The organism is Candidatus Methanoperedens nitratireducens, from assembly GCF_900196725.1.
GTDB lineage: Archaea > Halobacteriota > Methanosarcinia > Methanosarcinales > Methanoperedenaceae > Methanoperedens > Methanoperedens nitroreducens_A.
In genome coordinates this window covers 1-50,564 of the sequence record NZ_FZMP01000124.1, presented here as the reverse complement: position 1 = coordinate 50,564, position 50,564 = coordinate 1, and the positions used below count along the sequence as shown (strand labels likewise).

Sequence of the window (50,564 nt, the reverse complement as noted above, 5' to 3'; positions counted from 1 at the left end):
ACTGATAACAGGATTGTACGTTACTCGTTTGTACCCCAACGTTTATTTGGTTTCTAACGTTTTTAATATTTAAAGGATTGATTGGTTTTTAAATATTTCGTTTTTATCGTTTCAGCATCACTATTAATAATGTTACTTAGCTATCGCTGCGTGGTCTCCTATTATCAGTATGATATTGTTTACTTCCTGAGTTGTAGGCTCCCTGTTGTTCTCCATCTCAAAAATATCAATTATTGCGCTGTAGGTACAGTGAAGCCTGTCGGTTGTTTTTCTTCTGGCGTATCTTGTCATTATTCTCTCCAAAGCTATTGTTTTTTATAAATGTACAATCTCTATTTCTCTTGCTCTGTTCCGATCACGCAGATGTTGCTGTCTTTTTTTGCATGAGGGTCGGTCAAGCCAAGCATTCGTTCATCTTCAAGGTTGATGCTTTCATCAGTCTTGCTCTTGAACCCGTACTTGCCGTAATCGGTAAGAGTTGGTCTTCTCTTTATGAAATGTCCTCTCTTGAATTCAAACGGGAATGGAAGCGCCCGCTCACAGGCATCTCTTAAGCAGTCAACAGCTTTTTCATCCTCGACTTCTACGAGTATCTCCCCTACAATTATATGCAGCTCGAATGCGCAGCCTCCCACGTGGATTATCTTCCTGTCGGGATGGTTCACATCTGCGCCCGTTCCGGGTCCGCATGTGACCTTCCTGGGAAGGTTTTTCCCGTTGATGAGCATTCTAATTACTCCTTCGACGTTGTCAATTTCGTTCAGTACTTTTTCAGCGGTCGCCGGTTGTAATAACCGCGCCGGGAATATTCTTACCTGGATGGGTTTATCTGTGTGTGAAGCACCTTTGTCCATTCAATTCTCCTTCTTTTATACAATTAAACGATGTGAGGGATATTAAATGTTTTGGTTCGTACAAATACGAATGAAATATTTAATCGTTACAGATACTGCCGGTAGTAGCAAAAGGTCATAAAAGGTAGCTGGGAATCTTTATATCTACCTTTGTTGCTATTAAAGTCAGAATTCTTCGGAGGATGGTACTATTCGCGGATACGATGATGATAGGAATACAAGGATTTTTATTTTGGTTGCATTGATCGGAGGAATTATTGCAGGGCTTGCTTTTAATACTGTGCTGGGCGCGGTCTGGTCAAACTCAAAGGAATTGCATGTGATAGCCATTCCCGGCGATATCGGTGCAGGTAAGATTAGCAAGGTCACATTTATAACATTCAGCAACGGCGCAGCAATCGGCAACGTAAATGTTACCCTTTCTGGTGCAGCCTCAGAGCACGGTATGACAGATACTGATGGGATGCTTGTACTGGCAGTAAATGCCACTAAGAACGGCAGTATTAACGTAAATGCCGAAAAGCCGGGGCATGAGAACGGGACATTTGTTATTTCAGCCACCCCCGGCCTTGATATCGGCGCTTCTCCGGCGTCGATAACTTCAGGTGTAGCCACGTATGTTACCTTCTCGGTGACAGGTATGGGTAAACCGGTCGAAGGCGCGGCAGTAAATCTTTCAGGTTCAGGAATAGGTCTTGATGGCGTTACCGGTTCAAACGGTCAGATAATCATGCAGGTGAACCCGCCAGGCACCGGACAGATAACCTTAACTGCAAAAAAGTCCGGATATGTTGACGGTTCAAATGCCATGACATCTGCCAGCCAGCAAACGCTTGGTGTTTCATCAAGCCAGAATACGGTGACTGTCAATGTGCCAGCCTATATTACGTTCACAGTAACTGCCGGAGGCTCTGCAGTGAATGATGCGATCGTGAGCTTAAGCGGCGCAGCATCGGGCAGCGGCGTCACGAACCAGGATGGCAGGACTGTTATCCAAGTAACACCCTCCACCACAGGCACGATAACGGCATCAGCGAGCAAAACAGGCTTTGCAGGAGGCTCGGTAACGGTTACTTCCGCAAGCACGCAGTCGCTGTACATAACCACGAGCCCTTCGACTATAACCGCAGGAGTCCCGACATACGTGCTGTTCACCGCGACGAGCGGGAATAGCGCCATAGAGGGGGCTGCGATCACTCTCACCGGTGCGGCAAGCGGGAACGGGGTTACGAACCAGAACGGGCAGGCAATACTGCTTGTCAATTCAACAGGCACAGGCACAATAACAGCATCAACAACTAAAACTGGTTACTCAAGCGCAAGCACTACGTTCAGTGCCGCAGGTCAGCCTACATTGAGCATTAGCGCAAGTCCTTCTAACGTCACTAACGGCGTTCCCACGTATGTGGTCTTCACTGTAAAAAGCGGAAACTCTGCAATCAGCGGCGCGACGGTCAGCATCTCAGGCGGCGGCATCAGCACGGACGGAATGACGAATTCGGCAGGACAGGTTACATTGCAGCTTAACGCGGCAGGCACCAGCACTATAAATGTAGCGGCGCGGAAGACTGGATATACTGATGGGACGATGGCGATAACTCATTAAAATCATAAAATCGCCCTTTCTCACTTTAAAATATTATCCCTGCTAAGATTGTTGGATTGGGAATTTTAGCAGGTTATTTTTAGCTCACAATATCAGCCCAATTTAGTTAATTTAATATCCTCACAGGAATTCTTAGGGACGCACAAGAGGAATACCATATGACCCAATACAAAATCCCAGTTATCCCGGGTGATGGAATCGGTCCTGAAATAATAAGAGAAGGACGCAAGGTACTCGATACAGCAGGCGAGCGGTTCGGCTTCGACATAGAATGGGTAGAATACCCGCACGGCGCCGACCACTACCTCAAGACCGGAGAGCTCATATCAGAAGATACCCTGAAGGAGCTTTCACAGTACAAAGCCATTTATTTTGGCGCAATAGGCGATGAGAGGATCAAACCAGGAATCCTTGAAAAGGGCATCCTCCTTAACATCCGTTTTTATTTTGATGAGTATGTCAACCTGCGCCCCGTGAAATTGCTGGAAGGTGTCTGGACTCCTCTTAAGGACAAGACAGCCAGAGACATCGATTTCGTTGTCGTGCGGGAGAATACCGAGGACTTTTATATCGGTATCGGCGGGCGCGCTAAAAAGGGAAAGAGCAAAAAAACCCTCGAAGTCATGCGAAACATGTATAGCGTGAAATTCGGGCTTGATATCGATTCGGATAGCGAGGAGATAGGCTACCAGCTCGGTCTTATCAGCAAGGAAGGCACGCGAAGGGTCATCCGTTATGCTTTTGAGCTTGCGAATGACAGGAATAAGCACCTCTCCTCAGTGGATAAAGCAAATGTCCTCTCAGATATCTACGGCTTCTGGCGCGAGGAATTCACTTCAATTGCTGCCGAATACCCTGACGTAAAAACAGACTTCAATTTTGTGGACGCCATAACGATGTGGTTCGTTAAGAACCCTGAGTGGTTCGATATTGTTGTAGCTCCGAATATGTTCGGCGATATCATTACAGACCTCGGCGCGATGATCCAGGGCGGTCTGGGGCTTGCCCCGGGCGGGAACATAAACCCGGAGGGCACAAGCATGTTCGAGCCCATACACGGAAGCGCGCCAAAATACAAAGGACAGAACAAGGTGAACCCGATAGCGACCATATGGGCAGGGGCACTGCTGCTTGACCAGCTCGGTGAAAAAGACGCATCATCAGCGATAGTAAAAGCGATCGAGCATAATATCGTGAACGGAGAAGTAAAAACATACGACATGGGAGGCGAAAGCAAGACCTCGGATGTCGGAAGCGATATTGCACGATTGGTTAAAGAAATCTAAGTTCAGACGATGGACATCGAGTTAAATAAAACCCGACTGGATAATGTCTTCATTTTTGAGGCTCAGGACGGCTCAAAAAGATTAGCCACAAAAGCTCTTGTTCACGGCGCACAGGGTGAAAAGACCATAACAATCGGGAACAACGAATACCGCATCTGGGACCCGTATCACAGCAAACTTGCAGCCATAATATTAAAAGGCTTCTCCATCTCAATAAAAAAAGATTCCACCGTACTTTATCTGGGCGCTGCGAATGGAACCACAGTAAGCTTCGTTTCTGATATAGTCTCCGAGGGTACCGTTTTCGCAGTTGAGTTCTCACCCCGCGCAATGCATGACCTCGTACGCGTAAGCAGTCCGAGGATGAACCTTATCCCTATCCTTGCGGATGCAAAACAGCCTGACTCATACAAAAATATGGTTTCAAAAGTCGATTTTATCTATCAGGACGTGGCGCAGCGTGAACAGGCATTGATAGCCGTAAAGAACTCAAAGATGTTCCTTAAAAAAGACGGTTTCCTGGTACTTATGATAAAATCAAGAAGTATCGATTCCGTAAAGAAGACGGGCGAAGTGATCGACAGGGAAGTAAAAAAATTAGGGGAGTTCTTCAACATTGAACAGGTAATAAGCCTGGAACCTTTCCATTCGGACCATACGGCAGTTGTAGCACAAAAAGTTTTTTAGACTTAAGGATATGTTAGGTATCATGGGTCAGCCCTTGGTATCTGTTGTAATTCCCTGTATGAACGAGGAAAAAACGCTTGGGAGCTGTATCGGGAAAGCACGGCAAGCGTTGGAGCGTGAATGCCTGGAGGGAGAAATAATAGTTGCGGATAACTCTACCGATAGCTCCGGGGCTATCGCTAAAAGTATGGGCGCGACATTGATAATCCCGCAAAAAAAAGGATACGGGAACGCCTACCTGGAGGGTTTTCGACATGCCCGGGGAAAATATTTTGTTTTAGCGGATGCAGATGATACTTATGATTTAAATGAGACCCCCAGGTTCTTAGCTCCTCTACTTGCCCGTGAAGCAGATTTCGTTATCGGTAGCAGGTTAAGAGGCGAAATCAAAAAGGACTCGATGCCCTGGCTGCACAGGTACATCGGGAACCCTGTTCTAACAAAAATACTTAACTGGCTTTTTAAAACGAATATAAGCGATGCCCACTGCGGCATGAGGGCGATAACAAGGGAAGGATATGAAAAGCTGGGTTTGAGGAGCGAAGGAATGGAATTCGCAAGCGAAATGATAATCGAAGCTGCAAGGAAAAATCTCCGGATAAAAGAAGTGCCGATCGCCTATTATCCCAGGCAGACGCCTTCCAAACTTCACTCATGGGGCGATGGGTGGCGGCATCTGCGGTTCATGATGCTCTATAACCCGACGCCTTTTTTCTATATTCCGGGTTTTCTATTATTTACGCTCGGCGCTTTTATGACGCTGACCCTTGCGATGAGAGGCAACGTAGAAACGACAGGGCTGCACTCGTTCATCCTTGGAAGCATGCTGGCTATAATAGGAACGCAAATGGTCACCACCGGCAGCTACATGAAAATCTACGGGATACTGAATAATAAAATAGAGAAAAAAGGTTTGACAGCCAAATTGCTGGACTACCATTCACTTGAATTCGGTCTGCTGACAGGCATATTATTATTCATCGGGGGCATGACTCTTGGTTCTGATGTTGTTTTAAAATGGATATCTTCCGGATATGGCTCACTTTCCGAAGTAGGGGAAGCGGTCATATCATGGTGCTAATAGCAGTGGGCATCCAGATAACCTTATTTGCGCTCATAATTAGCATTTTCATACTGGATAAAAAGGATAACAAATGAAAATCGCATTCGTGTACGATGCTGTCTATCCCTGGGTAAAAGGAGGGGCAGAGAAGCGTATATATGAATTGGGAAGAAGACTGGCATGGCAGGGGAATGAAGTACATGTTTTCGGGGTCAAGTGGTGGGAAGGCAGTGAAATAATCGAGCATGAAGGCATGGTATTGCATGGTGTGTGTGCGCCAGTGGAGCTGTATGTTAACGGCAGGAGGTCAATCTCCGAGGCGGTCATTTTCTCGTTAAAACTCCTTCCGTATCTGTCCGGGGAGAGATTTGACATAATCGATGCCAGCGCATTCCCTTATTTTCCATGTTTCACTGTTAAGCTCATATCGATCATCAAAAAAATCCCGCTGGTGGTCACATGGCACGAAGTATGGGGTAATTACTGGTACGAGTATATCGGATGGCGCGGTTTTTCGGGAAACTGATAGAACACCTGGTCTCAAAACTATCGTGCGACTCGATCGCGGTATCGGCTGCGACAAAAAACAACCTGGAATCGATAGGAGTTGAAAGTGAAAATATCCATATTATACCAAATGGGATTGATATTGAAAGGATTGAGCAAACAGTCCCGTCTTCCGATGGATGCGATATCCTTTTTGCAGGCAGGCTTATAAAAGAGAAAAATGTGGACATGCTGCTTGAAGCAGTTAATCACTTACGGCAGACAGTCCCTGATATTAAGTGCCATATAATAGGCGATGGACCGGAGAAAGAACGGCTTATCGGACTTGCCTGCGAGCGCGGGCTTCTGGATAATGTGAAGTTCTCCGGGTTCATGGGATATGATGAAATAATCGCATGTATGAAATCCTCGAAAGTACTTGTGCTCCCGTCCACCCGCGAAGGGTTCGGAATGGTGGTGATTGAGGCTTTTGCGTGCGGAGTGCCCGTCATAACTGTTAAAAACCAGAGAAATGCCGCATCCATGCTTGTTAGTGAAGGGACTGGTTTTGTTGTGGGTACTGATGCCGGAGAACTCAGCGATGCTATCCGCACGATAATTACAGATGGTGTCCTGCGCAAAAAGATGTCGTCAGCGGCTCTGGACGCATCGCGGGCGTATGACTGGGATATGATGGTCAGCGAATTAACACATTTTTATATGGAATTGATACAGGATTATCATCCCATTGGATAGTCTGGCAGGGAACAAAATAAAAATTTGGGATAAAAAGCTTTTATATAAGCATATCTCATATTGTGCCATCGATTAGACATGGAAGAAGATGAAATATCGCTGAGGGATTATATAAAGGTTGTACGAAAGGAGAAAATATTAATAGCTTCCATATTCCTGGTTGCGATTATCGCCGCAGCGATATTTTCTTTCTCAATTCCGAACGAATACTCATCAGAAGCGAAGTTATCCTATATTTCAAACGATAAGATTCCTCTAACTGATGCGGTTGAATTGCTCCAGTCACAAACAATCATCCAAAAAGTTGTTTCTCAGGAAGGCGGCGCCTCTCAGGGAGATGCACTATCCATGCTTGGTAACCTGAAAGTTGAAAATATCAAAAGTACAAACAAGATTCTAATACAGCTCAAAGGAAATAACCCGGACACGATGAAGAGATATTTTGAGCAGTATGTTAATGTGGCTATCAATGAGGTTAATAGAATATCGTCCGGGAAGTCGCAAAGCGATTACTCACGGCTGGAAAATCTATCCACTGTATACACGAAACAGAGAAATGAAGTCAGTACAGAAATGAAGAGGAAACTGATTGAAGATGCGGATTTGGAACTAAGGAGACTGGAAAATTTAACCGGTATTACAGAAAGACTCGGAGATACGGATAGACAACTTGATTTAGCATTCAAGATAAGCGACCTGAAAGAAATAAAAAATGGCAGAACATCATCAAGTGCCGCGCAGCAAATGATAAGCGATGACCCGGAGCTGTCTCTTTTAAACTCGAAGCTCAGTTCAATAGATGCAAGGCTTGTTGACCTGGAGACAAAGAAGTTAGAACTTGAGAATCTTGATACAACCACGGTAAAACTAATATCTCCGCCCACAGATCCCGTGATAACAGGTCCGAGAAGAACATTGAATATAGCAATTGCAGCCGTTTTAGGGCTATTCATAGGCATCTTTGCTGCCTTCTTTAAAAACTACATGGAGGGATCTGCTTCAGGGTAGCAAGGCTCTTCTGGGTAGCAGGATTGATAATTTATGCGGCTTTGATCTTTTATCTTTCAAGTCAGGAAACAATACCTGCGCCGCAGCTATTTGCGAATCAGGATAAAGTGGTACACCTTGCAGAGTACGCTCCTTTCGGGTGGTTCAGCCTGAAAGCATTCACGCCTGCAACCCCTGCCGGCTTTCTGGCAGGCGTGGGTTTTTCCCTGGCGTATGCAGCCTCGGATGAGGTGCATCAGAGTTTTGTTCCGGGAAGAGATGCAAGTATCATGGACTGGCTGGCTGATGCGGTGGGAATTTTGATACCGGGTTATATTTATGGCAGAAGGTATAAGTACATATAAAAGTGTTATAGGTGCCAGTCGAAGTAGAAATTCCGATGGATGGGTTTCAAAAACAAGGAGGAGCTAGATGACTTGTAGTCATAAGATATGTGGAAATATCCAGAAAGTATGGCTTCCTTTTGAAAACAGGGGGCTCATGAAAGGATTAAAATCCCATCCCTACTGTATCCTGTGCGGAACAGTCAAGAACATATCCTCTGACAGGGCAAGGCCCCTTGGTTACTACATGAATATTCTCTCGGCTCTTCCTGTTACAAAAGTCCAGATCCGTTTGATCGCAAAGGATATGGAGGAACTTGAGGGTTTTGATGATGCTTTCTCCATGTCATCGTTCATGCAGGAACAGTTTTTTGTTAATGTAGTAAAAAAATATTCAGGATTATCCGAGCAAATGATTAAAGGAGCACTATAGTACCATCTCTGAATTGATGCGCTAACGTAAGTGATAAGAGGGGTGGTGCGGATAGCTGTTGCTGTAGCTGTGAACCATAAAGAACTAAGTCAAAACAATAAAGATTTTTATAGCACGCGCTGGGGCAAGCCCCAGACCCCAAGGAGGCGCCGCCCTGCGGGCGGAGGATTACAAGATTGTGTACCTTATTTGAGATTCAGCAAACGATTCGAAGGTTGAGTGTATAAGAGAGGACCTTAAGAGTATGGGATGGGTGCATTTTGAATGTATTGAGAGGGTGAAAAATCGCCGGGATTGGAAGCCAGATAAAGATATAAAGGAGAAGGTAGGAAGATGGTAGGATGATATATGGAGAATAGCGAGATGGTAATAGAAATCGAACTTAGTCGGGTTGATTACTAAGTTAACCGGCTTTAAGGGGGAAATTATTTGGAATACGACGAAGCCTAATGAGCAGCCGAGAAAGCTCTTGGATATATGCAGGGCTGAGAAAGAATTCGGGTTCAAGGCGGAAATCCCTTTTGAGGAGGGTTTAAGAAAAACTATAGAACGGTATGGAAAATATAAGTCGTAAAATCCCATAAGAAAATGGAATACGTCATGAAAAGAATAGTTAAGAAGTTATTTAATAATATTGGCTTTGATATTACCCACCTATCTGATAATCCTAAATATACTCTTTTAGGATTACGTCATTTGCCTATTTGTTCAGTTATCGATGTAGGAGCAAATGAAGGTCAATTTGCAAGAATGATATCAGAAGTTTTTCCTAAAGCAAATATCTACTGCTTTGAGCCTTTGCTTGATCCTTTTAAGAAATTAAGTAAATGGGCAGAATTTCAAAGTGGAAGAGTAAATGTATCAAATATAGCCATAGGGGATAGTGAGGGCGATATGCAGATGTTTTATCATTCAGAGCATAGTCCTTCCTCTTCTCTCCTTAAATCAACAGAAATTTGCAAAGAACTTTATCCGTTTATACAAAAACAAACGCCAATTTCAGTTAAATTAGCGACTTTAGATAAACTAATGGGAAATTTATCCGAACCTCCCATTCCAGATATTCTTATTAAGCTCGATGTACAGGGATATGAAGATCGTGTTATAAGGGGGGGCGCTGAAACATTTCGTAGGGCAAGGGCATGTATATTAGAAGTTAACATAGGTTCTTTATATGAAAATCAAGCTAGCTTTAAAGATATTTTGCTATCTCTTGACTATCTAGGGTATCATTACACTGGAAATATTGAACAAACATATGATAATGACGGCCATGTTGTATTTATTGATGCTTTATTTCTAAAATAACAGGGTAAATTTATTATGAACACAAATTTCGCAGCTGAGCAACTACTTGAAAATTTGTCTTTTGCATCAAACTTATCAAAAAAAGTCGTATAATACGCGTCGCAAACAATCCTTGGAAAATGCTATATCCAAAGATAATGAAGATTATCAAAAAAATATCGAAGTTAAAGTTCCGACTTTTTGGGGTGGAGAAATGAGTGTTGTACTCCCTGAAGATGTGTCTGTAAGTATTTGGCGATATGGTTATTTTGAAGAGGATGTTGTTCGGTATATGTTAAGGTTTCTTACCGAAGGAATGACTTTTATTGATATAGGGGCTCATTTTGGCTTTTTTACATTACTTGGGAGTTATCTAGTTGGCAAGTCTGGAAAAGTTTTAGCATTTGAACCTACCCCAACAACGTATCAGCAGCTAAAAAAAAATATTGTTTGTTATTCAAATAATTTCAATATTGAAATTTATAATTGTGCAGCCTTTAGCAAAGAAACTGAAATAAAGTTTTTTGATTGTGGATTAGTAAACTCTGCTTATAATTCGATATTTGGATTAAGAAAAACGGACAGATCTTCGATAATAAAAAACGAAATTACTGTGAAAGCTAGAAAAATAGACGATGTTTTAAAAGGAAAAAAGTTCAAAAACTTAAATTTTATAAAAATAGATGCTGAATCATCCGAAATTCATGTTTTGAAAGGCATGATAGAAACATTAAAAAATTACAAACCTAATATCATCATAGAAGTGGGTGATTTTGAAGTTCATGGAGTTCCTAAATCAAAAGAAATAATTACCTGGTTGGAACAAATGAATTATTCACCTTATGAGATTCACAATGGCGAAATTGTCTCGCATATTGTACGTGAACGATACGAATATTGTAATCTTCTATTTTTAGCTAATAAGTAAAAGGTCAATATTATATGCAGAAGCGGCAAGTGCTTATCAACGCAATCATGTCTGTAGCACAGATTATAGTAATTGGTGGAGTCCTTTTTATACAGTATCGGTTTCTACTAAATACCTTAGGTATTGAACAGCTGGGAGTTTGGTCTGTTGTGCTAGCATCTGTCTCTTTTGGCTCGATTGCTAACTTTGGTCTTTCTGCCAGTGTTGTAAAGTTTGTCGCAAAATATGTAGCACGAAGCGAAGACAAAATTGTTTCCAGCGTAATACAGACATCTGTCATTTCCATTGGCATACTCGTTGGCTTTATTCTATTGGCTGCCTACCCCTTTATCAACAGGTTTCTTGGCTTGATAATTCCAGTTGTTAATCTGAAAGATGCTATCTCTATTCTCCCGTATGCATTATTATCTTTATGGATTATGGTTATTGCCAATGTATTTCAGTCTAGCCTCGATGGTTATCAGCGGGTTGACCTGAAAAGCAGTATTCTTATAGCAAGTTGGTTATTTTACCTCATGTTATGTTTTTTGATGGTTCCACTTTATGGATTAATAGGATTAGCTTATGCGCAGGTAATTCAAGCCTTTATTATTCTTATTGGAAGTTGGCTTTTACTTAAGTGGTATGTGCGAACATTACCAATATTTCCATATAAGTGGAACAGAAAATTGTTTGATGAAATGATTGGTTATGGGCTTAGTTTTCAAGTAATTTCCATCAGTCAAATGCTATACGACCCTATTACAAAAGCACTGCTGACTAAATTTGGTGGCCTTGCTATGACAGGTTTTTATGAAATGGCAAATCGAATGATTTTGCAGTTTAGAGCATTACTTGTCACTACCAATCAGGTACTCGTTCCCACTATAGCGGATTTAAAGGAAAAAACCCCGAAATCATCCAGAAAGTCTACAGCGACTCTTATCGTTTACTTTTATATATTGCATTACCACTTTTTTCTTTAACTATTACATTTACACCAATTATTTCTCAAGTGTGGATTGGATATTATGAGGCAACTTTTGTTCTTTTTTCCATCCTGCTCAGTGTTGGTTGGTTTTTAAACACATTATCGGCACCAGCCTACTTTGCAAATCTGGGCATTGGCGAACTTCGTTGGAATACAGTAGCACACATAGTAATAGCTGCATTAAATTTAGGGTTAGGGTTACTACTTGGCAGTATCTATGGGGGCAAAGCAGTAGTAGCAGCTTGGGTATTTTCTTTGATTATAGGTAGCTCTATTATTCCTATATCGTATCATCATAGGCACAATATTTCCAGAGCCGAGTTATTACCAAAAGAAAGTGCATTCGTTGCGTTTGCGAGCATAATTGGAATATCTACTTCTTTATTGTTGTATTATCAATTATTTGATAAATTAACTCCTTTGATAGGGGCTATAACTCTTTTTATAATATTTCTATTAATTCTAGTCATTCCCATTTGGCTACATCCAATGCGAAAAAGGTTGATAGGATGGGTTACTTTTGAATTGTTTAAGAAGCAGCAAGAAGGATTGTAATTGAATATTAGGGATGAATGGACTTGAAGGAAACAAAAACTAAGCTAGAAGGTGGATTGCGTACCAAAGGGCTCTCCCATAAAAAGAGCTGGCCTGACCGTCCACTAATCAGTATCATCACAGTTGTTAGAAATGGTCAAAAATATTTAGAAGAGACTATAAAAAGTGTAATAAATCAAACTTATGACAATGTAGAATATATTATCATAGATGGTGGATCAACCGATGGAACTTTAGATATTATTAAAAAATACGAGGAGTATATTGATTATTGGGTAAGTGAGCAAGATAGAGGCATCTCGGATGCGATGAATAAAGGTGTCCGCCATAGCACAGGTAAACTTATTTTACATTTACATTCGGATGATATTTTTTGCAAAAATGAATCTTTATGTTTACTATATAATGAATTAAAATCATCTGATAAAAAATGGGTTACAGGTTTTTACAAGTATATTAACTCAAGAACCGTAGAAATAAAAATAGATAAATTCAGAAAATACACTTATTTTGATATGGTACTAAGAAATATAATAAGGCATCAAACTACTCTGCTTCCAAGAAATATTTTTGAAGAAGTTCAATTTGATGAAAAATACAAATATGCAATGGACTATATGTTCTTTCTGAATGCTTGGCGTATCCTGGGAGACCCGCATTTTGTAAACGAGCATATAACGTGTTTCAGATTAGATGGTAACAATTTATCATCCAACTTCTATGCTTCTATCAGTGATGAGATGAGAGCTAGAATAGATTTTAGGCTGATAAATGGGGAGTTTTACAAGATACCCTTTGATTATATTATATATACGCTGAGGTTACTTAAAATATACTTTTACCACTCGAGGAAATACAGTGATAAATAGACCAGCGCTTTTTATAGCATTAAATATTATCCTATACTTTATAGCGCTCTCTCTTTGGGGCTTTGAGGCTTCACTCTATGTCTTGATTGCCATCACTATATTCATAATAGCCTATAATTTCAAATATGTAGGATTAAAAAATTCTTTGTCTTTATCCATAGTGTATCTTTTAGTTTTTGATTCAGCTTTTTTCTCGTTCACTTCCTTTAAGTTTAGGATCTGGTATCCTCTTCTACTAATTGTAATGTTTTTACAAATAGCTGAATATCTAATGAGGAATGATTCAAAAATAAAGTTAAAAAAAAATTCTGTTTTTATTTATAGCGTAGTATTGCTATTACTGGCATATTCTTTTATTTATTTTATCTTTGAAACAACGGAATTTAAATTGCATATTATTAAGTACTGGCTGTTTAGTGTTGGTCTTATAATAGTTTTGTTTAATTCTTTTAAAACCTTTGAGCGTAATTATGTTAGACTATTAGATTATTTAATTTCAATTTTTGTATTTGTGTGTATATGGGGGCTGATACAGTTTTTTTTTTAATATTAACGGCATACCTAATTACATGTACGATGATTATAATACAAGACCATCTGCCTTTTTTTCTGAAACTACATGGTATTCGGAGTATTTGGTGTTTGGTTTAATTCTAATCATGCTAAGAGTTATAATATCAAAGAATTATAAACTTTTTCTGGTATTACCTCTATTTATCCTAGGTATTATACTATCTGCAACGAGAAATTCATATCTTGGATTGCTTGTTTATTTAGTACTCAGTCTGCTGTTCATATTCGCAAATCAAAAAATAAATATAAAGATGTATATAAATAAATATACTGTTTTAATAGTAGTTTTCATCGTTTTAAGTTTTATCAGTTTAAAAGAGTATGTTATGCCTTATATTGAACTTACAATTGACAAATTCTATTTAAAAGATGCCTCGGGACTTGGAAGAATAGATGCTTTTTATATGTCAATAGAAGATGTAATGGTAAATCCTATTTTTGGTCAAGGTTTTTATTGGGATACGAGCATGAGTACAGATACAGGAACTGCAGTCGGTGCAAAATCGTTTAATCTGTTTTTCATGATTCTACATATATTTGGATTCTTCGGATTTTTAGCTTTTCTGCTTTTGATATTATATTATTATTTAAACTCAATTGCTAGGTATATAAAGACAAGATCTGTTTTTATTAAGTATTCTATCATAATATTTACAATCTTCTTAACTATGTCAATGTTTGCTCCATTACATCAATATCCGTTTGGAATGTATATTATTGCTTTATCATTATACTTATATAGATTGGTTGACGTATGGAGAAGGGTATAGTATTTTTGACTCCTAGCCTTAAGATAGGTGGTGGTAACAGAGTTTTTGTAGAGTTGGCTAACGAGTTAGTAAGAGATGGATATGATGCTGAGATTATTTATCCAAACAACTCAAAAGAGGCTTCTACTTTTAACTTAAATAAGGACGTCAAAACATTAAAAATTAGTAACTTTAAAGATAATAAGTTGAAAAAACTTTTCAACTTATTGCAAACACTATGGTTTGTAAAAAATAACAGAAAAGATAAAATAGTTATCGTTTCTGATCCTATAATGGCAATTTTCAGCTTTTTATTGAAAGGCTTAGATGTCCATAGGTTTATGCAAGCTGATGATTACATAATTTTTGATGACCTCTTTCTATTAAAAAATAAGTTTGTTTTGCATATATATAAAAAATTCACAAAGATTTCGTATGGTTATAGATTTGTTAATTATGTTTTCAATTCAAAATTTGTTTGCGATTCCTTTATTAAAATTTCAAAAAGAAAAGATGTTAATTTTAATTTAGTTCATCCAGGTATTAATCTTAGCATTTTTTTCAATAAAAATATAAGAAAAGATGATGAACTTAATATTTGTCTTGTAGCAAGAAAACACCCTTGGAAAGGTTTTGCTGATTTTATTAAAGTATGGGCCGAGCTTAAAAAAGATAAATCTAACAAAATAAATAATATATATATTATATCAAATGATGATTTATCAGGATTTGATATATCCGACTATACACTTATAAAATCAAGTAACGATAATGAAATCGCTGAGATTTATAATAAATCTCATATCTTTATTTCAACGTCTTGGTGGGAAGGGTTTGGTTTACCGCCACTAGAAGCTATGGCATGCGGTTGTGCAGTAATATTGACAAATGCTGGAGGAGTAAATGAATATGCGGCTCCAAATATAAATTGTTTAATGTACGAACCCCGAAAAACTAGTGAATTAAAAGAAAAATTAATGTTACTTATACATAATAAGGAATTAAGAACCCATTTATTTTTAAATGCCTTAGAAACAGCTAAATCTTTTTCTTGGGCTAAATCTAAAAATGAATTTTTGAAAGTGTTGAATACTAATCATTTCTAAATAGTTACTTAGGAGTTACTGTATAACATGGATATCCAAGAGAATCAACTCAAAAAAAGTTTCAAAATTACATTTATCATACCATCCGTGTTGATCGGAAAGAGAGCTGCCGAAAGAGTTTCTGGCTGTACTTATACTATTTATCCAGTTCCAAATATTTATGAATTGACAGTTGTTACGGTAATCGAAAAAAATGGTTTTGAAGTAGATTATGTAGATTCGGTATTAAACAATTGGAAAGAAAAAGATTTTGTTGATTTTATCAAAAAAGATCAAAGTAACATTTATTCTATTTGGGCAGTAAATTTAAGCAAAGAAAATGATCTTGTAGCCCACTCTATTATAAGAAAACTGAAGCCAACGATACCCATCATTTTTATGGGACCTGCGCCGACATTTTTCATAGACGAGTTTTTGCCAGATGAGAGTACTTATATTGTTCGTGGGGAGCCTGAATATACTACATTGGAGTTAATCCAGGGATTCTCTCGAAACTTAGACGTATCTAACATTAAAGGTATTTCTTTTAAAAAGGATGGAAAGGTGATAAATAGCCCTTCAAGAGAACCAATATCTAATTTAGATTCGTTGCCCTTTCCTGCAAGGCATTTAATAAACAAAAATAAATATCACAATCCCAAGCTTAAAAATTCTCCTTATACCCCAGTTGTAACATCCAGAAATTGCCCGCATCAGTGCATTTATTGTGTTCCATCTTCTCTTACGTTTGCTAGAGAAATTGAATTTAAGAGAGATCATGGCAGAAAACCGCCAGTTCGTTTGAGGTCAGCGGAAAATGTAATCGAAGAACTCAAAATATTGAAAGAACAGGGATATAAATCAATAAGTTTTCAGGATGATTTATTTATCCAATCGAAAGAACGGACTAAAAAAATTTGTTCAGCTTTAAAAGAGCTTGATTTCGTATGGGGCTGTCAATCAAGAGCAGATAAACTAGATGAAGAGATTGTAAAAACAATGGCTGATTCAGGTTGTAAGTATGTTGATATTGGTGTTGAATCTTTTGATCAAAAAATTCTAGATTATGTTAAAAAAGGAACTACGGTTGAAACCAATGTTAAAGCGATAAAATTATTGAAAAAGTATGGAATAGCGGCTAAAATTAATGTGCTTTTCGGAACAAGCCCGCTTGAAACTAAAGAAACTATTGATAACACTTATAAAATGATTCGAGAACTCGATGCGGACCAGGTTATGTTCAATATTGTCAGCCCGTTCCCTGGAACAGAATTTTATAATATAGTTAGAGATAATGATTGGTTTATAGATGGGGATTATAAGTCAGTTGATGTGCAAAAGAGAGCAATTACCAGTTTTCCGAACCTTAGTAAGGAGGAAATGGAAAAAGCAGTTTTTATAGGAAATCTTAAATTTTATCTAAGTCCAAAGTTCATTATTCGTAATATAACTAAATTTCAGACCTATGGGGATTTTTATACCAGCTTAAAAGGGTTATATAGAAAACTTCTACCCTAAATCTTCCATCTGTAAGTTTTAATTATATGTATATAGCCTACTTTCCACACATTGTAACTGTTACACTGCTAATTTCGTTATTCAACAAACAGATTCTTTAGCATATTCATGTTCTCTTGATTTTTCAATCGTTTGACCCATTTTTCAAGATGTTTCCGTTCTATTAGACCTCCTTCGATCTTCATTAGGACCTCTGCAATTTCCTTTTCAGTAGGCGTCTTCACATTTTTTGTTTTTTCAACATTAACTATTCCTAAATACTTTTGTTTTGATATCTTTTCTGCTTTGTCCCAATATGTGAGATATTTGTACTTATGACCCTTGATTTCCCGTATGAATTCCTTTGCCATAATCCAGTTGTAATTTATTACAACAGCTTAAGTATTTGGAAACCTATTTTCTTTCATTTCACAGTGTAACAGTTACACTATAATTAATTTCATTAAATAAAATTATGCATCGGTAGTTTATATTGAAAATTAAAAGTTATGCAAATTTATGTGCGGAATATGGGATATAGTGAATATGACCGAATACCGAATACCTAAAGTTTCAATCATAATGAGTGTGTACGATGGAATTGATATTAGATTTTTATACAAGGCGATGGATTCTATTTTTAATCAAACTTTTAAAAATATTGAGGTTATTATAGTTCTGGATGATGTGAAAAGGGAGGACATCAAAGAATGTGTTTATTTTTCTGATAAAGGTTTCGAAAAAAAACTGATATTGCTGGAGAACAGTAAAGAAGAAGGGTTCGTAGCCTGTTTGAACAAAGCGATCGAAAAAAGTACAGGTGACTATATTGCAAGAATGGACTCGGATGATATTTCTCTGCCAAATCGAATAGAAAAACAAGTAAAATTCTTAGAGGAAAATAAAGAAATAGATACATTGGGAACATTTGCATATGAAATAGATGAAGCTGATCAAATAATATTTGAAAATAGCATGCCAATTTCTTACGAGGAAATAAAAAGAAATTTTCTTATACGGAATCCATTTATTCATCCCACTTTAATGTTCAGGCGGGCTTTCTTTGAAAAGGTTGGTCCTTACAATCCTGTTTATCGATACATGGAAGACTATGAATTGTGGTGCAGGATGCTCTACAAAGGAGTTTACGCGGAAAATTTACCTGAATTTTTATATATGTTCAGGGTAGACAAGAATTTCTATAAAAGGAGAAGTGGATTCAAAAAAGCTATCTTAAATGCAAAAATTAAATATTCTTTTATTAAAAATATGCATCTACCTCCTCATGCTTTTTTATATTTGATCATCCCCTTTATCGTAAAGACCGCACCCGAACCTTTATCTAAACTATTTTACAGATATTTTAGGAAGTGAAAGCTAACATGTATAATACGGTTATTCCAAGAAACATAAATACACAATATTTACTTTTAAGAAATCATAATTATTTTATACTCATACAGCTTTACCAAAGACCATGCCCTTCAAACTTTTCATCCTTCTATCTTTAATAAGCTTCACAACCTGCTTTCTAATCCTTCCAGGCTGGATTCGCAGAGCTGAAACCAGACGCTTCGTAGGCAGAGACCTTCATAAGAAAGACCAGAGAGAAGTAGCTGAGATGGGTGGGATAGTAGTAATCTTCAGTGCTGTTTTAGCAATCCTGGTCTATATTGCCTTTGATACTTTTTATTACTCCAACAGTAATTCAATAACAGAAGTCCTTGCTGTTGTAGCAAGTATATTGATCGCAACCATAATTGGTATGACGGATGACATGCTGGGATGGAGGATCGGGCTCAGGCAGAGAGAAAAAGTATTGCTTACCTTCCTGATACCCCTGCCCCTGGCTGTAATAAATGCAGGAGAGAGCGAAATGACCTTTCCTTTCCTTGGCACTCTGAGTATAGGACTGCTCTATCCTCTGCTGATAGTGCCAGTTGGTATGATAGGTGCCTCCAATGCTTTCAACATGCTGGCCGGTTATAATGGATTAGAAGCCGGGATGGGGATAATAACACTTTCCACTCTTGGCTTAATAGCTTACAGCACTGAAAATACAGTAGCTACAGTGATTGCGGTAACAACAATCTCTGCTCTGGTAGCCTTACTTTACTATAATAAATACCCGGCGAAGGTATTTCCGGGCGATACATTGACGTATCCTATAGGGGCGATTGTGGCAATAGTTGCGATTATCGGCAACATGGAAAAATCCGCTGCGATGCTGTTTTTCCTGTATTATATCGAGTTCCTGTTAAAAGCAAGAGGAAAACTCAATCCTAAATGGACATCTAAATTATTGGACGACGGTTCGCTTGCGGTCAGAGATAAAGTATATAGCATCCCACACATCACGATTCTATTATTAAGAAAAATAAAAGGCAAAGCATATGAATACGAAGTTGTATCAGTAGTGCTATTTTTCCAGGCGGTTATTGCTCTATATACGCTATATTCATTTTATCATCCTTAGGTCATCCTCCCTGATTGAGATCGGTGAGAAGTTTTAAAATGAATATACTCTGTCAGGAATTAACTACAATGAATAACCTGCAATTTTCAATAAAAAACACGAAATTCCCTGACCTGCTTATATGCAGCGCATTATTTCTTTTTTCATTTTTCATCACATTATATTCTCCGAATGTTTTTCTTGGGATTATAATCCTGTTATCTTTTGGATTTATTGTCCATACGAATTTTATCAAGCCCCAGAACTATTCAATCACAGAACATATCATAGCAAGCATTGGCATCGGGCTTTTAACTGTAAACCTTCTGATAGCATCTTTAGTTTATTCAAATAGAATACAGTTGTTCAAAGAGATTTTATTGTTACTTTTTTTACTGTTCCTCGCTATCTCTTTCATCAGGCGGAAAACAAGTGATTTTAAGGGATATAATTTTAACAGGGAGGATATAATCCCCTGGGTCATTGTCATCCTTTTCTTTTTTGTTTCAGTGGTATTAAGACACGCTGATTTCAGGTTTCCTGACGAATATATGTACCTGAACAAAATCGGGGGTATTTCTTCCGGAGGATACATCAGTTATTACGCTGAGGAAAGGTATTTTTTCTTCTATTCATACTCTGCAATAATAAGTTTCGCAGCACCCACTTTCAGATCCGCGGAGATAATTTCATTGTTTTTTATGGCATTGTCTTTAATTCCCACTTATCTTCTCGGGAAGGAATTGTTCAATAAGGAAATCGGGTATGTTTCAGCTTTATTTCTAGCGTTAAATCCATCTTTCATTTTCTACTCGATCAGGTTACTGTCGGACATACCATTGATATTTCTTATAATATCATTCCTATATTTTTTTTATAAGTGGTATGCAGGTAAAAATAAAATAGATTTTTTTATTAGCTTTATGTTTCTCTTAATTGCCGCCTTCGTTAAGCTGCATGGTTTTATTTTCCTTGGGATAGGCGCTTTATATATGTTATTAACCTTAAATTTTAAAAATTTTAAGAAAAATGTAATATTCCTGCTTATTCTCATTGGCGCGCTGGTTTTATTTTCAAAAGTCTGGGAAGATGCACATGGCAATTTATACTCCAGGCTGCAATGGCTTTTTTCAATAGTAATAACTGATGTAAGAACCGATATCATCTGGGTTGGGTATAAAATGTACATAACATTTTTAAGTCCCGATCTATACTCAATGCCCTTTGTCGTACTATTTTTCTTAGGTATAGCAGCAACTTTAAAAGAGCCATTCTATAAAAAATTGTTTCTGCTAATGCCGGTGGCAATTTATATTTTGCTCATCTCCCTCGCGAATAAAGATTTTGGCATGGGGGTCCGGAATTTCTTTGAAGTGGTACCTTTAGTATCAATAGTGGCAGCATATGGAACCGTGCACCGTGAGCGGTCAAACAGAAGTGTCTTCTGGATTTTACTAAGTCTCTATCTGGCGGTCCTGGCTGTAATGGTCGTATATGCCCCAAGGTTTCCGCATTTGAATTTTATAATGCCGGATATACCTCTATGGATCCGGGTATTGACGTTTGGTGCGGCTTTTATAGTCATATTTTTGATAGTTTATAACCGGGGTGAAGGGAAATGGCATAAAATAATGTATTTGATCATTTCTCTGGTCATCGTTTCCTCACTTCTCAACGCCATCTTTTTCATAAATATGCAGGAGGGGTATCCGGATCGTTCAAAGAGCGGAATAATAGAAGCCGGAGGATGGTTATCTGAAAATACCCCCCCGGATGCCAGAATCCAGTCAAATACATGGGAATTGCCGCTCTGGCTGGACATAAATATCAAATCAAAACCGGGGATGCGCTATCCGGAATCGACTTTTTTGAGCTACTATGTTAACAGGACCACCTATGCACCGCCCTCTAATGAAGAACTTCTTCTGGAAAGGATGAAAAATAAGGAGGTAGATTATATAGTTCTGTTCACAGATCCGCTCCTTACCATAAATTCTGATGCGGGAACGTATACATATTTACAAAAATATATAAACCAGACTCCAGATGGAACAGAATTAATTCATACAGGGCAAAGCGAGAATCAGAGATTGCTATTCAAGGTTTACAAAGTGGTTTAGAACTAAGGTCATGACCGATGAACATAAAAATTATAAAAAACATAAGTGCTCTGGCATTGGGGGAGTTAGTCACAAGGACCTTGGGTCTGGTGCTTGTAATCTACCTGGCAAGGTATTTAGGGGAGACAGGGTTCGGCAGGTATTCTTTTGCTTTCGCTTTTACCAGTCTTTTCTTAGTGGTCACAGACCTTGGCATGAATACAGTTATTATAAGAGATATAGCGAGAGAGAAAACACTGGTTGGGAGATACATCGGCAACGTTCTCGTTTTGAGGGGTCTTCTATCGCTGATATCATTTTCTTTAATAGCAGTCGTGATCAACCTGATGGGCTACCCGGCTGAAACAAGGATGGCAGTATACATAGTCGGGATTTACACGATCATTACCTCATTTTCACAGCTCACAAGATCGGTCTTCAGGGCATTTGAAAAAATGGAGTACGAGGCGCTGCTGAATATAATGGAGAGGCTCATATTCGTTTCTCTGGGCATACTGGTTTTAGTCCTTGGATACGGATTGATCGAGGTTGTTTCAGTATTCCTGATAGCAGGTGCGGTCAATGTCTTACTGAGTTTTCACCTGACAAAAAGAAAGTTTGCAGTTGCGAAACTTGAGGCGGACCGGGAGCTCTGGAAGTATCTGATAGGGGAGGGACTTCCATTCGGCATCGCGTTCATTTTCATAAACGTGTACATAAAGGTAGATACGGTCATACTCTCTTCCTTGAAAGGAGATGCTGTTGTGGGGTGGTACAACGCAGCGTACCAGATACCTCTGGCAATATCCCTTATTTCCTATGCCATGATGGAGTCTATTTTCCCCATGTTCTCCAGGCTCGGGAACTCAAGAGAGGAACTAACCCTCGCATACGAAAAGACATTCAGGTTCTTATCAATGCTAATTATCCCGGTGGTGGCAGGCATTACCCTTTTATCAGACAAAATAATATTTATCTTATATGGCAGGGGATATGAAAATTCCATCACCATCCTTCAGATTTTAATATGGCTCACGGTCTTTGAATTTCTTGGATATCTTCTTTATATAACCTTATCATCTATCAACAAACAGAGAGTGAACATTCTCACAACCGGGACATGTGCCGTCCTGAATATTACTCTGAACCTTATCCTGATACCTCCATTCAGTCTAATAGGGGCTGGCATTGCGAAGATAATAACTTATATCGTCTTTTTCTTCCTGAACTTCTATTTTGTATCAAAATACGTGTGCAGGGTCTCCATCTATAGAGCCATAAACAGACCTGTTATCGCAAGTCTGGCAATGGGGGTTGTTTTATTTTTTATGAATGACCTTAACATTTTTGTCCTCGTCCCCCTTGCAGGATCATTCTACATGACAGTACTGTATCTGGTAAAAGGTTTTTCAAAGGAAGACCTGAAGCTGATTTACAATCTATAAAACCCTATAATTTTTTTGCTAAATCCTCAAAAGATAGCATTCCCTCCAGCGATTGCTTTCCGCTCTTACCAAGTTTTTCTCTTAATATGTTATCTTTACCAAGTTTTAGCATCGCATCCGCCAGTCCTTTGGGATCACAGGGATTAACAAGGACTCCATTTTCTCCGTTTTTTAAAAGTTCCGGAATTCCTCCCACATCGGTAGCTATTACAGGCTTTTCAAATTCAAAAGCTTCCAATATCACTCGACCAAAACTTTCCGTTCTTGACGGCAGGACAATGATATCTGAGATGGATATTTCTTCCATGGTTTTATCGTGATTTAGTCTCCCAAGCAATTTTATATTCAAATTGTTATTACAGATGAACTCTTTACAATATGCGTGCAGCGGGCCATCGCCAATTATTTTCAGAAACAGGTTTATGGATTGATTTGAAGCGATTTTGAAGGATTCTAAAAGAATATCAATTCCCTTAATTTTGGTTAATTCTCCAACGAATAATATGTTTATCTCCCTATCATTCATTTTTCTTTTTGAAGTTTCCATAATTTTTCTTTCGATAGGAAGACGTGCAATCGGTAGTGTTAGAATATTCTTGTTGGGGATATTAATTGAAACCAGCATCTTCTCTACCTTTTTTCCAAGAGCAATGTAGCGGGGCATGCAGCCGATTTTTATTATTCGGTTTAATGGAAATTCTCCGGGAAACATGTCTTGAACATCAACAAAGACAGGGATGCGAAACAATAAGCTAAAGAGACAGGCGCCCGAAGTAATACTTGTACTTGAGTGCACATGCATCAGTTTTGGTCTGTATCGCAGGCAGATAAAAAAGGTACTTATAAAAGTCGTTGCAGGCAGGATAAGATATCTGAGTACCTTATATGCCGCATTATCCGGGACGTAAGATTCTAAGAGATTCGGGATGGTACGAAGGATCTTAACATTGTATTCCGGTTCTACATGATCACGGTTGTACGTTGTCAGCACGATTATATCCAATTTCGCCTTCAGACACCGTACAAGACTGGAAAAATGGATCGCTGCCCCCCCTGTATAAGGAGGGTATAAGGGGGTTACTATGAGAATCCGGTCTTTAATATCCTATACCTCCAGTGAATTGTAAATCCTTCCTATGCGCCTTGCGATTTCCTTCCAGGAATATTTTGTCTCTACGAGATCTCTTCCATTCTTTCCCATCCTTTTCGCCCCCTCCTTATCCTGCAGGACCCTTATTATAGCCCCTGCCAGTGCCTCTGTATCTTTCGGCTTTACTACTATCCCGGTTTTATATTTTTCAATATCACCAGACAGGCCGACTATATCAGTGCCAATGACCGGCTTTCCGGAGGAAAGTGCCTCAAGCAGTACCATGCCGAAACCCTCCTGGTACGCAGATATGGAAGGCAGTACAAATAATGAACAGTTTCTGTAGTGCCACGGGATCATCTTATCAGGCACATATCCGAGGAAATCTGTATTCTCTCCCAGACCCAGAGCAGCTGCCTTCATTTGATAATACTCAAGGAGTCTCCCGCTACCGCCTATTTTTAATTTTATCTGCGGGATCTCTTTTTTTGCAAGCTTCACGGCTTCCAGCAGATAATCAAGACCTTTATACCTGTGGAATTCATCCAGCAGGCTTAAGAAAAAAATGGTATTTTCTGCCCGGGAGTCCTCGGGGTGGAATTTCTCGATATCTACACCCACCGGAACAACCTCGGTCTTCTCCCTGTAGCCCTGCAGGTGCTGGGAAAACTCCAGATAGTCAGGATGGGTCACAATGATCTTCCCGGCTCTTTTTAAAAGCAGCCGGAGGGCGGTTTTGTTATAGGCATTTGCAATATGACCTGCAGCGCCAGAACCGACGATGTCGTTATGGTACGTCATGACCAGGGGCTTTTTCTTTACTTTGGAAACAAATGCGCTCCAATCCGAACTCCAGGGAGTGGGCAGGTGGGTATGTACCAGATCGAAATCGTCTTTTAAAATGTGAAGAGGTAGAGAGGGGGTAATGTTGGTGTTAGCAATTTTCCCGGCGTATTCCAATCTTTCTATTTTAATCCCGTCGATCCCTTCGATGGTTGTTTCCGGCTCCTTGGCGCATATTACCCTGACATCATGCCCTGCTTTAACAAGTTCCCGGGAAAGGTGATATACATAATTCTCCACTCCGCCAACAAAAGGATAAAACCTCACCGGGGTTTGTAATATTTTCAAGGATGGAATCTCCTGAAATACAAAGATAATGCTTTTTTAGCTTCATTTTATCTTCGGCAGTATTTAAACCCTTTATCAGCACTATTGAATAAAGATGAATAAACCTTCTTATTAATCAGCACGCTTATTACCTGGTTTGCTGGTTTTTAGACCATGAAATCCTTCATCATAATCGGTCACAAAGCTGCAACTGCGCCCTTCTCCCTGAACGACCTGCCGGGCGCAGCAGGCAGGATGGATATCCTTTGCAGGTGCGTCAATGCCGCGCTCTTTCTCTCGCATGACCTGCGGAGGGATGTCCGCGTGTACCTTGTCCTGAAAGGGGAGCCAGCGCCGCCAAAGCTCATATGTTTTGACGGCAGCGGGGTAAGATACTTAAATCCGGACGAGCGTAGCGCAGCTTCGCTTATACGTAAAGCACTTGAGAAAAATGCGCAGGGGTTCTGGACTGAATCCACGCCAGGAGTGAGCGTCAGGAAAGGGGGGCTTGGCGACCTTTTGAGCGAATTGAACAGGAAAATAACCTATCTGAGGGAAGATGGTGGGGATGTGCGGGGAAGGAGCTTCGAAGAGCCGCTGTTCGTTCTTGGAGATCATCTTGGCGTAACAGATGATGAAGAGAAGTCAATCGAGAAATATGAGAATGAGGTAGTGAGCGTGGGACCCCTCTCTCTGCATGCCGACCACTGTATTGTCCTGTTGCATAACGAGATGGACAGGCAAGAGAATGCTTAAACCGATTCAATTAATCTCAGATGTGAACAAAATTGCAGAAGTATAGATGTTTTGAGTATAACTTTTCGCTCACCGTAAGTCTCTTAACTCCTCTCTACTTATACCCGCCTGTTTTAAAATTTCAATTAAAGTTCCCTTTGGTAAATCTTTTTTATGAAGAGGAACTATAACCTTTCTTTTCAAGCACTTTAATAATTTTCTGAGGAGTAAGAGAGGGAAGTTTAGGCATACGCTTCTACCGCTATAGAATATTCCAGAGTTCCTTCCTCTGTTGGTATCTCCTCACCATGCTCTTTCAGGCTCTCGATATATAACTCAATAGCCTCCTTTGCCATTTCTATTGCTTCCTCTATGGTATCTCCGTATGTAACGCAGCCGGGAAGGGATGGAACTATTACCGTATAGCCTCCCTCAGGCTCCTTTCTAAGCAGAATTCTATAACTTAATACTTTCATACAACTACTTCATGCTGTTTGTTGTGTTAAAAATTTCGGCTAATAGCAATAGAAACGTATTTAGAATATATCGTATATCCAGAGCCAGATGACAATCCTTGACACGGCCCGCAAACTCCTGCATGAAGGCCCTATCTGTGACCACTGCCTTGGAAGGCAGTTCGCAAAGCTCTCAACAGGGTTGTCCAACGACCAGCGCGGAAAAGCCATAAAACTCGTCCTGGCTATGCAGGCAGGCGCAGATGAGGATAATGAACTGCCGAAGGAGCTTAAAAAGAGCGAAGAGGGTAAATGCTGGGTGTGCAATAACCTGTTCACACATCTTGATTCATGGGCGCAAAAGGCAATTCTTGCGCTCTCGGATTATGAATATGACAATTTCCTTGTCGGGACGAAGGTAACAGGTCTTCTTGCAGAGAACGAGGAGCTTGCCTGGGCAGAGAGCGGGACAACATTTGCCGAGCCCCTTAAAACAGAACTCAACCGCGAGGTCGGGAAAAGGATCGAGAAGCTAACAGGGAAGAGGGCCAACCTCAAAAAACCCCAGATAGCGGTGTTGCTTGATATTGAAAGTGATGCTGTGGAACTTGGTGTAAATTCGTTATACATATACGGAAGGTACAGGAAGCTTGTCCGCGGGATACCCCAGACCAGGTGGCCCTGCAGGGAATGCGGGGGTAAAGGGTGCGAGCGCTGCGGCGGCACGGGGAGGATGTACCAGGAGTCTGTTGATGACCTTATCAAGCCCCATGTTCTGGCTGCGGCACAGTGCGAAGATACGGCATTCCACGGTGCAGGGCGCGAGGATATCGATGCCCTGATGCTTGGAGAAGGGCGCCCCTTCATAGTTGAGGCAAAGAAGCCCCATAAAAGGCACGTCGACCTGAGGGCGCTTGAGTCGGAAATAAACACAAAATCTGATGGGAAAATCGAGGTACAGGAGCTAAAATTCGTTGAAAGCGAGGCAGTTGAGCAGCTCAAATCAATGAAAGCCGATAAGATATACCGTGCCATGATAGAACACAATACAACAGAGGAAAAACTTAAATCATCCATTAACATAATAAGCGGAGCCTTCATAAGACAGAAAACTCCCACAAGAGTGCTTCACCGGCGCGCCGACCTGGAAAGGACACGAAAGGTTCACTCAATCGAGCTTGAATCGTTTGATATAGACACAGCCGTCCTCATTATACACTGCGAAGGAGGGCTATATGTCAAGGAACTGGTCTCAGGCGACGGCGGACGCACTGTACCCAGCATTGCGTCGCTGACAGAAAGTGAGGCAAAGGTTATAGAACTTGAAGTAATAAAAGTAGGATAAGACCCCGTATTTAAATACGGGGACTAATTCGGAGGAATATCATGGCAAAGACCCACGGAACAAGAAGGAAATCAAGGTATAAACTTAAAAAAACAGTAAGAGAAAAAGGATTATCTCCGATAAGCCGGGCGATACAGGAGTTCGCGCAAGGGGATTTAGTGAACATCGATCTTGATCCCGGTATCCAGAACGGAATGCCGCATCCCAAGTTCCATGGAAGGACAGGAAGAGTCACGGGACAGCGCGGCAGAGCCTATATTGTCGAAGTGCGCGATGGCGGGCTCATGAAAGAGGTCATCATACTTCCTGAACATCTGACTCCCCAGAAATAGTCGGTGAAATGATGAGAAAGTTTATTAAATACGACACGTATGGCGAAGCCATACGTGGACACCGGATAAAGCGAGGTGTCGCTTTATGATTGTAAAACAGGTCATCCGCGATGAGCTGCTGACTCTTCCTGAGGTTAAGGAAGAGCTCACCGGGATAAGGAAGGAGAGAGAAAACGAGGGGAAGGAACTTGGCTACGAACTGCGCAAAGCAATAGCTCATGCAGAGATGTTTTCCAGGCTTTCGCCTGAAAAATCAAGGGAACTTGCAAACGAGTTGATGAAGCTTGAGAAGATGAAGCCCGAAATAGCTATCCGCATCGCAGATATTCTTCCACTGTCCAATGATGAGATAAGATCGATATATGCAAAAGAACGTTACACACTGACCGAGAGCGAACTTAAGCAAATCCTCGACCTGGTAATAAAGTTCACCTGAACACCGATTGTAAAACTATATAAGCATATATTCTAATTATATTAATGATACTTTAAGCAAGGAGACATTAATAGAGAGTGGTATCTGATGATAGGTTTAGAGAAAAAGGCGGAGAAAGAGGAAGTAGCGTACATTCTGGATTATTTACCCTATGGACGTTCGGACGACCCCCGCCCGATGTATCAGAAAAAACCACTTGTTCAGGGGGTCGGAGAGAAACATTTTGTCCTTATGGAGATGATACCGAAAGAGAACGTTTCTCCTAAACCCGGCGACATGGTATATATCGGCGAAGGTGACCGCCCCGTAATAGACCATGTCAAGAGGCGGATCACGTACAATGAACTCACCCACGGCGCCCAGATGGAGCTTCCTATCGTGGTCGAGAAAATAATCCTTTCGGATGAGAAACGTTTCCTGTCTTTCTTTAACGAGGCTTATCCCATAACGACCAGGCTGCACATGCTTGAGTTGCTGCCCGGCATAGGTAAGAAGCTCATGTGGGCGATAATCGACGAGAGGAAAAAGGGAAAATTTGAGAGCTTTAAGGATCTGGTTAACAAGGTGAAAGGGCTGCATGCGCCTGAGAAACTTATCACGAACAGGGTTATGGACGAGTTAAAGGACGATAATATAAAATACCGTATTTTCACAACCCCTATGCCGCCCAAAAGATGAAACTGTATAAGCGAGACCAGCATTTTTTGATTGATAAACGTATCCTTGGCAGGATAGTTGAATACGGCAAATTAAACAGCTCGGATACTGTGCTTGAGATCGGGGCGGGCTACGGTAACCTCACCGGCGAGCTTGCAGGGAAAGCCGGAAAGGTAATAGCTATAGAAGCTGACCCCGAACTTGCAGCATCCCTGAACAGGTGGGAAAATGTTGAGGTCTTGACCGGGGATGCTCTCAAGATAGAGTTCCCTCCTTTTAATAAAGTCATCTCCAACCTTCCATATTCTATCTCATCTCCTGTCACATTTAAACTATTGCAGCACAAATTCGATTTCGGGATACTGATGTACCAGTATGAGTTCGCAAAAAGGATGGCGGCTTTACCGGGTAGTGAGGATTACGGCAGGCTTTCGATAACAGTCCGGTATTACGCCGGCGTTGAGATGCTGGAGACCGTGCCGAAGAGCGCTTTCAGCACACAGCCGCAGGTTCGCTCCGCCATAGTAAAGCTGACCCCGCGACCTCCGCCGTATAAAGTGAAAGATGAGGAATTTTTCATGAAATTCATCACCGCTGCTTTTTCCCAGAGGCGCAAGAAGCTGCGGAATGCGATAATCAATAACGCCGGTCTGCTTGGGATTAATGATGCAAAAGAGGCTGTGGAAAAACTTCCGCGTGAGATGCTTGAGCGAAGGCCTGAGACCCTTTCGGCAGAAGAGTTTGCACAGCTTGCGGATATTCTATTATCATAGCATAACAGGTTAATTATTGGATCTACTTCAACACGTTACTTGCAGCCTCAACGCCGGGTCCCATCTTCTTAACGACATCGTTCCTGTGAAGCACTATCTCCACAACCTGGATCGTGCTCAGGATATCAAGCTTGCTTATGTTGCCCATGCTGCCGATCCTGAATATCTTGCCTTCAAGAGAGCCCTGTCCGCCTGAGACCTGGACACCTAACTCCTTTATCCCGTTGCGAAGTTTCTTATCATCGATACCTGTGGGTATCTTCATGGCAGTGACCGTGTTTGAGTATTTGCTGTACTTGTTCAACTGCGGGAACATCTCCACATCCATCGCATCGGCTGCTGCTCGTATGGCTTCTGCATACCTGGCATGTCGTTTGATGCGCTCCTCAAGCCCTTCTTCCTTTACTATTTTCAATGCTTCGTGCAACGCGAAGAACAGCGGCACGGCTGGCGTGTAAGGTGTCTGCGCGGTCTCTTTGTTGGCTGATTTCTTGTACGCCTTCAGATCCATGTAATAAGGCGGCTTCTCGACCATGGAGTCCCATGCTTTCTTGCTCACGGAGATTGCGGATAATCCGGGAGGTGCGCCGATACACTTTTGACTGCCAACGACCGCGATATCCACGCCCCATTTATCCACGAGTACCTCATCCCCTCCGATGGTGGTCACGCCGTCCATGATGAACAGAGCCCCGTATTTTTTCGCAAGTTCCCCGACCTCTTTTGCAGGGTTCTTGATACCGACGGAAGTATCGTTATGCACAAGTGTAACAGCCTTCGCGCCTTCTGCAAGCGCGCTTTCGACCTTATCAAGCTCTATGGACTCGCCTTTTGTCCAGTCAAATTTAACTGCCCTGACTTTCCCATAGCGCTCCCCTATTTCCCTGAAGCGCTCCCCGAACTTCCCGTTCTCTATCGTAACGAGGGTATCGTTCTCCCCGATGACGTTCCCAACAGCAGCTTCCATTGCGCAACTGCCTGAGCCGCTGATGATGTACATGTCGTTTTTTGTCCCGAAAAGCTCCTGCAGGGTAGTCCTGCAATCGTTGTACATATCCCCGAATTCCTTGCCACGGTGCCCGATTATGGGTTTTGCCATGGCACGCAGTATCCGTGGGGCGACGGGAACGGGTCCGGGTATCATAATTAGGGTATTTTCAAGATTCATGATTGTGTTTCTCCTGTATTTATTCAATTATTTTTGGCTAATACAACTAACTTACATGTATATTTTTTGCAAAAACACACCTAAAAACAGGTCGTGAGAATCAGCCTTAAGAACTGGTGAATACTGGCAAACCGGCAGCATTATTAAAGCTGCATGCATATAAGATTCCTTCCTGGGTCCCCACATAAACTACCCCGTCCAGCACTGCGGGAGAAGCCCTGATGGTACCGTTAGCGGCACATATGCCATCCACCCTGCCATCGGTCTTGTTCAGCCTGTAGATACTGCCGTCCAGGGCTCCTGCAAAGATCGATCTCCCTTCGATGAACGGCGAGACAGACATGGGGAAAAGCTCTTCTGATTTCCATACAGTTTCACCCGTGCTGGCATTCAGGGCATAAACCTTGCCATCGTAGGAAGCCGTATAAACTGTATCATCCGCGAATACCGGCACGGCATCAACGGAATAACCGGTCATGTATTTCCACTTTTCTTCCCCGGTTGAGATATCAAAGGCGCTGATAGCGCCGTTCCTGTCCCCGAAATAGATAGCGTCACCTGCTACCATAGGTGAAGACCAGATTATGTCGTTCCATACCTTCTTCCATCTCAGGGTGCCGTCATTTTTATCCAGCGAATATATTGTGCTGTTGTAAGAGGAATTATAAGAGATGACAATTAGCCTGTTATCCGTGCTGGTGGGCCTGGTCAGTATCGGGTCATCAGCAGTGAATTTCCATTTCAAGGCTTTGCCTGAGATATCAACAGCGTTCACTACTTTGTGTATTCCGATATAGAGAGTACTGCCATCCACAAGGACAGGCAGATGAGGCGCAGTTTCTGAAAGCTCACCCGGAACCGACATCCCGGAGATGCTGCCGTCTTTTGTATCGAGGGAATATATTCCGGCAGATAAGCCCTGGCGGGTTGTTGTATACAGTTTGTCACCTGAGATCTCAAGCGACATAAGCTTTCCCGGGAATTCCTGCTTCCAGGCAAGTGACTGTTCATTGGTATCTACTGCATAGACCTTTTTACCGGAAACAGCATAGATGAATTTATCTTTGATTGCCATATCGGATATCTGTTCCCCAAGCTCGTACTTCCATGTTATGTTCATCGTCTGCGGCATTCGACGCGGTTTATTTGGGAATCCGGATGTATCGGATTGTTTTCCCATGCTCTCCAGGTATCCTGAATCTATAGATGAACCGGCAACGACCTGTTGATTACCGACGCTGATGTTTTTAATAGCAAACCCGTTTACCGAGAGCGTATAACCCCCGGTCGGGCGCGTTCCATAGGGTGTACCTTCGGAAGCGTAAGGAACTACGAGAGTAAAATTGCCTCTGGCATCCGCCGTTACTTTATTCGTATAATTAAAAGTCCTGTTCCTGTTGGTGGTTACCGGGATCGATAAGCTGATACTCGCATTCGGCAGCGTCCTACCCTTTATCCTTGCGCCGGGAACATATTCGAAGAGCTTTATAGTCTTTACTCCGGTCTTATTCAGCCAGGTACTGTCCGATTCATAGATGAGGCGGTAACGGGACAGCGCCTTAGCATCGGTTTTTAAGGGATTCTCAACGGCTGAACCGTCCATCAGGTACAACCTTGCAAAGACGGTATTATAGTAGTTATCGTTCAACAGGTAAACAGTAGCAGTATAGTCGGTAACCGGGACTTCAAAAGAATAGTAATAATCCGATTCGTTTTTACCTGCAACTTTAAGGACACTTCCGTATTTCCCTCGAACATTATCTTTATATCCGAATCCCGTGGCATTATCAAGAACGATGTATCTCGTTTTCCTCTGATCAAGTATCGCGTTCGCTGCCTCTTCGGTATCTGCCGTTAAAAACCGGTCTGCTGCCTCGGCGCCTGCCTGGAAATTATTGGCAACCACGGGACGGCGGGCTTCATATTCGATCCAGTTACCGTAATCCCACATGGACATCACGCTATACTCAGGCTGTTCTTTCGGGTTATCGTAAAAACTCGTAGCTGGCGTGTTATTCTGCATCCAGAGAAGTGATTCCTGCCAGTCCCCTGTTATCGCCGGTTCCTCGTTTGCCGTGGAGTATCCCTGGTATGCCGTCAGGGTTATAATTATTACCAGGAGGATTATCCCTACAACAGTGTTGTAATTGACAATTTTCCTGTAGAAAAAACCCCTGTAAATAAAATATGCACAGAAAACCGCCACAAATATTGCCATAAGGTAGGCAAAACGCACCTGCTGGAATGCCAGGATGGTTACTGCGAACCCGCAGACCACGAACAGCAGTTTTTCAGGAACGAACCCGGAGCGAAGTTCGTATAACAGGAACATTATGACCCCAAAGAATGCAAAAACAAGGGTTGAACCGTAGGGGTTTGAGAAGTAAAGACCTATGAAAAATGAAAAGAAATCCGACGCAAAAGGCTGGGCTTCTGCGATAGTACCTGTAATATTTTCACGCCCTAGAAATTGCATCAGGCTGTTAAATAAGAGTCCAAGTGCGGGGAAGCTCATAATTGCCGCATATATTATCAGCAGCAAAGAGACTACGGCAGCCGGATACAATGTCCAGTGCATTTTTCTCTTAAGCATCGTGTTTGAAACAAACCCACAAAAAATCACTGATATGAAAAACACTGCTGCACCTGCTACCTGGTAAAGCGGGATCCAGTGGAAAATGTACAGGAATACGGATATGGCAATCGCAGTAAATGCCGCAATCCCTCCTATCAGCATAATACCATTTGATGCCTGTTTCCTGTACAGGTTCACTCCGTACTGGATAATAAAATACATACTGAATATGGCGATATAGATAGGAGCCGCGCTCCAGGTGAATATCAGTGCACCTGTAGTAACGCCGACCAGCGCAGCAAGGCTCTTTCCCGTGAAAATCCTTCCGGATAATCCTCCGTTTTTTTTCGGTTTTACACTTTGTGAAGCCTCATCATTTTTTTGCTTTTTAAGGGACAGGATGATCAAAAGAAGTATCAATGCGAACAATAAGGTTTCAGCTACGTGGTGATCAACAGCCCCCAGACGGGAGACCAGTATATGGGAAGGCATGATGGCGAACAGGAAAGCACCAAGGAGACCGAGCTTTTTATCAAGCAGTTCTTTGCCAATTAAAAAGATGGGGATCACAGTTAATGCCCCCAGTATAACCGGGAATACGGCTGCAACTGTTTCGATTGTGTGAGCGGACGGTGAGCCGGAGCCGAGCATGAGGATTATAAAAGCTGTTGCCAGGTCATAAAGGGGCATCCAGCCCACATTGATACCGTCAGGATAATCCACGTAGGAGTCAAACCACATATATCCTGGAAAGTTATGCACCGAATATGTGATGAGCCGCATGTGGTAATATTCATCATAACCCTGGAAAAGGACGTCGCCATCAACAAATATCTTATCAAATGCAAAAGACCTGAAAACAAGAGCAAGCAGAATAATTAAAAAAAGAATGACACAAGCATTTTTTTCTATACATCTGTTCACGGCTGCGTTTTCAGAAGTATGCCCGTTCTTTAAGTCTCTCTTCCTCCTCATCTATATCATCATAATGACATGGTTATATATTAACTTACCGTTATAGATTTGCATATAAGAACCTGTTCGGAAAATAGAGGTGGGTAATAGGGCTGCAATGCTTTAGAGGGGCTCAAAGGGTAAATAATATAATATATAGAAGAAACAAGATAGGCGTAAGCAATGACAAGAGAAGAGAATACTAACGAGTCCCCGCCCGCTCTCGAGAAGTGCCCGGCAGGCATCCGGGGACTGGACGATATACTGGATGGAGGATTGCCGAGAGGACGCCCGACGCTGGTGGCAGGAGGAGCCGGAAGCGGCAAAACCATGATTGCCATGGAGTTTCTCGTAAGAGGGGCAACACAATATAACGAGCCAGGCATCTTTATGTCGTTTGAAGAGAGTACCGGAGACCTGGTCAAGAATTTTGCATCCCTGGGCTGGAATTTAAAGAACCCGGAAGACAGCAAAAAATTGGCTCTCGATCACGTTTACATCGAGCGGAGCGAAATTGAAGAGACGGGAGAATACGACCTTGAGGGGTTATTTATCCGCCTCAACTACGCTATCGATTCTATAGGTGCAAAGAGGGTTGTACTGGATACCATAGAATCGCTCTTTGGAGGATTGTCAAATGAAGGCATTCTGCGCGCAGAACTCCGAAGGCTGTTTAGCTGGCTGAAAGAAAAAGGAGTTACAGCCGTCATCACAGGAGAGCGGGGCGAAGGCACACTGACGCGACGCGGGCTTGAGGAATACGTCTCAGACTGCGTTATCACTCTTGATCACAGGGTGGAGGGGCAGGTCTTGACACGGCGTTTGCGCGTCGTCAAATACCGCGGCTCTACACACGGCACGAACGAGTATCCGTTCCTTATGGACGAGCACGGCATCTCGGTGCTGCCCATAACTTCGCTCCGGCTTGAGCATGACGTATCTGCCGAGAGGATATCAAGCGGCGTTCCCCGCCTCGATACCATGCTGGAAGGTGGATTCTACCGGGGAAGCAGCATCCTTATATCGGGCACGGCAGGGACGGGCAAAACCAGTCTTTCATCCAGCTTTGCCAATGTCAACTGTGAGCGCGGCGAGAGATGCCTCTATTTTGCATTTGAGGATTCACCGAAGCAGATAATCCGCAATATGCACTCAATAGGTATTGACCTTGAACCGTGGGTGGAAAAAGGTCTTTTGAAGATCCATGCTTCGCGCTCCACGGTCTCAGGTCTTGAGATGCATCTTGTAACTATGCATAAACTGATAAACGAATTCAATCCGTCCGTAGTTATCGTTGACCCGGTCTCAAACCTGGTCACTGTTGGCAGCGAAGAAGAAGTCAAATCAATGCTAACAAGGCTTATTGATATGTTAAAAACAGAACAAATCACAGCTATGCTTACATATTTATCAGGCGGGGGAGAATCTCTTGAGGCAACAGAAATGGGCATATCATCCCTGATAGATACGTGGATATTGCTTCGCGATATCGAGATAGGCGGCGAGCGCAATCGCGGCATATACATACTGAAATCGCGCGGCATGGCACACTCCAACCAGATACGCGAGTTCCGGCTGACTGGAAAGGGCATAGATATAATCGACGCTTACCTTGGCCCTGAAGGCGTGCTAACTGGCACTGCCCGTACTGCGCAGGAGGCGAAAGAAAGGGAGCAGGAAGCAGAGCGCAAAGAGGAGGTAGAGCGGCGAAGGCATGATGTTGAGCGCCAGCGCAAAGCGATAGAGGCTCAGATCGCTGCCATACGCGCTGATTTTGAAGCCAGGGAAGAAGAATTGAAGAAGCTTATCCAGCAAGAAGAACGCCGTGGAGAAGCTCAGAAAGAGGCTCGCGCTGAGATGAGACATCTGCGCAAAGCGGAAGTTCCGGAGGCAAAACACCAATCCGGGAAAAAAGTTAGGGGGAATCTTAAATGAATGATGATGCAGAAACTATAGAAGAATTAGAAAGCTCAAAGACAGGGTCAGATAAGTATGAACTGCGGCTATATGTTGCAGGACAGACACCGAAATCAATAGCAGCATTTAACAATCTTAAGAAGATCTGCGAAGAGCACCTGGCTGGCAAATACAGGATTGAGGTTATCGACCTCCTTAAAAATCCGCAGCTTGCCAAGGGAGACCAGATATTTGCCATCCCGACATTAGTACGAAAACTTCCTCAGCCATTGAGGAAAATCATCGGGGATCTCTCCAATACCGAGCGCGTTCTTGTAGGGCTTGATTTGCGCCCTGCAAAGGAATAAATATGGGAAAACTTCATAAAGTTAATATGAGAGGGTGGTATAGCCATGAGGGAAGAAGGAATAGAAGATACTGAAAAGAAATTTGAACAGGCGATCCAGAAATCCGGGACAGAGATATATGTGTTGCGTTTATACGTTACCGGCTTAACGCCGAAGTCAACGATGGCTATCCAGAATATCAAGAAAATATGCGAAGAGAATCTTAAAGGCAGATATGAGCTTGAAGTAATCGATGTATACCAGCAGCCCGAGTTTGCCAAAATGGAGCAGATAATCGCCGCACCTACGCTGATCAAGAAACTTCCTCTTCCGTTGCGCAGGATCATAGGCGATATGTCTAATGAAGAAAAGGTCCTTGTGGGGCTTGATCTGAGGCGTAAGTGATTTCAGCAGCTGACATTTTTCATGCGAGGCTCTAAATAGAAAAATCACATGGAATAAAGGCGCAGAGCGCATGTATGGCTGGACCGCAGATGAAGCCACAGGCAAAAATGCTGACAGCCTTGTCTACAAAGAGGAACTACCCACGCTTATCGAAGCCAAAAAGAGCATTGTCGAGAAAGGTGAGTGGGAAGGTGAATTACGCCAGATAACAAAGAACGGCAGGGAGATCACTGTAGAGGGCCGCTGGACCCTGGTTCGTGATAATGAAGGAAAACCAAAATCGATACTTATCATTAACACGGATGTTACTGAGAAGAAAAAGCTTGAATCACAATTGCTACGCGCGCAGCGGATGGAGAGCATAGGCACGCTTGCCGGAGGCATTGCACACGACCTCAACAATATCCTGACGCCGATTATGCTATTGCTGCAAATATTAAAACAAAAATTCAAAGATGAACAGAGCCAGAGGTTGCTTACTATCCTGGAAAGGAACTCCCAGCGCGGAGCTGATTTAATAAAGCAAGTCCTGTCCTTTGCACGGGGCGTTGAAGGTGAACGCAATCCTCTTGAGGTAACAAACCTTGTATCCGAAACCGAGAGAACCATCAAAGAGGTATTTCCAAGGAATATCGAAATCCGAAAGGATATCCCTGCGGCTCTCTGGATGATTTCCGGAGATGCCACGCAGCTGCACCAGGTTGTGATGAACCTGTGCGTGAATGCCCGCGATGCCATGCCTGATGGTGGTATCCTGAGCATCTGTATTGAGAATTTTCTGGTGGATGAAAGCTACGTACATATGAACTCTGAGGCAAAAGCCGGTCCATACATTATCATTTCCGTCTCTGATACCGGGACTGGTATACCTCCTAAAACAGTTGACAGGATATTTGACCCGTTTTTCACGACAAAAGAGCATGGCAAAGGCACAGGTCTTGGTCTTTCGACCGCTCTTGCTATCGTGAGAAGTCACGGCGGGTTTATAGATGTGCATAGCGCAGTTGGGGAGGGGACGACATTCAAAGTCTATTTACCTGCTGTTAAAACCGAATTACAAAAAGCAGGAGAGGTTCAGCAGCCTGATTTACTCATGGGGCACGGGGAATCAATACTTGTTGCTGAAGATGAAGCCTCGATTCGCGAGGTCACTATTGCGACGCTGAAAAAGTACGGGTATAAAGTGCATATGGCAGATGACGGCGCAGAGGCAGTAGCATTATATGCCCAAAATAAAGACAGTATCAAAGCTGTTCTGATGGACATGATGATGCCGGTTATGGATGGTCACAGCAGCATCCAGGCGATTCACAGAATTAACCCCGATATCAAAATTATTGCTGTCAGCGGATTAATAGAGAAAGATGAGTTTGCAAGAACCGGTGATACTCATATACACGCCTTTTTGCAGAAGCCCTATACCGCCGAGAGCTTGCTAAAAACCATACACGAGGCTATAAGCGTAAAATAAGGAGCGCGGTTAACGGACAAATTCTCAGTTCATCCTCCGTTCGCTTTCTTTTTAAGTGCAGCCAGTGCATTGAGCGCCTCAAGCGGCGTCATAGCGTCCACGTTAAGGTTTTTTAACTCCTCGACCACTGGCGATTCTTTTGCTTCCTCAGAGCCAAAAAGCATCAACTGGGTATATCTTGAACTGTCCTTACCCCTGCGGATAGCGCTTCCGTCCTCTACCTCTTTTAAGATTTCCCTGGCTCTTTGCGTCACTTTCAGAGGCACGCCTGCTAATCTTGCCACATGGATTCCGTAGCTCCTGTCTGTCGCGCCCGGAACTATTTTCCGGAGGAACACAAGATCGTTCCCCTCTTCTTTTACCGCGATATGGTAATTCTTCATACGCCGCAGGGCACCTTCAAGCGCGGTAAGCTGGTGGTAATGCGTGGCGAAAAGCGAGCGCACGCCGACGCGGTCTTTACTGTGGATGAACTCGACAACGGCTTTGGCTATGCTGTACCCGTCGTATGTACTTGTGCCCCTGCCTATCTCATCAAGCAGTACAAGGCTCTTAGGAGTTGCGTTGTTCAGGATATTAGCAAGTTCCACCATCTCTATCATGAACGTGCTTTGCCCGCTTGCAAGGTCGTCAAAAGCCCCAACACGCGTGAATATCCTGTCCACGAGCCCCACGGATGCATATGACGCAGGCACGAAACTGCCGATCTGCGCCATGATTACTATCAACGCGGTCTGCCTCATATAGGTCGATTTTCCTGCCATGTTGGGACCTGTTATGAGCAGGAACTGGTTCTCCTCGCAGTCCATGTGTGTATCGTTAGGTACAAAGCCTGTAAGCGACCTTTCCACAACAGGATGCCTTCCGTCGCGGATAAGTATGCTGCAGCTCCCGTTCACTTCGGGTCTTACGTACCTGTTATTCACCGCAACTTCCGCAAGGGTTGCAACGACATCCAGTTCTCCCAGCGCCGCAGCCGTAGCCTGCAGTTCCTTTGACCGCGCCGCGATGAGGGAATTGATCTCAGTAAATAGTTCAAATTCAAGCGCCATCTTTTTTTCATCCGCGGAAAGGATCATCATTTCCTTTTCCTTGAGCGCCGGTGTATAGAAGCGTTCCCCGTTAGCGGTTGTCTGCTTCCGGATATAATCGGAAGGAACCTGCGGGAGATTGGCTTTTGTAACCTCGATGTAATACCCGAACACGGAGTTATAGCCGACCTTAAGGGATTTTATGCCTGTTCTATTGCGCTCCTGCTGCTGCAGTTCTGCGATCCAGTCCTTGCCGTGGAGAGATAATTTTTTAAGCTCATCCAGTTTTTCGTTATATCCGTCTTTTATCATCCCTCCTTCGCGAACGCTCACAGGCGGGTCGTCCATGAGCGCGCGCTCAAGCAGGGCGACAATATCACTGAAATCCCCGAATCTACGGATAATGTCAGATAAGAGCCCGGGTTTTATAATATTCTCTTTAAGCGATTTTGTGATCTCCGGGATGGGAACGAGGGATAACTTCAGCGCTAACAGGTCACGGGCGTTTGAATTCCCGTAAACGATGCGCCCTATGAGGCGCTCTATATCGCGGATCCCGGAAAGCCAGGAGCGCAGGTCATACCGGAGCAGCGTCTTTTTCACGATATCGTCCACTGCATCAAGCCTTTCGGTTATTATATCGACAGAGATAAGCGGCGCAAGTACCATTTTCCGAAGCATCCGCCCTCCCATTGGCGTTTTTGTGCGGTCAAGCACACCGAGCAGGGATGAGCCCTGTGATTCGCCGCGTACGCTCTGGACGATCTCAAGGTTCCGCAGCGTTATCGAATCCAGTACCATGAACTCGCTCTCAAAATAAGTTCGTATTGACTGTATGTGAGCCAGGTCTCTCATCTGTGTGGTTTTTGCGTACATGAGGGCAGCGCCGGCAGAAGATATTGCGCAAGGGAGCTGCTCGCATCCCATTCCCTCAAGCGTCATGACGCCGAAATGTTTTTTAAGGTTCTCATATGAATTTTTATTTTCGAACGCTTCAGCCTCGTATTTGTTAAGAGTTATACACGGGCTTCTCAGGCGTTCGGTGAGCTTTTGATTCTCATAAAGCGCAGGCGGGAGAATGCATTCAGCCGGGCGCATCCGAGCAGCCTCGCTCATCACCCTGTCATAATTCTCATTATCTGTGAACTGCGTGGTTATGAGTTCCCCGGTGCTAACATCCAGGAACGATACCCCGAACACGAGTCCTTCTCCCGAAACCGACATCAGATAATTATTTGACTGGTCTGTGACCAGAGATGAATCAATAGCAGTACCCGGTGTGATAACCCTTATAACCCCTCTTTTCACAACTCCTTTTGCCTGCTTCGGGTCTTCCAGCTGCTCACATATTGCGACTTTGTATCCTTTTTTGATGAGGCGCGGAAGGTATGAGTCCACGGCATGATACGGGATTCCCGCAAGGGGCATATCTTCGCCTTCTTTATCCCTCCCTCTTGTGGTAAGTGTGATATCAAGCTCTTTTGCGATTACCTTTGCATCCTCGCCGAAGGATTCGTAAAAATCGCCCATCCTGAAGAATATCAGGGCATCTTTATGTTTTTCTTTAGCCTCGTAATACTGGCGCATGGCAGGTGTCATTTTGTCCATTATGGCTTTCTCCGCGTCTTGATGTGATATGCATTTCGTCCTATTTTTGTTTTTGCATAATGATGCTGAAGTTTATATCGGATAGCTTGTTGGGGTGGGATACAAATCTCACCGCAAAGCGCGCGAAGGTCTAAGAGCCTGTCTGAAAATTTGATGTATAGTAGATAGAGACCTATTATAACTAACCAGAATCGTTATGATGTTTGCGTACAGTTAAAGGAGTAATTTGTTTTCTTTGGAGGAATATAGAACAGTTTTTCAGCTCGTCTTTTTGACTCTCCAAATCCAGAATTGTTATCTGCATCACCTCTTACTTGAGGCTCGTAACAGATAAGTTCCAGATGGCAAATTAGAGATATTGATTATATTTATGTACCATACCGTATTGTCTTGCTGTCCCCAAATATATTTATTATCTGACCAACTCGCATTACTTTCGTTTCTAGGTATTTTGATATAGTCAGTCTTATTTAAGTTAGATTTATTTGAATTGTTGAGTTTGGAAGTGTTTAGTTCGTATAACCATACTTCAGTTAAATTGTAATAAACACCTTTTTCTTTCATAGTAAAGGTTAGCATATCAGGATTATCAATCGATGGTGAAAATTCTTCTATTGTATTAGAGCCTGTTAACAAGTAGACGGGTACTAATTTCAAAGATATCATAAATGATAACAATAATATAAACAAAATAATAACCGCGGTTTTGTTAAGAATTGATAATTTTATTAAACTTGAATACCAAACTGCTATGAGAGCATAAATTAATAGAATAACAACAACATACCAAATCCAACCTTCTATTAAATTATATAATTTAATAGAAACTATTACGATTGAGGCAATAAACCAACCAAAAGCAAATATAAAGCTGTATATAAATAACTTTCTTGCAATCCGCTCAAATTCCACTTTTCTTTCATCTGTATATACCGATATCCCTTTGAAAATAAAAAAGAAGAAAATTATTAATAGTTCTATTAATAAAAACTCTATCAAACCATATATCAAGGGCTTTGAACTAAAATTCAATTCCAAAGCTTCACTATTGGAATAATCAATAACTTTCAATAAAACTACAATTATTCCGCCTAATAATGCTATTGCAAGTGTAATTTCTTCGAAGTCCTTGGATTCTTTAGCTTTTCTTGGCATGTAAAATTGTCTCATTTGATAATATTTCAAAACACATCGTTAATATTTAATGCTTACCTATATATTAAAAACAGAACAGTTCACAGCTTTCAGCTCATAAAAAATATTCAGACAAGCTCTAAGATTCATAGGATGAAATTCGAAGAGTTTATAATGTTTACTCATTCCGGGAGATCGCTTAAAATCAAAACCTTAATTTCATCAATCTTATCCAGCCTCTCATCGTTGGTTACAAAGACATCCCCATTTTTGGATATCACAGATGCCAATTGTATCGCATCAGGTGTTCTTATTCCGTATTTTGCCCGCAGTTCTGCCGCTTTTAAGGATACTGTTTCCTCAAGAGGCACCATTTCAAGCCGGTTAGTCAATATTGTTTTATACTGTTCAACCAGATCGAATCTTTTCTCTTTAAGAGGTTTTACAAGCAATTCAAGAAGCGTCACATAAGAGGTTATCCCGATTGCTTCCCCTTTGACAATCCTGTCTACCAAGGGCTCAACTTTACCCAGGAAAAAAGGATGCTCCTCGATATAATATATCAGCACATTGGTATCAAGCCCGATACGCCTGTATTTTACCAACTATCCCGCTCCTTTTTGATATACTCTTCAACATTAACATCTTTCCATATTTCCTTGCCAAGCCCCTTTAAATCTTTAAGAGATAGCGGTTCTCCGGTTTTGATTTTTTTCATTATGATTTCGTTATCCTTCTTATAAACCTGCAATGTATCGCCCTTTGAAATACCAAGAAGCTCACGGATATCTTTAGGTATTACGACCTGGAACTTATGGCTTACTTTTGTTAAAGGCATAGTTGTACTGTATGGTTGTACTAATATTTTAATTTAACCGGAGGTTCTACTTATTTCTTCCTTAGTCTCTCCCTGATCGCTTTGTTGTAATATTCCCTGTACCGCTTATAGCCGCTGTATTCTGAATCGTTCTCTTTGAAGAGGGTTAGCAAATGGTACATATCTTTTGTATAAAGCACCTTTCCTTCTTCGGAAATCCTCTTTCTGATATGGATAGGCAGATCGAAATATATTGAAATATCCACACCAGAGGGTACAGCGGAATCAATTGATAATCGCTCTCTCAGGCTGAGTTCCCTTGAAGGGATGATGCAGATATCAACATCTCTTCCGGTTTTTCCTCTTGCGCGCGAGCCAAAAAAGAAGAATACTGTGGATAAAGTCGAAGTTCTTCAGTATTTCGATAATTTCTTCTATACTTCTTTCGATTTTTATACTTTTGGTCTTCATTTTGTTTTTGCCTTGTTCTGTTTTCATATTGCAGTTATATCAGAGGCAATAATTATAATTAGTCTTCAATTACTTTAATAATCTTGCATGGATGTTTTCTTATCAAGGGCATCAATTGATCTGCTGAGTGACATGGGAACCTTACCGCAAAGCGCGCAAGGTCGCAAAGATTTCTACTGCCGCCTGACCTGCGGGAATAAACGCTGCTGACGTTATTCTTTTTGCCCAAAATAACTGAATGCTATAAGAGCAACTGAAACTACTGCCACTGAAATACCAAAGAAAGCCGTCCCGATCGGGTCTCTCCATTCTACCAGATGTTCTAAAAATATAATACCCATAACCAGGATTATAACACTGCTCAACTTTGTTTTGAGATCATGAAGGTTCCTGATAATAAGCCAATCCGGCAAAACGATATTATCAATGAAAAGCTCATACATGCCCATCGCAAAGATGAAAAGAACGGTGGCTATAAGGAACATATCCATGAGTCCCAGAAGGGCTATCACGCCTAATGGGTCTTTGCCGTAACTTATCACGAAGTTTAGTATAATCGCAAAGGTCCTTATCATCCCGTACACAAATGCGGTTGCAGAGGCAATAAGTGATGAAACGACAGCGATCAGGATCAAACTTTTGCTTTTTTCAATTGATTTCTTAATTAACTTGTACATGTCAATAAAACCTCCTTTTTGGTTCGAGCAAATGGTTCCTCTGGCTGAAACTGACTCCTGTAAAATCAATGTTGGAGGAAAAGATACGCTTTTCATGGCAAACGAGATAATTTTCATTTATTTTCTCCACTTCTTCATTTCACTCGATTTGCACCATTTTTCAATCCAAAAAGCGATATCTTCCCCGGTTGCATTAATGTCAAGAGTGCGAAATCATTTACATTTCACCCTTCTCCTTGGAGTAAATAAATGGTATAATCTGTAATCAATGATGATAACCAAAAATGACAATCTGATAATGTCAAGTCAATTAACGACAATATTAAATAAACCGGATTCCAAGGGTAATCACTAACGCGGCGATAACAGCATAAAATACCAGGCTTGCTGCAACGGCGGCATATATTTTCGCCCTTTGCATACTTAACAGTTCGCAGGTAATGGTAGCAGCATAGACACCAATCCATGGAGTTAAGAGGAAAAGCCCTGCAATGCCATATTTATCCATCCATCTTTTTACTTTTTCATTCCTGCGCCTCAACAGCCAGCCATGGATACGGGTGTATTTATTCCCCTGATAAAAAATAAAAGAAATAACAGGAACTGGCAGGAAATTAGCGGCTGCGGCTACCGGCGCCACAATAAAAATGGGCAGACCCATAGCCACCCCGGCAGGGATGGCAATCATTTCCTCTCCAATAGGAGAAACGGATATTAAAGCGACGATAATCAAGCGGATTAGTTCCATGGCACCTCTAGCGTTTATTGAACAGTACACGCATCAGCTTCCCAAATACAGAGAGAGCGCCAGAGTATTTCTTTTTAGTTATTATTCCAGGTTCGCCTGCAGTATCATATATCTCATTGTGAACGATGCTGGAAAGCGGCAGCCTCGGCGGGACAGAGGCTTTCCCAACCTCATATCCGAAGGCGATAAGCGCAATAATTTTTAATTTCTCAGGAACCCTTAATATGTTCCGTATAGTTTGTTCCTCAAAAGCCCCGATCCAGCATGAGCCTATGCCCAGCGCCGTCGCCATCAAGGTCATATTCGTCCCTGCAATCGCAGCATCAATCTGATACGTCTGGCTCCCAGCCCCGGGGTCGGCGCATATGACCACCACAGCGCCAGCTTCTCCTACATGGCGGGATTTGAACATTTTATAGTAACAGCATTCGGCTAAAGCTGCAAGTGTTTCCCTCTGCGTCACAACAACGAAGCGCCACGGCTGGGCGTTAGCGCCTGAGGGTGCCCACCTGCCTGCTTCAAGGATTTGCTGCATATGCTCATCCGGGAGTTTAGCCCTGTTGAAATGCCTGACGCTGCGGCGCTTTTTAATTATATCGAATATGGTCTCGCTTTCATTCATATCTTTCAACTACTATCTCTGTGATACAGCAAAAAATAGAAAACATAGGCGTAGACATACATCTATTACCAAAAATCAGAAAAAATTATAACTTAATCGAAATCCTCTATAGTTATTTTAGTACGGCTTCCATTCTCCGCAGGGCCTCTCTGATGCGCTCCTGCGATGTTGCGTAGGATATCCTGATAAAATCATTTCCTGCTTCACCAAAAGCTGCGCCCGGAGTAGCTGCAACGAATGCCTTATTAAGCAAAAGCTCAGCAACCTTTTCTCCATTCCCATACTCGCTCACATCAGCAAACGCATAGAACGCGCCGTCGGGACTGGCGCACCTGATATCAAGTTCGTTCAATCCTTTGATAAGGAGGTCCCTTCTTTCCCTGAATTCCCGGACCATGTCGGCAACACAGGTCTGGTCGCCCTGGAGCGCAGCCAGCCCCGCATACTGAACGAACGAGGTCGCCTGGCTTACGGAGTGCGAATGCAGCTTTAGCATCTGTTCGTATATATTCTTTGGCGCGCTCACGTACCCGAGCCGCCATCCAGTCATTGCATAGGCTTTTGAGAAACCGTTGACAGTGATCGTTAATTCCTGCATCCCGTCAAAAGACCCTATGCTTATGTGTTCCTTGTCATAGATGACCTTCTCGTAAATCTCATCGGAAAGCACCATAATATTATTATCGATCGCAAGGTCTGCAATCTCTTTTAGCGTCTCTTTGCCGTATACGCCGCCTGTGGGATTGCACGGGCTATTTACAACTATGAGCTTGGTATTTTTTGTTATGTACTCAGCAAGACCGGAAGGTGAGAAACCATTGTCCCTGTCGGTGGCTGCCCATACGGTCCTTGCACCTGAAAGTTTCACGCACGGGTCATACGAGACCCATGCCGGATCGAACAATATTGCTTCATCGCCCTCCTGGAGTATGGAGAGGGTGACCTCAAAAATCGCCTGCTTTGCCCCGGGAGTGACTATAATATTGCCTGCCTTAGCCTCGATATTGTTATCATTCTTTAATTTCTCGGCAATGGCGCGCCTGAGTTCCGGGATTCCAGGCGAAGGCGTGTAGTGCGTCTCGCCCCTGTCAAGAGATGCTTTTGCAGCATCGATGATATGTCCAGGCGTTGTAAAATCAGGCTCACCCAGGCTGAAGCTTATTATGTCCTTGCCCTGGCTTTTTAATTCGCTAGCAAGATTTGATATCCGCAGCGTTGCAGATTCTGTGATATTTTGCAGTCGTTTCGCGGTCATAAAGTCTAACCCACAGACTCTTTTCTGCTATTTAAGCCATTCTGAAAAAGATGCAATTTAGATTATTTGATTTGAATTTCAATACATTTTCTTGACATCCTCACTACCGGATTAACTGTAATTATTCTTTATGTGGTTTGTGCTTGACAAAACGTAATTTTCTTTCGCCAGGATTTTTGCTCTTTAACCGTTCAGCATCCAAGCCCTTAATAACCTTAAGTGAGAATGCCTACGCCAGAATTGAAATTTTTTGATTACCGGGCAAAAGCTATATATTGTAACAGGAAGAACATTATTAATGGAGTACAGTAAATAAGCTAGAAAGGGGGAAAAAAATATGGCTTTATTAGAAACTCTAACATTTGTATTAGGAATAATCTACGGCTACGTAAGCCCTGGAAGGGAAAACCGCGGTGCATTACTCAGGAAAGGATTGATGATCGGCATAGTGCTTGCCATTATCCTCGTAGTACTGGGATTATTTGTGGGCGGCTCGATCATGACGCTCAGCGGCGTGGCTATATTCGTTGAAGTAGTAATCCTTACAGTGCTCTTTATCATAGGCACCTGGATCGGGGACTGGCTTGAAGGAAGAAGCAGGAGCAGAGTAGCTAAAGTATCTCCTTAAAGATAGCATACAAAATATCAATAGGATTTTCTCCATTTGTCCGGTGACCTAAAGTTGCTCTGGCAGATTCCGGCAGAGCAGCTTTACTGACTTTTTATATAGCATAGTGATGTGGTATTCCCAATCTTATTCTGTGGCTTTAATAATTATTTTAGTAAAAACAAAATTGTAGTTAAAAACAAAATCGAAAAAGTTAAGGATACCAAAAATATCCTGCGAGCCATGAGGCAGTTAAGTGAGTGCAGGAGTGCAGCTTCATCGGTGATAGGAGTAGTCCTGCTTGTCGGTATGACAGTGATTATGGTTTCGGTCATTGCGCTATCGGTTTTTGCTTACGGTGCTTTTGAGATACAGCCTGTTCCTGCGGCTAAGATCCTGGTAGTGGAGGCAAGTGGGGATACGGATAAACCCCTCTATAAGAATGTCATAGTGCTAAAGCATAGGGGAGGCGATATGCTTATCAAGAAAAATACTGAAATTATCATCGCAGGGAAAGGATATGCATACACCGGACACGATACGCATCCGTCATCGGTTCAGGATATAAGGGTTACTTATAAGGATTTATCGGGAAATAATTACGGTGGGGAAGATGGGAGCAATCTTGGGGAAATTGTGGATGGCACTACATGGGATGCTGGTGAAACCATAAGGCTTATTGGCTACGATGGTAAAAATATTAATAATTTAATAACAGATATCCAAAATAATACTGTAGATAGCAAATGGAAATTAGAGGATCGTTCCATAGTTGAGGTTACAGTAATTGATACTGCCACAAATCAGATCATCGCGGTCTCTCAAGCTACAGTAAAGAAGGCATAATCCTTACTGCACCTAAGTCCTCGCCGTATCCTCGCTTCCGCACTGCGGGCAGGGTATCGGGATAAAGTTGGGGTCAGCCTCGAACACGAAACCGCAAATATTGCATTTGAAGAACGCTGCGGACTGGTTAACTTCTTCCATGAATATTATATATTATCGTGACTTAAAATAAATTTTTCGCTGTGATTGGCAGGGATTGAGTCTGAAAACAGTCTCTTAAATCCCGCTTATCCCGTATGATTCCAGTAGTACTTCCCCGTTCAGGTGACCCGTGTGGTATGTTTTGCCTGTCTCAAGGTCGTTCACCGTTATCTCGGCTGGCGCGAAGACGTTAGCATCTATCTTGAAGAAATCATACCCTGCATCCTTGAAAGTCCTGTAGAACGGTTTGCCGTAGTCCTTTGATGTGGACGAAGGCACCTGTTTGAATTTCTCTTCATCCATTCCCTTCACGGTCAGGAACACCGAGCCGTAATATATCACACTATCATTCGTGCTTCCCATGGCTTTCAGGTCGTCCTTGACAACAGGAGCTATCGGGGCGCAGCCTGTGCCGCTTACGATCCTTGTAGTATCGTATCCCAGTTCGTTAAGCTTGAATATCGCAGTCTCAACCACGCGTCCTGAGACCTGCACCGAGCCCACGATGCTTGCTGTGGGTGCGACAAGAGCTATCACATTTGCAGGCTCGACATGGCTTGCTTCGGCAATGGTTTCCATGACCTTCTCATCGGGGAACTGGTTTGATTCAAGGGCAATAACAGCGTAATTATAATCATCTTCATACTTGATGCGCTCGTAGGTCTTTTTTGGCTTGAGCGCAAGCGCCCTTGCAGGACCTGAGCCCATCGCGAAATACTTGTCCACGCTTATCCTCCAGCCGGCTTTCTGGGCGCCGAGGCAGGATATCGCAGGATGGTCTGTAGTGATATCTATGAAAGCAAGGGGTATCTCATTTACTTTATGTACTGTTATTGAGCTTGCTCCGAAACCGCCCATGCAAATGTCGGTGAACATAAGACCTGCCTCGTAACCCCCTTCTACGTTTATCCCGCAGTCTATTACCTTGGAGCCGTTCTTTAATTCGATTGTTTTTACCTTTAGCTCCTCGGACCAGTCCATCATATCTTCCGCGATTTCCATTGCCTTTTCATTGACGCTTAACAAAATAAATCACCACGCAAACGCATAAGGCAGGATACATTTATAAGGTTTTTGAATTTATCCTGTCTTAGTTCGTACAGATTTCTTGCTTATGTAGTTACCAATTCATAGGTTCGCCATTTAAATTTAACTCTTTTTCGTGCCAGCAGTAAACCAATGTAACAGTTACAATTAGAGCTGAATACAACATTTTTAGTGTTCACCCCCCCCAATCATTATTTTAGCCAGAAAAACAACAGGGGGAGTGAACATTGGAATTTGATTTAGAGCCTATCCTGCTGTGCGTGGATAGGCTCTTAGTACAGTTTAATAAAGGTTAAGTATATGGTTGCAACCTCACAATAGAAATATGAGGTGATACGAGTGGCAATCCGTGACGAGATACATGCACAGATTACAGGAGCACTTGCAGGCGCAAAGTTCCCGATAAAGACGCCGGAGGAACTGCTGGCAGCCTTCCCGCAGGGCGCAAATACCACATGCAGGGCAGATGGTGTTGAAATGACGGCAGGCGAGGCAGGAAAACTGCTCAAGGCAGGGGACTTCCCTTTCAGGAGCGCAAAACAGGTAGCTGATGTAATCGTAGAGAGAGCGGGGCTTTGAGCCCGGCTCTTTTTATAGCAACTGATAGGATGTAATTGACAACGAACTGATACGAACTCGTACGAACTCTGAAGGGCTTGAGTTGGTATTAGTTCGTACGAGTTCGTTGTTTATATAATTTCTAGCTTTTTAACACCGGATCGCAAAGATTAATGCTGTAACGCTTTGCATTCTTAGCAGCGATTGAAAATTCGGGACCCCCCAATGGTGTATTAAAA

General features: G+C 42.2%; 54 protein-coding genes and 1 pseudogene. 35 read left to right on the top strand and 20 right to left on the bottom strand.

Translation table 11 applies throughout. The annotated features are described in order from the left end of the window. Positions 1-132: 132 nt before the first annotated feature. Complete coding sequence (locus MNV_RS19605; protein ID WP_179293910.1) at positions 133-291, bottom strand: hypothetical protein; 159 nt, start codon at positions 289-291, stop codon at positions 133-135. 41 nt (positions 292-332) lie between these two features. Next, on the bottom strand, positions 333-854 hold the full coding sequence (mcrD, locus tag MNV_RS09395; RefSeq protein WP_096205504.1) for a methyl-coenzyme M reductase operon protein D: 522 nt from the start codon (positions 852-854) through the stop codon (positions 333-335). A gap of 232 nt (positions 855-1,086) precedes the next feature. Between mcrD and MNV_RS09390 the strand changes: the two genes are divergently transcribed. The 17 genes from MNV_RS09390 (at position 1,087) to MNV_RS09310 (ending at position 17,036) form a co-directional block, all read left to right on the top strand. Then, positions 1,087-2,460 carry a hypothetical protein gene (locus tag MNV_RS09390; RefSeq protein WP_096205503.1) on the top strand — a complete coding sequence of 458 codons (1,374 nt, stop codon included), beginning with the start codon at positions 1,087-1,089 and terminating at the stop codon, positions 2,458-2,460. Between the two features lie 158 nt (positions 2,461-2,618). After that, positions 2,619-3,746, top strand: coding sequence for an isocitrate/isopropylmalate dehydrogenase family protein (locus MNV_RS09385; protein ID WP_096205501.1), 1,128 nt, complete (start codon positions 2,619-2,621; stop codon positions 3,744-3,746). Between the two features lie 9 nt (positions 3,747-3,755). Beyond that, a complete protein-coding gene (locus MNV_RS09380; RefSeq protein ID WP_096205499.1) occupies positions 3,756-4,433 on the top strand; it encodes a fibrillarin-like rRNA/tRNA 2'-O-methyltransferase in 678 nt (225 codons plus the stop codon). Positions 4,434-4,455: 22 nt separating this feature from the next. Continuing rightward, positions 4,456-5,514 (top strand): glycosyltransferase family 2 protein, encoded by a 1,059-nt coding sequence (locus tag MNV_RS09375; protein WP_257000012.1) that lies wholly within the window; start codon positions 4,456-4,458, stop codon positions 5,512-5,514. 73 nt (positions 5,515-5,587) lie between these two features. Then, positions 5,588-6,022, top strand: a complete 435-nt coding sequence (locus MNV_RS20695) for a glycosyltransferase family 4 protein (protein WP_257000011.1) — start codon at positions 5,588-5,590, stop codon at positions 6,020-6,022. Beyond that, positions 5,998-6,738 carry a glycosyltransferase family 4 protein gene (locus MNV_RS20690; RefSeq protein WP_257000010.1) on the top strand — a complete coding sequence of 247 codons (741 nt, stop codon included), beginning with the start codon at positions 5,998-6,000 and terminating at the stop codon, positions 6,736-6,738. The genes MNV_RS20695 and MNV_RS20690 overlap by 25 nt, the downstream gene beginning before the upstream one ends. Positions 6,739-6,816: 78 nt before the next feature. Continuing rightward, entirely contained in the window at positions 6,817-7,746 is a 930-nt protein-coding gene (locus MNV_RS09365; RefSeq protein ID WP_096205497.1) for a Wzz/FepE/Etk N-terminal domain-containing protein, read from the top strand. Positions 7,747-7,769: 23 nt separating this feature from the next. Further along, positions 7,770-8,090, top strand: coding sequence for a VanZ family protein (locus tag MNV_RS09360; RefSeq protein WP_179293909.1), 321 nt, complete (start codon positions 7,770-7,772; stop codon positions 8,088-8,090). Between the two features lie 67 nt (positions 8,091-8,157). Further along, the gene (locus MNV_RS09355) at positions 8,158-8,502 is read left to right on the top strand and encodes a hypothetical protein (protein ID WP_096205494.1); all 345 of its coding nucleotides are present in this window, start codon (positions 8,158-8,160) and stop codon (positions 8,500-8,502) included. Positions 8,503-9,102: 600 nt separating this feature from the next. After that, positions 9,103-9,810, top strand: coding sequence for an FkbM family methyltransferase (locus MNV_RS09345; RefSeq protein ID WP_179293908.1), 708 nt, complete (start codon positions 9,103-9,105; stop codon positions 9,808-9,810). A gap of 112 nt (positions 9,811-9,922) precedes the next feature. After that, positions 9,923-10,717 carry an FkbM family methyltransferase gene (locus MNV_RS09340; RefSeq protein ID WP_143311714.1) on the top strand — a complete coding sequence of 265 codons (795 nt, stop codon included), beginning with the start codon at positions 9,923-9,925 and terminating at the stop codon, positions 10,715-10,717. Positions 10,718-10,764: 47 nt separating this feature from the next. Then, positions 10,765-11,682, top strand: coding sequence for an oligosaccharide flippase family protein (locus MNV_RS20215; RefSeq protein WP_218837970.1), 918 nt, complete (start codon positions 10,765-10,767; stop codon positions 11,680-11,682). A gap of 29 nt (positions 11,683-11,711) precedes the next feature. Further along, the gene (locus MNV_RS20210; protein ID WP_218837969.1) at positions 11,712-12,242 is read left to right on the top strand and encodes a hypothetical protein; all 531 of its coding nucleotides are present in this window, start codon (positions 11,712-11,714) and stop codon (positions 12,240-12,242) included. 23 nt (positions 12,243-12,265) lie between these two features. Beyond that, positions 12,266-13,111: a glycosyltransferase family 2 protein gene (locus MNV_RS09330; protein ID WP_218837968.1), complete on the top strand. Its 846-nt coding sequence runs from the start codon at positions 12,266-12,268 to the stop codon at positions 13,109-13,111. Positions 13,112-13,680: 569 nt separating this feature from the next. After that, a complete protein-coding gene (locus MNV_RS09320; protein WP_096205483.1) occupies positions 13,681-14,454 on the top strand; it encodes an O-antigen ligase family protein in 774 nt (257 codons plus the stop codon). Continuing rightward, complete coding sequence (locus tag MNV_RS09315; RefSeq protein WP_096205482.1) at positions 14,439-15,539, top strand: glycosyltransferase family 4 protein; 1,101 nt, start codon at positions 14,439-14,441, stop codon at positions 15,537-15,539. The genes MNV_RS09320 and MNV_RS09315 overlap by 16 nt, the downstream gene beginning before the upstream one ends. Positions 15,540-15,566: 27 nt before the next feature. Further along, the gene (locus tag MNV_RS09310; RefSeq protein WP_096205481.1) at positions 15,567-17,036 is read left to right on the top strand and encodes a B12-binding domain-containing radical SAM protein; all 1,470 of its coding nucleotides are present in this window, start codon (positions 15,567-15,569) and stop codon (positions 17,034-17,036) included. A gap of 77 nt (positions 17,037-17,113) precedes the next feature. Here the strand turns inward: MNV_RS09310 and MNV_RS09305 are convergent, their stop codons facing one another. Continuing rightward, positions 17,114-17,386: a hypothetical protein gene (locus tag MNV_RS09305; RefSeq protein ID WP_096205479.1), complete on the bottom strand. Its 273-nt coding sequence runs from the start codon at positions 17,384-17,386 to the stop codon at positions 17,114-17,116. Positions 17,387-17,561: 175 nt separating this feature from the next. Here MNV_RS09305 and MNV_RS09300 point away from each other — a divergent pair, with 175 nt between their 5' ends. The 4 genes from MNV_RS09300 to MNV_RS09285 all read left to right on the top strand — a co-directional run bounded on the left by MNV_RS09300 (position 17,562) and on the right by MNV_RS09285 (position 23,014). Then, positions 17,562-18,389: a glycosyltransferase gene (locus MNV_RS09300; protein WP_179293907.1), complete on the top strand. Its 828-nt coding sequence runs from the start codon at positions 17,562-17,564 to the stop codon at positions 18,387-18,389. A gap of 103 nt (positions 18,390-18,492) precedes the next feature. After that, the gene (locus tag MNV_RS09295) at positions 18,493-19,491 is read left to right on the top strand and encodes an MraY family glycosyltransferase (protein ID WP_096205475.1); all 999 of its coding nucleotides are present in this window, start codon (positions 18,493-18,495) and stop codon (positions 19,489-19,491) included. A 38-nt stretch (positions 19,492-19,529) separates the two neighbouring features. Further along, positions 19,530-21,590 carry an ArnT family glycosyltransferase gene (locus MNV_RS09290; RefSeq protein WP_096205473.1) on the top strand — a complete coding sequence of 687 codons (2,061 nt, stop codon included), beginning with the start codon at positions 19,530-19,532 and terminating at the stop codon, positions 21,588-21,590. A 17-nt stretch (positions 21,591-21,607) separates the two neighbouring features. Next, entirely contained in the window at positions 21,608-23,014 is a 1,407-nt protein-coding gene (locus MNV_RS09285; RefSeq protein ID WP_096205471.1) for a flippase, read from the top strand. 4 nt (positions 23,015-23,018) lie between these two features. Here MNV_RS09285 and MNV_RS09280 read toward each other — a convergent pair whose 3' ends face one another. Further along, the gene (locus MNV_RS09280; RefSeq protein WP_179293906.1) at positions 23,019-23,726 is read right to left on the bottom strand and encodes a glycosyltransferase family 4 protein; all 708 of its coding nucleotides are present in this window, start codon (positions 23,724-23,726) and stop codon (positions 23,019-23,021) included. 25 nt (positions 23,727-23,751) lie between these two features. Between MNV_RS09280 and MNV_RS19600 the strand changes: the two genes are divergently transcribed. After that, complete coding sequence (locus MNV_RS19600; RefSeq protein WP_179293905.1) at positions 23,752-23,922, top strand: hypothetical protein; 171 nt, start codon at positions 23,752-23,754, stop codon at positions 23,920-23,922. A 197-nt stretch (positions 23,923-24,119) separates the two neighbouring features. Here the strand turns inward: MNV_RS19600 and MNV_RS09275 are convergent, their stop codons facing one another. Then, a complete protein-coding gene (locus tag MNV_RS09275; RefSeq protein ID WP_096205467.1) occupies positions 24,120-25,235 on the bottom strand; it encodes a glycosyltransferase family 4 protein in 1,116 nt (371 codons plus the stop codon). 153 nt (positions 25,236-25,388) lie between these two features. Between MNV_RS09275 and trmY the strand changes: the two genes are divergently transcribed. Next, positions 25,389-25,970, top strand: a complete 582-nt coding sequence (gene trmY, locus MNV_RS09270) for a tRNA (pseudouridine(54)-N(1))-methyltransferase TrmY (RefSeq protein ID WP_096205465.1) — start codon at positions 25,389-25,391, stop codon at positions 25,968-25,970. 69 nt (positions 25,971-26,039) lie between these two features. Here the strand turns inward: trmY and MNV_RS21245 are convergent, their stop codons facing one another. Both MNV_RS21245 and MNV_RS09260 read right to left on the bottom strand, forming a co-directional pair. Continuing rightward, positions 26,040-26,153: a type II toxin-antitoxin system HicA family toxin gene (locus MNV_RS21245; protein WP_218837967.1), complete on the bottom strand. Its 114-nt coding sequence runs from the start codon at positions 26,151-26,153 to the stop codon at positions 26,040-26,042. A 38-nt stretch (positions 26,154-26,191) separates the two neighbouring features. Beyond that, positions 26,192-26,425 (bottom strand): type II toxin-antitoxin system HicB family antitoxin, encoded by a 234-nt coding sequence (locus tag MNV_RS09260; RefSeq protein WP_096205463.1) that lies wholly within the window; start codon positions 26,423-26,425, stop codon positions 26,192-26,194. Positions 26,426-26,513: 88 nt separating this feature from the next. Here MNV_RS09260 and MNV_RS09255 point away from each other — a divergent pair, with 88 nt between their 5' ends. The 5 genes from MNV_RS09255 to rsmA all read left to right on the top strand — a co-directional run bounded on the left by MNV_RS09255 (position 26,514) and on the right by rsmA (position 29,947). Further along, entirely contained in the window at positions 26,514-27,749 is a 1,236-nt protein-coding gene (locus MNV_RS09255; RefSeq protein WP_096205461.1) for a tRNA pseudouridine(54/55) synthase Pus10, read from the top strand. 41 nt (positions 27,750-27,790) lie between these two features. After that, positions 27,791-28,081: a 50S ribosomal protein L21e gene (locus tag MNV_RS09250; RefSeq protein WP_096205459.1), complete on the top strand. Its 291-nt coding sequence runs from the start codon at positions 27,791-27,793 to the stop codon at positions 28,079-28,081. Positions 28,082-28,166: 85 nt separating this feature from the next. Beyond that, positions 28,167-28,517 carry an RNA polymerase Rpb4 family protein gene (locus MNV_RS09245; RefSeq protein ID WP_096205457.1) on the top strand — a complete coding sequence of 117 codons (351 nt, stop codon included), beginning with the start codon at positions 28,167-28,169 and terminating at the stop codon, positions 28,515-28,517. 87 nt (positions 28,518-28,604) lie between these two features. Then, positions 28,605-29,195, top strand: a complete 591-nt coding sequence (locus tag MNV_RS09240) for a DUF655 domain-containing protein (protein ID WP_096205456.1) — start codon at positions 28,605-28,607, stop codon at positions 29,193-29,195. Positions 29,196-29,221: 26 nt separating this feature from the next. After that, the gene (rsmA, locus tag MNV_RS09235; RefSeq protein ID WP_306453634.1) at positions 29,222-29,947 is read left to right on the top strand and encodes a 16S rRNA (adenine(1518)-N(6)/adenine(1519)-N(6))-dimethyltransferase RsmA; all 726 of its coding nucleotides are present in this window, start codon (positions 29,222-29,224) and stop codon (positions 29,945-29,947) included. A 22-nt stretch (positions 29,948-29,969) separates the two neighbouring features. On the opposite strand, the gene MNV_RS09230 is transcribed toward rsmA, so the two are convergent. Together MNV_RS09230 and MNV_RS09225 are read right to left on the bottom strand one after the other, a co-directional pair. Next, complete coding sequence (locus MNV_RS09230) at positions 29,970-31,115, bottom strand: pyridoxal-phosphate-dependent aminotransferase family protein (protein ID WP_096205452.1); 1,146 nt, start codon at positions 31,113-31,115, stop codon at positions 29,970-29,972. 106 nt (positions 31,116-31,221) lie between these two features. Next, positions 31,222-34,665 (bottom strand): oligosaccharyl transferase, archaeosortase A system-associated, encoded by a 3,444-nt coding sequence (locus MNV_RS09225; protein WP_096205450.1) that lies wholly within the window; start codon positions 34,663-34,665, stop codon positions 31,222-31,224. 162 nt (positions 34,666-34,827) lie between these two features. Between MNV_RS09225 and kaiC the strand changes: the two genes are divergently transcribed. The 4 genes from kaiC to MNV_RS09205 are packed head-to-tail and all read left to right on the top strand — an operon-like array spanning position 34,828 to position 38,763. After that, complete coding sequence (kaiC, locus tag MNV_RS09220; protein ID WP_096205448.1) at positions 34,828-36,579, top strand: circadian clock protein KaiC; 1,752 nt, start codon at positions 34,828-34,830, stop codon at positions 36,577-36,579. After that, positions 36,576-36,908, top strand: a complete 333-nt coding sequence (gene kaiB / locus MNV_RS09215; RefSeq protein ID WP_096205446.1) for a circadian clock protein KaiB — start codon at positions 36,576-36,578, stop codon at positions 36,906-36,908. Before kaiC ends, kaiB begins: the two co-directional genes overlap by 4 nt. Before the next feature lie 45 nt (positions 36,909-36,953). Then, the gene (locus MNV_RS09210) at positions 36,954-37,292 is read left to right on the top strand and encodes a circadian clock KaiB family protein (RefSeq protein ID WP_096205444.1); all 339 of its coding nucleotides are present in this window, start codon (positions 36,954-36,956) and stop codon (positions 37,290-37,292) included. Between the two features lie 43 nt (positions 37,293-37,335). Next, positions 37,336-38,763, top strand: coding sequence for a hybrid sensor histidine kinase/response regulator (locus tag MNV_RS09205; RefSeq protein WP_257000014.1), 1,428 nt, complete (start codon positions 37,336-37,338; stop codon positions 38,761-38,763). 29 nt (positions 38,764-38,792) lie between these two features. On the opposite strand, the gene mutS is transcribed toward MNV_RS09205, so the two are convergent. The 9 genes and pseudogenes from mutS to MNV_RS09155 all read right to left on the bottom strand — a co-directional run bounded on the left by mutS (position 38,793) and on the right by MNV_RS09155 (position 47,126). Next, a complete protein-coding gene (mutS, locus tag MNV_RS09200) occupies positions 38,793-41,402 on the bottom strand; it encodes a DNA mismatch repair protein MutS (protein ID WP_394336537.1) in 2,610 nt (869 codons plus the stop codon). A 303-nt stretch (positions 41,403-41,705) separates the two neighbouring features. After that, the gene (locus tag MNV_RS09195) at positions 41,706-42,557 is read right to left on the bottom strand and encodes a hypothetical protein (protein ID WP_096205438.1); all 852 of its coding nucleotides are present in this window, start codon (positions 42,555-42,557) and stop codon (positions 41,706-41,708) included. A gap of 161 nt (positions 42,558-42,718) precedes the next feature. Beyond that, positions 42,719-43,141, bottom strand: a complete 423-nt coding sequence (locus MNV_RS09190; RefSeq protein WP_096205436.1) for a type II toxin-antitoxin system VapC family toxin — start codon at positions 43,139-43,141, stop codon at positions 42,719-42,721. Beyond that, the gene (locus tag MNV_RS09185; RefSeq protein ID WP_096205434.1) at positions 43,135-43,374 is read right to left on the bottom strand and encodes an AbrB/MazE/SpoVT family DNA-binding domain-containing protein; all 240 of its coding nucleotides are present in this window, start codon (positions 43,372-43,374) and stop codon (positions 43,135-43,137) included. The genes MNV_RS09190 and MNV_RS09185 overlap by 7 nt, the downstream gene beginning before the upstream one ends. Before the next feature lie 50 nt (positions 43,375-43,424). Then, positions 43,425-43,727 (bottom strand): annotated as a pseudogene (locus tag MNV_RS19595) (hypothetical protein); the annotation flags it as partial. A 309-nt stretch (positions 43,728-44,036) separates the two neighbouring features. Next, the gene (locus MNV_RS09170; protein WP_218837966.1) at positions 44,037-44,618 is read right to left on the bottom strand and encodes a YqhA family protein; all 582 of its coding nucleotides are present in this window, start codon (positions 44,616-44,618) and stop codon (positions 44,037-44,039) included. 205 nt (positions 44,619-44,823) lie between these two features. Then, positions 44,824-45,249, bottom strand: a complete 426-nt coding sequence (locus MNV_RS09165) for a small multi-drug export protein (protein ID WP_096205429.1) — start codon at positions 45,247-45,249, stop codon at positions 44,824-44,826. Positions 45,250-45,256: 7 nt separating this feature from the next. Continuing rightward, complete coding sequence (locus MNV_RS09160) at positions 45,257-45,871, bottom strand: nitroreductase family protein (RefSeq protein ID WP_257000013.1); 615 nt, start codon at positions 45,869-45,871, stop codon at positions 45,257-45,259. Between the two features lie 112 nt (positions 45,872-45,983). After that, positions 45,984-47,126, bottom strand: coding sequence for a pyridoxal phosphate-dependent aminotransferase (locus MNV_RS09155; protein ID WP_096205425.1), 1,143 nt, complete (start codon positions 47,124-47,126; stop codon positions 45,984-45,986). A 337-nt stretch (positions 47,127-47,463) separates the two neighbouring features. On the opposite strand from MNV_RS09155, the gene MNV_RS09150 reads away from it, so the two are divergent. Further along, complete coding sequence (locus tag MNV_RS09150; protein WP_096205423.1) at positions 47,464-47,754, top strand: hypothetical protein; 291 nt, start codon at positions 47,464-47,466, stop codon at positions 47,752-47,754. Positions 47,755-47,976: 222 nt separating this feature from the next. Next, entirely contained in the window at positions 47,977-48,579 is a 603-nt protein-coding gene (locus MNV_RS09145; RefSeq protein WP_143311712.1) for a type IV pilin, read from the top strand. 12 nt (positions 48,580-48,591) lie between these two features. Here the strand turns inward: MNV_RS09145 and MNV_RS20685 are convergent, their stop codons facing one another. Then, positions 48,592-48,720 (bottom strand): hypothetical protein, encoded by a 129-nt coding sequence (locus MNV_RS20685; protein WP_257000009.1) that lies wholly within the window; start codon positions 48,718-48,720, stop codon positions 48,592-48,594. A gap of 75 nt (positions 48,721-48,795) precedes the next feature. Further along, a complete protein-coding gene (mch, locus tag MNV_RS09140) occupies positions 48,796-49,746 on the bottom strand; it encodes a methenyltetrahydromethanopterin cyclohydrolase (protein ID WP_096205420.1) in 951 nt (316 codons plus the stop codon). 360 nt (positions 49,747-50,106) lie between these two features. On the opposite strand from mch, the gene MNV_RS09135 reads away from it, so the two are divergent. Further along, positions 50,107-50,346 carry an MTH865 family protein gene (locus tag MNV_RS09135; RefSeq protein WP_096205418.1) on the top strand — a complete coding sequence of 80 codons (240 nt, stop codon included), beginning with the start codon at positions 50,107-50,109 and terminating at the stop codon, positions 50,344-50,346. The last annotated feature ends 218 nt before the right edge of the window (positions 50,347-50,564 follow it).

Excerpts from the sequence above, each read along its gene's own strand:
- MNV_RS19605 (WP_179293910.1), bottom strand. The coding sequence starts at position 291 with ATGACAAGATACGCCAGAAGAAAAACAACCGACAGGCTTCACTGTACC.
- mcrD (WP_096205504.1), bottom strand. The coding sequence starts at position 854 with ATGGACAAAGGTGCTTCACACACAGATAAACCCATCCAGGTAAGAATA.
- MNV_RS09385 (WP_096205501.1), top strand. The coding sequence starts at position 2,619 with ATGACCCAATACAAAATCCCAGTTATCCCGGGTGATGGAATCGGTCCT.
- MNV_RS09380 (WP_096205499.1), top strand. The coding sequence starts at position 3,756 with ATGGACATCGAGTTAAATAAAACCCGACTGGATAATGTCTTCATTTTT.
- MNV_RS09375 (WP_257000012.1), top strand. The coding sequence starts at position 4,456 with ATGGGTCAGCCCTTGGTATCTGTTGTAATTCCCTGTATGAACGAGGAA.
- MNV_RS20695 (WP_257000011.1), top strand. The coding sequence starts at position 5,588 with ATGAAAATCGCATTCGTGTACGATGCTGTCTATCCCTGGGTAAAAGGA.
- MNV_RS20690 (WP_257000010.1), top strand. The coding sequence starts at position 5,998 with ATGGCGCGGTTTTTCGGGAAACTGATAGAACACCTGGTCTCAAAACTA.
- MNV_RS09365 (WP_096205497.1), top strand. The coding sequence starts at position 6,817 with ATGGAAGAAGATGAAATATCGCTGAGGGATTATATAAAGGTTGTACGA.
- MNV_RS09355 (WP_096205494.1), top strand. The coding sequence starts at position 8,158 with ATGACTTGTAGTCATAAGATATGTGGAAATATCCAGAAAGTATGGCTT.
- MNV_RS09345 (WP_179293908.1), top strand. The coding sequence starts at position 9,103 with ATGAAAAGAATAGTTAAGAAGTTATTTAATAATATTGGCTTTGATATT.
- MNV_RS20215 (WP_218837970.1), top strand. The coding sequence starts at position 10,765 with ATGTCTGTAGCACAGATTATAGTAATTGGTGGAGTCCTTTTTATACAG.
- MNV_RS09320 (WP_096205483.1), top strand. The coding sequence starts at position 13,681 with ATGTACGATGATTATAATACAAGACCATCTGCCTTTTTTTCTGAAACT.
- MNV_RS09315 (WP_096205482.1), top strand. The coding sequence starts at position 14,439 with ATGGAGAAGGGTATAGTATTTTTGACTCCTAGCCTTAAGATAGGTGGT.
- MNV_RS09310 (WP_096205481.1), top strand. The coding sequence starts at position 15,567 with ATGGATATCCAAGAGAATCAACTCAAAAAAAGTTTCAAAATTACATTT.
- MNV_RS09305 (WP_096205479.1), bottom strand. The coding sequence starts at position 17,386 with ATGGCAAAGGAATTCATACGGGAAATCAAGGGTCATAAGTACAAATAT.
- MNV_RS09300 (WP_179293907.1), top strand. The coding sequence starts at position 17,562 with ATGACCGAATACCGAATACCTAAAGTTTCAATCATAATGAGTGTGTAC.
- MNV_RS09295 (WP_096205475.1), top strand. The coding sequence starts at position 18,493 with ATGCCCTTCAAACTTTTCATCCTTCTATCTTTAATAAGCTTCACAACC.
- MNV_RS09290 (WP_096205473.1), top strand. The coding sequence starts at position 19,530 with ATGAATATACTCTGTCAGGAATTAACTACAATGAATAACCTGCAATTT.
- MNV_RS09285 (WP_096205471.1), top strand. The coding sequence starts at position 21,608 with ATGAACATAAAAATTATAAAAAACATAAGTGCTCTGGCATTGGGGGAG.
- MNV_RS09280 (WP_179293906.1), bottom strand. The coding sequence starts at position 23,726 with ATGTTTCCCGGAGAATTTCCATTAAACCGAATAATAAAAATCGGCTGC.
- MNV_RS19600 (WP_179293905.1), top strand. The coding sequence starts at position 23,752 with ATGCGAAACAATAAGCTAAAGAGACAGGCGCCCGAAGTAATACTTGTA.
- trmY (WP_096205465.1), top strand. The coding sequence starts at position 25,389 with ATGAAATCCTTCATCATAATCGGTCACAAAGCTGCAACTGCGCCCTTC.
- MNV_RS09260 (WP_096205463.1), bottom strand. The coding sequence starts at position 26,425 with ATGAAAGTATTAAGTTATAGAATTCTGCTTAGAAAGGAGCCTGAGGGA.
- MNV_RS09255 (WP_096205461.1), top strand. The coding sequence starts at position 26,514 with ATGACAATCCTTGACACGGCCCGCAAACTCCTGCATGAAGGCCCTATC.
- MNV_RS09250 (WP_096205459.1), top strand. The coding sequence starts at position 27,791 with ATGGCAAAGACCCACGGAACAAGAAGGAAATCAAGGTATAAACTTAAA.
- MNV_RS09245 (WP_096205457.1), top strand. The coding sequence starts at position 28,167 with ATGATTGTAAAACAGGTCATCCGCGATGAGCTGCTGACTCTTCCTGAG.
- MNV_RS09240 (WP_096205456.1), top strand. The coding sequence starts at position 28,605 with ATGATAGGTTTAGAGAAAAAGGCGGAGAAAGAGGAAGTAGCGTACATT.
- MNV_RS09230 (WP_096205452.1), bottom strand. The coding sequence starts at position 31,115 with ATGAATCTTGAAAATACCCTAATTATGATACCCGGACCCGTTCCCGTC.
- MNV_RS09225 (WP_096205450.1), bottom strand. The coding sequence starts at position 34,665 with ATGAGGAGGAAGAGAGACTTAAAGAACGGGCATACTTCTGAAAACGCA.
- kaiC (WP_096205448.1), top strand. The coding sequence starts at position 34,828 with ATGACAAGAGAAGAGAATACTAACGAGTCCCCGCCCGCTCTCGAGAAG.
- kaiB (WP_096205446.1), top strand. The coding sequence starts at position 36,576 with ATGAATGATGATGCAGAAACTATAGAAGAATTAGAAAGCTCAAAGACA.
- MNV_RS09210 (WP_096205444.1), top strand. The coding sequence starts at position 36,954 with ATGAGGGAAGAAGGAATAGAAGATACTGAAAAGAAATTTGAACAGGCG.
- mutS (WP_394336537.1), bottom strand. The coding sequence starts at position 41,402 with ATGGACAAAATGACACCTGCCATGCGCCAGTATTACGAGGCTAAAGAA.
- MNV_RS09195 (WP_096205438.1), bottom strand. The coding sequence starts at position 42,557 with ATGCCAAGAAAAGCTAAAGAATCCAAGGACTTCGAAGAAATTACACTT.
- MNV_RS09185 (WP_096205434.1), bottom strand. The coding sequence starts at position 43,374 with ATGCCTTTAACAAAAGTAAGCCATAAGTTCCAGGTCGTAATACCTAAA.
- MNV_RS09170 (WP_218837966.1), bottom strand. The coding sequence starts at position 44,618 with ATGAAAATTATCTCGTTTGCCATGAAAAGCGTATCTTTTCCTCCAACA.
- MNV_RS09165 (WP_096205429.1), bottom strand. The coding sequence starts at position 45,249 with ATGGAACTAATCCGCTTGATTATCGTCGCTTTAATATCCGTTTCTCCT.
- MNV_RS09160 (WP_257000013.1), bottom strand. The coding sequence starts at position 45,871 with ATGAATGAAAGCGAGACCATATTCGATATAATTAAAAAGCGCCGCAGC.
- MNV_RS09155 (WP_096205425.1), bottom strand. The coding sequence starts at position 47,126 with ATGACCGCGAAACGACTGCAAAATATCACAGAATCTGCAACGCTGCGG.
- MNV_RS09150 (WP_096205423.1), top strand. The coding sequence starts at position 47,464 with ATGGCTTTATTAGAAACTCTAACATTTGTATTAGGAATAATCTACGGC.
- MNV_RS09145 (WP_143311712.1), top strand. The coding sequence starts at position 47,977 with ATGAGGCAGTTAAGTGAGTGCAGGAGTGCAGCTTCATCGGTGATAGGA.
- MNV_RS20685 (WP_257000009.1), bottom strand. The coding sequence starts at position 48,720 with ATGGAAGAAGTTAACCAGTCCGCAGCGTTCTTCAAATGCAATATTTGC.